The sequence below is a fragment of the Ferruginibacter sp. genome (assembly GCF_028288465.1).
Lineage (GTDB): Bacteria > Bacteroidota > Bacteroidia > Chitinophagales > Chitinophagaceae > Ferruginibacter.
The window spans coordinates 173,015-230,685 of the sequence record NZ_JAQBNR010000053.1; the positions used below are offsets into that span (position 1 = coordinate 173,015).

29 protein-coding genes and 1 tRNA gene (1 of these 30 cut by a window edge) are annotated in these 57,671 nt (G+C 42.2%); 11 read left to right on the forward strand and 19 right to left on the reverse strand.

The annotated features are described in order from the left end of the window. Both JWR61_RS20955 and JWR61_RS20960 read right to left on the reverse strand, forming a co-directional pair. Positions 1–810: the 5' portion of a SusD/RagB family nutrient-binding outer membrane lipoprotein gene (locus tag JWR61_RS20955; protein WP_301929660.1), read on the reverse strand. It extends 561 nt beyond the left edge of the window; the window shows 810 of its 1,371 coding nt (coding positions 1–810); its start codon is at positions 808–810; the stop codon falls past the left edge of the window. Between the two features lie 31 nt (positions 811–841). Then, positions 842–3,859 (reverse strand): SusC/RagA family TonB-linked outer membrane protein, encoded by a 3,018-nt coding sequence (locus tag JWR61_RS20960; protein ID WP_301929661.1) that lies wholly within the window; start codon positions 3,857–3,859, stop codon positions 842–844. 342 nt (positions 3,860–4,201) lie between these two features. On the opposite strand from JWR61_RS20960, the gene JWR61_RS20965 reads away from it, so the two are divergent. Further along, complete coding sequence (locus JWR61_RS20965) at positions 4,202–5,599, forward strand: aminopeptidase P family protein (protein WP_301929662.1); 1,398 nt, start codon at positions 4,202–4,204, stop codon at positions 5,597–5,599. Positions 5,600–5,602: 3 nt separating this feature from the next. On the opposite strand, the gene JWR61_RS20970 is transcribed toward JWR61_RS20965, so the two are convergent. The 9 genes from JWR61_RS20970 to JWR61_RS21010 all read right to left on the reverse strand — a co-directional run bounded on the left by JWR61_RS20970 (position 5,603) and on the right by JWR61_RS21010 (position 23,851). Next, on the reverse strand, positions 5,603–8,158 hold the full coding sequence (locus tag JWR61_RS20970) for an alpha-L-arabinofuranosidase C-terminal domain-containing protein (RefSeq protein WP_301929663.1): 2,556 nt from the start codon (positions 8,156–8,158) through the stop codon (positions 5,603–5,605). Positions 8,159–8,313: 155 nt separating this feature from the next. Further along, positions 8,314–10,692, reverse strand: coding sequence for a glycoside hydrolase family 127 protein (locus tag JWR61_RS20975; RefSeq protein ID WP_301929664.1), 2,379 nt, complete (start codon positions 10,690–10,692; stop codon positions 8,314–8,316). A 15-nt stretch (positions 10,693–10,707) separates the two neighbouring features. Next, positions 10,708–13,089, reverse strand: coding sequence for a glycoside hydrolase family 127 protein (locus JWR61_RS20980; RefSeq protein ID WP_301929665.1), 2,382 nt, complete (start codon positions 13,087–13,089; stop codon positions 10,708–10,710). A gap of 120 nt (positions 13,090–13,209) precedes the next feature. Then, complete coding sequence (locus JWR61_RS20985; RefSeq protein WP_301929666.1) at positions 13,210–15,537, reverse strand: S9 family peptidase; 2,328 nt, start codon at positions 15,535–15,537, stop codon at positions 13,210–13,212. Between the two features lie 599 nt (positions 15,538–16,136). After that, positions 16,137–17,852, reverse strand: coding sequence for a DUF885 family protein (locus JWR61_RS20990; protein ID WP_301929667.1), 1,716 nt, complete (start codon positions 17,850–17,852; stop codon positions 16,137–16,139). 34 nt (positions 17,853–17,886) lie between these two features. Then, on the reverse strand, positions 17,887–19,131 hold the full coding sequence (locus tag JWR61_RS20995; protein WP_301929668.1) for an FAD-binding oxidoreductase: 1,245 nt from the start codon (positions 19,129–19,131) through the stop codon (positions 17,887–17,889). A gap of 28 nt (positions 19,132–19,159) precedes the next feature. Then, positions 19,160–20,164 carry a 4-hydroxyproline epimerase gene (locus JWR61_RS21000; protein WP_301929669.1) on the reverse strand — a complete coding sequence of 335 codons (1,005 nt, stop codon included), beginning with the start codon at positions 20,162–20,164 and terminating at the stop codon, positions 19,160–19,162. 264 nt (positions 20,165–20,428) lie between these two features. Further along, complete coding sequence (locus tag JWR61_RS21005; protein WP_301929670.1) at positions 20,429–21,337, reverse strand: dihydrodipicolinate synthase family protein; 909 nt, start codon at positions 21,335–21,337, stop codon at positions 20,429–20,431. Positions 21,338–21,532: 195 nt separating this feature from the next. Continuing rightward, on the reverse strand, positions 21,533–23,851 hold the full coding sequence (locus JWR61_RS21010) for a GH92 family glycosyl hydrolase (protein ID WP_301929671.1): 2,319 nt from the start codon (positions 23,849–23,851) through the stop codon (positions 21,533–21,535). 368 nt (positions 23,852–24,219) lie between these two features. Between JWR61_RS21010 and JWR61_RS21015 the strand changes: the two genes are divergently transcribed. The 3 genes from JWR61_RS21015 to JWR61_RS21025 all read left to right on the forward strand — a co-directional run bounded on the left by JWR61_RS21015 (position 24,220) and on the right by JWR61_RS21025 (position 32,658). Then, a complete protein-coding gene (locus JWR61_RS21015; protein WP_301929672.1) occupies positions 24,220–27,066 on the forward strand; it encodes a glycoside hydrolase family 97 catalytic domain-containing protein in 2,847 nt (948 codons plus the stop codon). Between the two features lie 42 nt (positions 27,067–27,108). After that, positions 27,109–30,417 (forward strand): GH92 family glycosyl hydrolase, encoded by a 3,309-nt coding sequence (locus tag JWR61_RS21020; RefSeq protein WP_301929673.1) that lies wholly within the window; start codon positions 27,109–27,111, stop codon positions 30,415–30,417. Between the two features lie 87 nt (positions 30,418–30,504). After that, positions 30,505–32,658, forward strand: coding sequence for an alpha-L-fucosidase (locus JWR61_RS21025; RefSeq protein WP_301929674.1), 2,154 nt, complete (start codon positions 30,505–30,507; stop codon positions 32,656–32,658). 101 nt (positions 32,659–32,759) lie between these two features. Here JWR61_RS21025 and JWR61_RS21030 read toward each other — a convergent pair whose 3' ends face one another. The 5 genes from JWR61_RS21030 to JWR61_RS21050 form a co-directional block, all read right to left on the reverse strand. Beyond that, the gene (locus JWR61_RS21030; RefSeq protein WP_301929675.1) at positions 32,760–36,224 is read right to left on the reverse strand and encodes a VCBS repeat-containing protein; all 3,465 of its coding nucleotides are present in this window, start codon (positions 36,222–36,224) and stop codon (positions 32,760–32,762) included. A 151-nt stretch (positions 36,225–36,375) separates the two neighbouring features. Beyond that, positions 36,376–38,076 (reverse strand): RagB/SusD family nutrient uptake outer membrane protein, encoded by a 1,701-nt coding sequence (locus tag JWR61_RS21035; protein ID WP_301929676.1) that lies wholly within the window; start codon positions 38,074–38,076, stop codon positions 36,376–36,378. A gap of 46 nt (positions 38,077–38,122) precedes the next feature. Then, positions 38,123–41,422, reverse strand: coding sequence for a SusC/RagA family TonB-linked outer membrane protein (locus tag JWR61_RS21040; RefSeq protein ID WP_301929677.1), 3,300 nt, complete (start codon positions 41,420–41,422; stop codon positions 38,123–38,125). Between the two features lie 109 nt (positions 41,423–41,531). Then, positions 41,532–42,740: a FecR family protein gene (locus tag JWR61_RS21045; protein WP_301929678.1), complete on the reverse strand. Its 1,209-nt coding sequence runs from the start codon at positions 42,738–42,740 to the stop codon at positions 41,532–41,534. Positions 42,741–42,851: 111 nt separating this feature from the next. Next, positions 42,852–43,466 carry an RNA polymerase sigma factor gene (locus JWR61_RS21050; RefSeq protein ID WP_301929679.1) on the reverse strand — a complete coding sequence of 205 codons (615 nt, stop codon included), beginning with the start codon at positions 43,464–43,466 and terminating at the stop codon, positions 42,852–42,854. Positions 43,467–43,712: 246 nt separating this feature from the next. Between JWR61_RS21050 and JWR61_RS21055 the strand changes: the two genes are divergently transcribed. Further along, a complete protein-coding gene (locus JWR61_RS21055; protein WP_301929680.1) occupies positions 43,713–46,157 on the forward strand; it encodes an alpha-galactosidase in 2,445 nt (814 codons plus the stop codon). Between the two features lie 93 nt (positions 46,158–46,250). On the opposite strand, the gene JWR61_RS21060 is transcribed toward JWR61_RS21055, so the two are convergent. Further along, a tRNA-His gene (locus JWR61_RS21060) sits at positions 46,251–46,324 on the reverse strand. 217 nt (positions 46,325–46,541) lie between these two features. Here JWR61_RS21060 and JWR61_RS21065 point away from each other — a divergent pair. From JWR61_RS21065 to JWR61_RS21090, 6 genes are all read left to right on the forward strand, one after another. Next, complete coding sequence (locus JWR61_RS21065) at positions 46,542–47,150, forward strand: DUF445 domain-containing protein (protein WP_301929681.1); 609 nt, start codon at positions 46,542–46,544, stop codon at positions 47,148–47,150. A 120-nt stretch (positions 47,151–47,270) separates the two neighbouring features. Further along, complete coding sequence (locus JWR61_RS21070) at positions 47,271–49,919, forward strand: TonB-dependent receptor (protein ID WP_301929682.1); 2,649 nt, start codon at positions 47,271–47,273, stop codon at positions 49,917–49,919. Between the two features lie 281 nt (positions 49,920–50,200). Next, positions 50,201–52,837 (forward strand): YfhO family protein, encoded by a 2,637-nt coding sequence (locus JWR61_RS21075; RefSeq protein WP_301929683.1) that lies wholly within the window; start codon positions 50,201–50,203, stop codon positions 52,835–52,837. Beyond that, positions 52,837–53,886, forward strand: coding sequence for a hypothetical protein (locus JWR61_RS21080; RefSeq protein WP_301929684.1), 1,050 nt, complete (start codon positions 52,837–52,839; stop codon positions 53,884–53,886). Before JWR61_RS21075 ends, JWR61_RS21080 begins: the two co-directional genes overlap by 1 nt. A 58-nt stretch (positions 53,887–53,944) precedes the next feature. Continuing rightward, positions 53,945–54,955, forward strand: a complete 1,011-nt coding sequence (locus JWR61_RS21085) for a glycosyltransferase family 2 protein (protein ID WP_301929685.1) — start codon at positions 53,945–53,947, stop codon at positions 54,953–54,955. Between the two features lie 2 nt (positions 54,956–54,957). After that, positions 54,958–55,842 carry a glycosyltransferase family 2 protein gene (locus tag JWR61_RS21090; RefSeq protein WP_301929686.1) on the forward strand — a complete coding sequence of 295 codons (885 nt, stop codon included), beginning with the start codon at positions 54,958–54,960 and terminating at the stop codon, positions 55,840–55,842. On the opposite strand, the gene JWR61_RS21095 is transcribed toward JWR61_RS21090, so the two are convergent. Beyond that, positions 55,839–56,789 (reverse strand): glycosyltransferase, encoded by a 951-nt coding sequence (locus JWR61_RS21095; RefSeq protein ID WP_301929687.1) that lies wholly within the window; start codon positions 56,787–56,789, stop codon positions 55,839–55,841. The two genes, JWR61_RS21090 and JWR61_RS21095, sit on opposite strands and share 4 nt — an antisense overlap. Before the next feature lie 3 nt (positions 56,790–56,792). After that, positions 56,793–57,668: a glycosyltransferase gene (locus JWR61_RS21100; RefSeq protein WP_301929688.1), complete on the reverse strand. Its 876-nt coding sequence runs from the start codon at positions 57,666–57,668 to the stop codon at positions 56,793–56,795. Between the last annotated feature and the right edge of the window lie 3 nt (positions 57,669–57,671).

Sequence of the window (57,671 nt, forward strand, 5' to 3'; positions counted from 1 at the left end):
ATTTACAAAGGTAGAACTGAGTACTGCTGTTGAAATGGGATCAAAAGACTGGCCCCAGGTGTTAATACCTTCGTACTGAAACTTAAGGTCATCGTCATTTGATTGCATTGCATTGTTTAAAGCCTGCAATGCCTTATCTGCCTGTGCTGCGGCTGTATTTCCGGGTGCATTGGTAAGGTGCATATAATAGCGTGCCTGCAAGGTATAAGCAAGCTTCTTCCACTTATCCATATCACCGGCATAAAAATAATCGTCACCGCCGGGTACTATTGCGCTGCCTTTTTCAATATCAGAAATACCTTTGGCCAGTAAATCCTGTACTGCCGTATAAATAGTTTCCTGTTTATCGTATACCGGCGTAAAGTTTTTGTTTCCCTGGAATGCCTGGCTGTAAGGAATATCTCCCCAAAGATCGGTAGCTGTACCCAAAACATACGCAGACAAAATTTTTGCAATGGCGGCATAGTTACTCTTACCACTGGCCTCAGCTTTGTCATTCAAAATCCTGAGGTTGTTAAGCCCGGCTACATAAAATGCAGTCCAGTCTCCATCGAAATAATTATTAAACAATTGGTAGCTCCAGTTACCAGGGTTTTCCTGGTTAGGGGCAATTGTTTGTACAAAATATTGAATGTTGATGGCGGCATTGCCTGCAAAAATATTATCAGAAATATTTGCTTCTACCGGTGCCAGTATCAATGCTTCCTGCACATCTACCGGGTTATTGGGATCCTTGTTTACATCAAGGTATTTTTTACATCCACCCAGCAATGCGGTTGAAAGTATGAGTATAATAAATGATCGTTTCATCTTAATAATTTTTAGCTGTTGGTTAGAATGATTAAAAGCCGAGCTTAAGTGCAAAGTTTACAGAGCGGGATGTTGGCGACGAAAATGCATATACACCCACATCACCATTACCAGTACCCCAGGAACTAACTTCCGGATCAGCACCTGTAAAATGCGGACTGTAAATCCATAAATTACGGCCGGTAACAGACAATGAAAGTGTCTTAATAATGGTTCTTTTCAACAAAGCAGGATCCAGCCGGTAAGTAAGGCTTACCGTTCTCAGTTTGATGTAGGAGCCATCCTGGATAAATGCTTCGTAAAGCTGGTTATTCCTGTAAAAATCCTGTGCCTTTATAACAATGGTATTGGCTTTACCATCAACAGCGCTTACTGCATCAAGCACAAAGTCCTTGCGGTTTTCTGTGGCTTTTGCCGTACCGTAAAAAGTGCCGTAAGAATCTACCCCATTCCATACATCACCACCTTTTTTAACATCAAAAAATACATCAAGACTAAATTGTTTATAACGGAAACTGTTACTCATACCACCAAGCCAATCAGGATTTGCATTGCCTACAATTCCCTGCCCATCGGCAAACGGATGCCCATCTGCGTCTACCAGCATTTTTCCGCTTGCATTTCTTGCGTATTTATCGCCATAGAAAATATTGTATGGCTCGCCCACTATCAATCTACCCAACTGGTTAAGGCCCGGGTATAATTGCAGTACTTTATTGCGAATGGTTGAAAAGTTAACTGTCATATCCCAGTTAAAATTGTTGGTTTTTACCGGAGAAACATTTAGTAAAACTTCCACGCCTTTATTTTCGATGCTGGCACTGTTAACTGTTGTACCGGTATAGCCTGTAGCAGCGGAAATTGCTACTCCCGGAATAATTCCGTTGGTGGATTTTCTATAAAAATAGGAAGCTTCAAGGCCAATGCGGTTATTTAAAAATTTAGTTTCCACTCCTACTTCGTATTCATTCAGTCTTTCATTTTTTAAAGTAGAATTACCTAAAGTAGGGCTCAACAAAAAGCCCGGCTGACCCTGGAATGGAAAATTACCCGAAGCCCTTGACGCAAGAATATAAGGAGTTCCTAATTGATAAGCTCCTACGCCATCATTACCTACGGTGGCATAAGAAAACCGCAGTTTACCAAAGTTCATAAAACTATTGCCTGACTTTGGAAACAACTCTGAAAATATAAAGCTAAGTGCTGCAGAGCCATAAGGATAAAACTGCTTATCTTTTGCCAGCACAGAACTGCCATCATACCGGCCGGTTAATGACAAAGCCAGCAGTTTATTATATTCAATATTTGCCTGTGTATAAAACCCAAGCTTTCTTTGCTCGTAATATAGCTCACTGCCCTTAATATCCTTGGCAGAAGATACGTTATAGAAATCTGCGATGGTTAATTTGGTGCCGGATACGGTAACATACTGGCTGTAATTAGAATAAACATTGTTGCCCACCAGTAGGTTTACATCAAACTTATTGAAAGCCTTGTGTGCATTAATGATCAGGTCGTTATTGAACTGCCTGAAGTTGGTATTGGCATTTCTTACAGAACCTGATGCATTGGGATCTTCTGAATCTGCAGGACCAAGAGCCGGACTTGGCGCATTGTAATAATTATTTTGTTCTGTATAAATATCTGCGCCCAATCTTTCTGTAACTGTCAGCCAACTTAACGGAGTATAATTAAATGTAAGTACGGGGATGAACCTGTTTACAGTGGCATTATTCTTCATATTGTCAATCGTCCATAACGGTGGATTCCTGGAGAACCTGTATAACCTTTGTGAGCCATCGGCATTAAGTACAGGATAAGGGTTCCAGGATATTGGCTGCCCCATCAACACAAAGAGAGGACCGTTAACCCAGCCTTCCGGAAGTCTTGTCTGGTTAGAATTGGTGTACCCCAACTGGAAGGTGCTGCTAAGATTTTTATAAATTTTTGTATTGTATTTTGCAAAAAGTGAATTGCGTTTATAATTATTAACAGGAACAACCCCTTGCTGATCAAAGTAAGAATACGAAAGAAAATAGCTGGAGGCTATTCCACCCCCGCTTATACTTACAGAATTATTGGAAGTAATTCCTTTTCTAAGAAATGATTTCCATGGATCGTACTTTGGCGCAGCCGATCCATTTATTTTAAGGGTATCCATCAATGGCCCCCATGATGCACTCGTCTTTTGGTCTTCCCCATTGGAAAAGACACCGTTGATTCCCTGCCCGTATTTGGTTTGTCTTTCAGGCAATAAAGCTTTTTCAAAAGAAAGTTCAGATGAAATATTGATTGCAGGCTTCTTATCTATCCCGCCACTTTTTGTAGTGATCATTACTACTCCTTTTGCACCTGAAGAACCATACAATGCAGTAGCAGCAGCACCTTTCAGCACCGTAATGTTTTCGATGCTGGCAGGATCAATGTCCGAAACCCTGTTGGTACCAGCACCTGCTGCGCCGCCGGTGGCTGTTTCATCATTGTTGATGGGCACACCATCTATTACAAACAACGCCTGGTTATCGCCGGTGGCAGATGTTGCACCTCTGATGACTATGCGTGAAGATGCACCGGCTGTTCCGGCAGAGCTGGTGATCTGAACACCTGAAACTTTACCGGCCATGGCATTAACAAGGTTAGGCTCTTTTGAATTGGTAAGTACGTCACCTTTTAATTCCTGCGTGCTGTAAGTAAGGTTTCTCTTATCCCGCTTTACACCGAGTGCAGTAACTACCACTTCGTTTAACCCAACCGTGTTTTGTTTCAATATAATATTTACTTCGCTTTTTCCGGCTGTAGAAAACTCCGCCGGCTCATAGCCAACTGCAGATACCAGTAGTACACCACTGCTGTTAATTGCAATTTCAAAACGTCCTTCTTTATCTGTGGACGCAAAGTGTTTGGTCTTTTTTTCCTGGATGGTGGCACCGGGCAGGCCCCTGCCTGATGAGTCAGTTAGTTTACCGGTTACAGTTTTATTTTGTGCTTTTGCCAATTGACAAATAAGTACAAAAAAAACCAAACCAATTAGTTTTGAAGATTTTCTCATAACAATTTAATTAGTGTGATAAAATAATTGGGTACTTAATAATTGTTATTTATACAATTATTAATTTAACATGAAGTTATTTTATCCTTTTTAGCACTGCTATCCTTGGATTACCCGGTTATTTACAAATATTACCTGTTATTTATTGTCCCTTTCCGCAAGACTATTTACGGGCACAAACGCTCATCCGGGTTGTTTTGTACGGTAATAACATTGCCTGGTTATTATGAAAAATTATCCAACCGGTTTCAACTGGTTTATCAATTGTAACTTTGCGATTCAAAAAATTTAGCAGTAAACAAATAGTCTGTTACAATACTTTCAACCTTTAATACATCAACCATGTTTAGCAAAGAAATTTACATCAACCGGCGCAATCAATTAAAAAGCCTTGTTGGCAGCGGCATTATTTTATTGATTGGAAATGAGCAAAGCAGTATGTCGTTTAAAGACAACTGGTATCCGTTCAGGCAGGATAGTTCTTTTCTTTATTTTACCGGCCTGGATACACCGGCACTTGCGGCAATTATTGACGTTGATAATAATACCGAAATAATTTTTGGAGAAGAATCGGGTGTGGATGATATTATCTGGAACGGTCATACACCATCATTGAAAGAGATGGCTGAACGTTCAGGATGTAGCACTACTAAGCCTTTTAACGAATTAAAATCTTTTATCAAAAATGCTGCGGATCGCCATCAGTCCATTCATTATTTGCCTCCTTACCGGCCGGAACAGGCATTGCTGTTAAGTCATTTATTATCTACCCCGTTAACTGGTGTTGATGCAGGTGTATCAACCATTTTAATACAAGCGATTGTTTCACTTCGCTCCATAAAAGGTAAAGAAGAAGTGGAAGAAATAAAAAAAGCGGTCGCTATTTCCGAAGCCCTTCATCTTACCGGCATGCGTGAAAGCCGTGCCGGTTTAACGGAAGCACATGTGGCGGGACTGGTGCAGTCTGTAGCAATCAGTGGTGGCGGCAATCTTTCTTTCCCAACCATATTAACCACGCATGGCGAAATATTACACAACCATTATGGCAACCATATTTTACCACCAGGCAAAATGGTTTTACTGGATGCCGGTGCGGAAACGGCCATGCATTATGCCGGTGATCTAACCCGTACATTTCCTGTTGATGCTGCTTTTACCTCTTTACAAAAAGATGTGTACAATATTGTATTGAATGCATTACAAACCGCCGCAGCTGCTGTACAACCAGGCAAATTATTTAAAGACATTCACCTGCTTGCGGCGACAAAACTAACCGAAGGATTAACGGCCCTGGGCCTGATGAAAGGTGATGCAAAAGAAGCGGTTGCAGCCGGTGCGCATACATTATTTTTTCAATGCGGACTTGGCCATATGATGGGACTGGATGTACACGACATGGAAAACCTGGGCGAACAATATGTTGGTTACACACCGGAAATGAAAAAGAGTACTGAGTTTGGTTTAAAGAGTTTGCGGTTGGCTAAAGCGCTGGAAGCGGGCTACGTGGTAACAGTTGAACCTGGCTTGTATTTTATTCCGGAACTGATGGATATTTGGGCTGCAGAAAAAAAACTGAGCCAGTTTATTAACTACGATCAATTACCGGCTTTCAGAGATTTTGGTGGCATTCGCATTGAAGACGATTACCTGGTAACACCAACCGGCAGCGAGTTACTAAGCACATCTTTACCGAGAACAGTACCTGAAATTGAAGCCATCCGGCAGAAGGCATTGGCTTAGTATTTATTTTGTATGCAGCCTCAGTACGTTGATGGAATAAGGCTTAAAACTGATTTCAAAAAAAGATGTTATACCACCAACCGTTTGTGTTTGTGGAATGTACTTTGTTGGTTCGGCAAAAGAATTTTCAGCTTCCGGTGAATCCGCCCGCAATGAAATAAGTTCTCCTATAGATTGTAAAGCGGTAACACCGGTTAATGAAATGCTGGTTTGGTACGGATTGGCTGACGCATTCACCGCTTTGATTATGATATCACCGGTGATACTGTCTTTGCCTGCAATACTAAAAAATTGTTGTGGTTCTTTATATGTCATTAATAATTCGCCATCGAGATAACAATCAACCTTGTCCATACCTACCTCAATGGTAACATCATACCAACGGCCGCTTTCAATTGGCTTATCCAATCGCTTTGATTCTGAAATAGCAGCGACATCAAAAGAGTTGGTAACACTTTCAAAAACTGCATGGCTGTTTAGCCAGCTGCCAATATGCGCACGCAATTGTGTACTGTCATTTTTTACTGCAAAGGGAATGATGAATGCATTGTAGCCAGATTTTTTCCTGGCTTTTAATTTCAAGGTATACGTATCAAATGTTTTGTCTTTTAACCAGGCCAACCGTTGCTCTCCTTCTACTGTTTGAGCCAGGGCACTGTCCTGTATTCTCCAGTTGCCACGAACCAGTTTCCATTCGTCGGGCTTGTTTACAAAATCACTTTTGTAAACAACCTTGCCTCCCTGTATCACTTCAATGTCTTTGTAATCAGATTGTGTATCCCAGGTAGCCAAACCAATACTTCCTGTAAACAAAGGCGTTTTAGTTTTTTGTTCCGGTATCAATGTTTGCGTATTTATATTTTGGGTTGGCTTGTTTTCGTTGAATATTTTGATAGCGTAATAAGAGATGCGGGCAAAGCTGCCGGCAGCGTCAAAATTGATTAAGTTAACCGGCCAGTCGATATCATTTACATTTACCAGCAAGGGTGCATAACTGCTCATTTTTACCAGGTCGCCGTTTTTTTCCATGCTCATGATGTACACGGCATCGCTTAAGGCAGCATTCATATTGCCGGCTCCTACTCCACTGTTTGTAGCATATTCGCCCACATACATATCCCAATCGCCCCGTTTATATTTATCAAAATGATTGTAGTTGCGCATGGCCCAGCCCGCCGGTTTGTATGCATGTTCGTCTACTATATCAATACCCTTCATGCTGTCGGTTGTACGCTTATTTACATCACCAATACCCATGCTCGCCATTATTTTTATTTGCGGATACTTTGCTTTAATGGCTTTATAAAAACGGTTGTACCTGGCGGCGTAGCGTGGACCTGATTGCTCGTTGCCCACCTCAATAAATTTTAATGGAAAAGGAGACGGATGCCCGTTGGCTGCTCTTAATTTTCCGTACTTACTGGTAACCGGTCCCACTGCATACTCAATTCCATCAAGTATATCATTTATGATGGAATCTACTTTGTTATCTGGTACAAAACTACCACTCCTGAATTCACAGGATATGCCGATGTTGAAAACATACAATGCCGCTGCATGAATGTCTTCGCAAAACTGCAGGTATTCGTGGTAGCCAAATCCATCTGTACTCCAGTATCCCCAAACACTGTAAGTACCTGGCCGCTTTTCAACAGGCCCAATGCTTTTTTTCCAGTTGGGTGTATTTGCGGTATTAATGCCTTCTACAAAACAACCACCAGGCCAACGTACAAATGCCGGTTTTAAATCTGCAATATATTGGGCAAGATCCAACCGTAAACCATTTGGCCGGTTCATAAATGTTTTTGCAGGAAACAGTGAAACCATATCCAGCCAAACAACACCTGTGCTGCCAAATGTCAGTACAAATTTTGCTTTACTGTTTGATTGCTTTGCCAGCAACTGGCAGGTGTATTTTTTCCAGGATGAACCACTTACAGCAGCAAATGTATATGCAGCAAGTATTACACCGGTTTCTGATTGCAGCGATGCAGTTATGGGGCCTTTGTACTGCTTGTTGGTACGGGCATAAAAACTCAGGTTATAAACAGCTCCTTTAACCGTATTGATACCCCAAAAGCCGTCATTAACTACGTTGTTGTTTGCTGTCGGATCCCATTGATTAATGGTTACCTGCAACGAATTGGGCGTGGCGTTGTTCAAAGGATTTTGCCTGGATAATGCCAACGCCATAGAGCTACCGCCACTTGCCTGCAGACTCCACGCCGGCCATTGACTTTTTAAATTCCATTCCATTTTCCAATCGCTGGCAGCATTATCCGGCATCATAAAATGAGGCGATTTTTTGGGAACAATAAAACCATCCGCAAGCGTGGTGGCCAGGGGTAACCTGCTTTCTTCAAAGCCACGGTTCTGGATGAGTTCGCCATACAAACCTCCTTCGCCACCGTGACTGATTTCTTCAAAAAAAACACCATGCAAATCAGGCGATACGTTGCTTTCTAATTTGGAAGCATCTATGGTAATGGTTGCTTTATTTTGGCTGAATACTGCATGATTACATGCAACTATAACAAGCAGGAAGAAATATTTTTTCATTTGTTTGAATGGACCTGTCAATGGAAATTATTTATAGATGCTTCGATTTAATAAAAGTTTTCTTCTGTGCTTTATTGTACAAGCAGATGCTTCGTCGCCACAGCCAGTCGCACAGTTTCCGCATTACCCGGCTGGCCCGAACGATAATTAAGCTGCTACTCCACTATCCATTCATGTATGCCCGTTGCATTGTCTACCGGTAGCTGCACCTCCAATTTCAACGCAGTGGTTTTTACTGTTTCGAAGGTTACTCTGTTGTATTTCTCTTTTGCAATTTCATAATCACCAATGGCTTTTACAGGAATCCATTCGCCGTCTTTTTTGTAATAGATTTTCCAGGCGGCCGGTATGCGGCAACCTCCCCATGGGCCATCATCATACCAATACACTTTGCTGGATGAAACGGTGTGCTCCGTATCAAAATCATACACTACCCATTCGGTTGAATTTTTCTTTGGCCACCAATGAAAATATGGTACGGTGTTATCTTTTGAATCGGCTGGTTCAAACTGGTCGTTAATTGCTTTTAATGATTTTGATTTTATTGAAGCTGTGACAATGCTTTTGTTGGCGATGGTAGCAGCAGGCTGCGGCCTTGCTGCTATCGCCGTGTAAGGAATCCAAACTTCCATTTCTCCGGAACCACGATTGTCCCATGCATAGTAAGGTATGGCTGTTACTTTTTGTTTGGTAGTTATTAAGTCGGAACTGTTTAACTGGCGTTTGCTTGCTTCCCCATCGGCTGTAATTGTATTGATTCCATTTAATAACTCTTCGTGGTAACTTGCCTGCAGGGGTGCCATTTTATCTACGATTATATTTTGCACCAGGCTGTCTTTATTATCGGGGCCTTCCAGGCAATACACCACGGGGCCATACTGAATTGCAAAACGACCAGCATCAGCTTTCACTTTTTCATTGGCAAATATTTTTTGAGGCTGCATCGGTAAATCGAGCGACACTTTATCGCCTTTTTTCCAGGTACGATAGATGACCGCATATCCCTTTTCAACTTTGTAGCTAAACGGTTTGCCATTGATGAGCATTGAAACCGGTGTTTGAACGTTGCTTGAATTGTATAAATCGCCAGGTACCGGTTGTTGTTGTGCCCAGCCGGGTATACGCACATGCAATGTAAAACTCCCTGCTTTTTCAGGATTTACTGCCAACTCAATTTTACCACTCCATGGATAGTTGGTGATTTGTGCAATGTTTATTTTACCAGATGCTAATTTGATATTACTGCTGTTGCTCATGAAAAGATTTACGTACAAATCGTTGTTGTTTTGCGCATATACATAGCCGGGAACAGAGGGAAGAAAACGGGTCATATTGGAGATACAGCAGGCGCAGGAAAACCAGCTGCTTCTGTCATGCTGACCAACCGACGCCAACGGGTTAGGATAAAAAAAACGGTTGCCACTTAGTGACATACCCGATAGCAAACCATTGTAGAGCGTACGTTCCAGCACATCAATGTATTTGGCATCGCCATGCAGCAGGAACATGCGACTGTTCCAATACACGTTGGCAATGGCCGCACAGGTTTCTGCATACGCACTCATATTGGGCAAATCGTAGGCGTCGCCAAATGCTTCGCCATTTCCGGTAGCACCGATGCCGCCGGTGATGTACAATTTCTTATTTGCCACATCATTCCAAATAGCATCAATGGCTTTTAAATAATTTTTATCGCCGGTCAATGCGGCTATATCTGCCATTCCGCTATACATGTAAGCTGCACGTACGGCATGGCCTACCGCTTCTGTCTGATCAATTACTTTTTTATTGGCCTGGTTATAAGACTCTCCATTGGGGCCACGTACATCCAAAAAGAATTTGGCCAGATCAAGGTATTTTTTATTGCCTGTAATCCGGTACAATTTTGCCAGCCCAATTTCAACAATCTGGTGTCCGGGATATTCTTCTATTTTGCCATAACCAAAAGCCCTGGTCAACAAGTCAGCATTTTTTGTTGCGATGTTCAATAAAGTTTTTTTACCGGTTGCATTGTAATGCGCATAAGCAGCCTCGTATAAATGGCCGGCGTTGTATAACTCATGACTTAGAATTGAATCGTTCTGCCAACGTTTTTCCCCGAGCCATTCATGGAGCACGGCAGGCTTAATGGTTCTGAAAGTATAGAGGTAGCCATCCTTTTCCTGGGCCGCACCAATAATGGCAATCAGCGTATCGAGGTACAAGGACAGTTTTTTATTGGGCGATACCTGCAAGGCATAAGAAGCCCCTTCTATCCATTTGTAAACGTCGGTATCATCAAAAGGAAATTCTGAACATACCTTATTTTCCCTTTTTCCCGCCGCTGCTAAAAAGTTATCAATTCTTCCATGCTCCTTACACATTTTCAAAATGTATGGAATGGTGATGTCTGCATTTACCTGCATCTTAGGTTTCCAGAAATTATCATTCACATTTACATGAGTAAATGGTACCGGCTGTATGGGATAATCTTTTTGCTGTGCATATGCTGACATGTATAACAGCATCGCTGCCATCAACCTTATATGTTTCATGACTGATTGGTATTTTTATTGATTGGAATTGATCAGTTTACTTACATCCCCTTTTACTATTTTAACCCCATACACAGGGCCGGCAGCATTTTGCGCTTTGGGTACAAATTTTATTTTTGCTGTTAATTTATACTTTGTTAAATCAAGCGAAATGGGATAGGCAATTTCATACATTTTACTGCCCTTGTATTTATTCAAATCTTCCGTTGCTATTTTAATATCATTCACATAAATGTCAAATACCCGCCCCCTGTTATCCGTACCCCAGTAATTGCAAACGAGGGTATTGCTGGCCGATGGATCTACTTTCATTGTAAAAGAAAAGTAACCACTATCTTCTGCCATTCTCCATTTGCGGTTGTGTTCATCGCCGGTAATAGTTTTTTCGCCTGTTAGCTCGTGATCTCTCTCCGGCTGCATTTCGCCGATGCGTAAATTATCTACCGTTCTTGCTTCCAGCTCCTGTTGTTGCTGCTTTTTAGCTTCGTATATTTTCTGCTGTACTGCCCATTGCTGTGGCGTAAATACATCCCAATAAACAGTATAATGTTCATCTGCGGTGGTATTAAACGGAATGAGATTTACTTCCTTTGAATTGCCGGTAGCTGCTGTTTTGAAAACAAGTGGCTGATTGCTAACAGGGCTTACCCATTTACCCGGATCGGTTTCACTGGTTACAAAAACCGGTATCTCAGATGGCTCAGGTTCTTTATTACCCAACACGCCTGCCAACAAAACCGGTCCATAAAATACCGCTTTACGGTTAACATTGTCGGGCATTGACTGGGTATAAAAATGCAATGGCGTTATGAACTCAACCTTATCATTATTGCTCCATTTCCTTTTTAGCACGATGTACCCTTCATTATCAACCACTGACCTTTGAGGCTTACCATTGATACTTACAGTAACACCATTTGACCAATATGGCTTGCGGAGGCGGATAGCAAAACTGGTGGGCTGCTTTGCTGAAATAGTAAAAACCGTTTTATCGGTTGAAGGCACACCAGTCTCCTGCCTGATGGAAATATTTTTTTCTTTCCAGTCTAAAACAGATGGAATAAAAAGATTGACGTACAAGCTACCATCTTTGCCACGATAGTAAATATTTTCGCCGTACTTAACATGGTTTTCCATGCCGGTGCCTACGCAACAGGTAAAAGAATTGTATTCATCGCTGTACTCTTTTTTACCGCCCATTCGCAACGATACAAAATAAGTAACCATGCCGGTTGCATGATTTTGTGATGCCAGGATATGGTTGTACAAAGCCTTCTCATAATAATCCATCAATGCCGACGATGGGTTGGTCACAAAAAGTTCACGAGTTAATTTCAACATGTTGTAAGTGTTGCAAGTTTCCGTTGTATTGTCCGTTAGCTTATCGTTTAATTTATCCGGCTCACTTAAATATTCATAATTACTGTTGCCCCCGGTTGCATAGGAATGATGTTTTGTAACCGTTTCCCAAAAGAAATCCGCAATCGACTTGTCTCTTTGATCTCCTGTTAACTGGTACCTTCTTGCACTGCCGATTACTTTGGGTATTTGTGTGTTGGAATGTTTACCCGGCAGCACATCCATGTGTGCAGCCAACGAATCTAAAATTCTTTTATCATAAAAGCGGTAAGATAAATCGAGGTATTTTTTGTTGCCGGTGATGGCGTAGGTATTTACCAATGCATCGTTCATGCCACCATATTCTGTTACCAGCATTTTTTGAAAAAGCGTATCGCTTAAATTAGCGGTGATGTTAGCAGCCCAATCGGCGATGCCTTCGTTTATCTTTAACGCTTTTGCATTATTGGTGTACAGGTAAACATCCAGCAAGCCGCCCATAATTTTATGTACCGTGTACCACGGCGACCAGGCTCCGTTTAAATCAAAACCGCGGGATCGGATATGGCCTTGTGAAACACTAAGCCATAAACTATCTTCATTGGGAATAGCGCCAATATACCCCGTCTTCCTGGCCCGCTGGCATTCATCCAGTTCATCAACAATGTAGTTAATTCTTTTAAGAAATTCCTTATCGCCTGTAGATGCGTAATGCAAAGCGAGTGCAGATAAATAATGTCCCAACGTATGTCCGGCAAGCCCGGACGTTTCCCATCCGCCATATTTTTCGCCCCTGGCTTTTAAACCGGAGTGCACCCTAAAATCTGACAGCAGTCGGTCTGGCTCTATTTTCAACAGGTAATTTACATCTGCCTGCATTGCTGCTGTAAACGGCCCATCCAGTAATTTTACATCACTTACATTAAAAGCATAGGCTTTAATATCCACTACAGGTTTTACTTTCATCTTACTGTCTTTCCATTCAGGTACATAACTTTGGCACAGAGTGGTTATGCAAAAAATCAATAAAGCACAGGCAGTTAAATAAGTTTTTTTCATACAATTTTTATTTACTCATTCAGGTTTTGTTGTCAATACATTTTTACCAATTTCATTTCTATACCAGGTAAGATGCAGCATAATAAACAATGCATTTTTTACGCCACAAATCAATAACATTTAGGGATTGCCGGCATTCAATTCTTCCATATTTCTATCCGGCGGATCAACACCCAATAAATGTTTTACAAAAAAATCACGTTTCTTTTGTCTGCCATAAGGGCCACCATCGCTGTGTCCCATGCCTGGCACCACCAACAGGTCAAAATTCTTCCCGGCTTTTATCAATGCGTTTGCCATGCGATAAGTAGATTCCGGAGGCACATTAGTGTCTGCCTCTCCCACTATCAGCAGCAAAGCGCCCTTTAATTTACCGGCATTGGTCACATTGCTTTGTGCAGCATAATGGGGGCCTACAGGATATCCCATCCATTGTTCGTTCCACCATTGCTTGTCTATGCGGTTATCATGACAGCCTGCTGCCGAAACTGCGGCTTTATAAAATTCAGGATGAAACAGTACTGCGCCTGCAGCATTTTGTCCGCCGGCAGATGTGCCATACAAACCTACTCTTGCAACATCTACATAAGTATATTTTGCAGCCAACCCTTTTATCCATAAAATGCGGTCGGCAAATCCTGCATCGGCAAGATTTTTCCAGCACACGTCGTGAAAAGCTTTGGAGCGATTGGCTGTGCCCATGCCATCACACTGCACAACAATAAAACCAAGTTCGGCCATGCTTTGCATTTCGCTGTAATTCATAAAGCGTTTCGGCACAAATGCATCTTGCGGGCCTGCATAAATATTTTCAATCACCGGGTATTTCAGGGTACTGTCAAAATGGGAAGGACGGCAAACAACGCCCCAGATATCTGTAGCATGGTCTCTGCCTTTGGCAACAAATACTTCCGGCATTTTTAGCCCGAGTTGCTGGTATTTACCAATGTCAGCTTTTTCCAATACGCAAATTAATTTTCCGTCGGCGGTACGGTGTAATTCAGTAACGGCAGGCATATCCGGCCGGGAATAATTATCAATAAAATATTTTCGGTTGGGAGAAAAACTGAGCAAATGACTGGCGTTGGCCAGGGTTAATGACACCAGGTTTTTTCCATCAAAACCTATGCGGTAATAATGAATGTTGTAAGGATCTTCACCTTGGTTTACACCACTTGCCTGGAACCAGATCTCCCGTTTCTTTTCATCTACACTGTCAATATTTCTTACCACCCAGTTGCCGTTGGTGATCCTGTTTTTTACGCCGCCCTTTATCGCATCTACCAAATACAATTGGTTCCAGCCATCTTTTTCGCTGCTCCAGATAATTTCATTGGTGGCAGCGGTGTACCAGGTAAATATCCGGCTTTCATAAATAAATGTATTCGTCTTTTCATCAATAAGATTCCTGGTGTTGCCATTGGCTGCATCCACTTCTATCATTCTAAAACGTTGGTGACCACGGTCTGCTTTTTCCAATACAAAATAGCGGTTATCGCCGGTGCGCCAGTGTATCCATGGATAATCCAAAAAATCATATAATTCCGTATTTACTTTGAGTAATTTTTTATCATCCATATTAATAATGAACATTTCATAACTACTAAAAGCATCACCAGGTTGGGCATAGTCATTGCGTTTTAAAACGCCCCGGGTAAGGGTGTCAATAGAAGACAGAATGTAATAAACGGGTTTTTCTTTTACCGGGTTAATGTGAAACACTACCAGGTGTTTACTATCCGGCGACCATTGTATTTGCCCGTATGGTTTAGCTGTATCTCCGTTCTGCGTAACCTGTTCGGTCTGTCCATCTTTTACCGACTGAATAAACAGGTTGCCATTTTTTTGATATGCAGCCCATTGCTTATCCGGTGAAAGGCTGTCTGACGCCGGCTGCCGCTCCCACCGGCTTTTTATATTGCCTGTTATAAAACCATTGTCTTTTTTTATAGCAACAGAATCTGTCTTGCTGCAGCTATAAGTTTTTAAATTGCACCGGTACCATTTTTTCTGTACCTCTACAGCAACATGTTGATGCAACCCGTCAAACTGCATATTACTTATAGGAAGACTGCCCGCTGTAACCGTCGTATCCAGTACTTTGTTTAGCGCCATGGCCATTTTTGCATGGTCGAATGCGTTTTGCCTGGTGGCAGTTAATGCATTTACGTATAAATATTCCGCACTGTCGCCGGCCAGTAAATTTCTATACCAAAAACCTTTTTCATCTGTCTGCCAGTTTGCATTTACATAAGATTTAAAAACACTTTTCTTCGCCAGTGAATCTAACAGCGCTGCAGCTTTGTAAGCCCTCAATACCTGCTGCCGTGCAGGCTGGTAAGGCTTTACCGGTTGCGCCTGTATTTTTAAAGCAATAGTAAATAGCAAAACATTTACCATACTGGTACCACATAATTTCAAGCTGAATTTTATGGAAGATACTTTCATCAAAATGATCGTTTAATTGCCAATACTAACAATCACTAAAATTAAGTCACCTTCAGGTGCTATTTAAAAATAAACTCTCTTATTATTTACCTATTTTACCCAATTTGTAAGAACATGATTGGGTAAAGATCTTTTCCAAAGACATCCTTTTTAACAAAAAGGTAAAATCTTTAACCGGAGACGAGGTAAATAAAACCATTTCTTACTATGACAAAGGACCAGTATTGGGATTGATGCTGGATTTCAAAATAAGAAATGAAACAAAAAATACACAATCACCCGACGATGTAATGCGATTGTTGTATAAAAAATATTATCAAATAAAAAAACGAGGGTTTACTGAAGCTGGGTTTCAAACGGAATGTGAAAAAGTTGCAGGTACTTCCCTGGCAGAAGTATTTAACTATGCTGCTACCGTAACGCCAATCAACTACCCTGAATATTTTTCGTACGCAGGTTTGGCGTACGCGCCAACAAATATCTGTAACACTGGCAACAAAATTTGAAAATCCTTTTACCATTACACCGTTGCAAAATCAAACCGCTTTACAAAAAGAAATTTATCAAGGCTGGTTAAACAAATAAACGCGGCTTTGAATTTATGGCAACTTATAAAAACGCCAGTTGGTTTTATAGCTTTCCTTCAGCGGTTGGTTGGTTAAAATATTACGGAGCATTTCTACGGGCATTGAATTTTGTTGTAACACAGCATCATGAAATTGTTTAAGGCTCATTTTATTTTCACCGGTCATTTCATTCTTAAGCGCCATAAACTGAAGGCCGCCCATCATGTAACCTACCTGGTATAGCGGGCTATAACCACCAACAAAAGAACGACGTACTTCTCCTTCTGCATTGGCTCTTTCATGCCCTACCCGGTCTACCAAAAAATCAATGCATTGCTGCGGCGACCATTTCCCCATGTGGTAGTTGAGCGAAAAAATAATCCGGGCGCAACGGTGCATGCGCCAGAAGAGCATACCAATGCGGTCTTCAGGCGATTGTGGAAAGCCTTCATTCCACAATTCCATTTCCCAATACAGCGCCCATCCTTCCGTCCAGAAGGGGGTGAAATAATTGCGGTAGGTGTTTACGTGTTCATTCATAAACTGCTGCAGGTAATGCCCGGCAATTAATTCATGGTGTACGGTGGCTCTTGAAAAATGTGGGTTATTGCCGCGCATGCTCATCATCCTGGCATCATATTCCATCGTGTTGGTTGGATAGGAAACGGCAAACTCTTCGCCACCATAAAAAAAGGGATTTACCAGCTGCTGCTGCGGTGTCATCATCGCAATGCGCCAGGTTTCTTCCGCCAGTGGCGGGATGGTGATTAAATCTTTCGCTTTTAGAAAGGCGATGGATTCATCGTACAATTTAACCATTGCCTGCGCCTGCTCACCTGCGGGTACAAAGCTTTGCTTTACTTTTTCCATGGCTGCTTTCCAGCCTGTACCAAAGCCCATTTCAGCAGAAGCCTTCAGCATTTCTTTATCGCACCAGGCAAATTCTTTATTGGCTACCTGTATCAGTTCCTCCGGTGTATAAGGAATCATTTCATAATTTAACTGGCGCACAATTTCATCCCGGCCAATGGGATAGCCAACTATACCACTTGAATCTTTATTGGGTGCATTTTTTTCGGCATTTGTTTTAAAGGCAGCGGCATATACTATCAGCGAACTATCTAATTTTTTATAAGTATCCGGTACCCACCAGCTGAATAACGGATCGTATCCGTTGTAAAACGTAAACACATTTTTGGCGGCAATTTGTAACCCTCTTATGATGATAGCTGCACGGCGGCTATTGCTGACTGTTATATTTTTTTCAGCAGCCAGTTTTGTCTTCAATTGCTGCAATTGTTTATTAATAGCGAAAAAATCAGCGGCTACTTTTTTACCATCTATTGCGCCACCACGGCGGCGTATTTTTTCGAATGCGTAAACAGAATCTGCAAACGGAAACCATTGCTGTACCGCTGCATATTCTGCGGCTTCTTTGTTGGGCTGGAAAACAGTTTCGTCAAGGTCTCTTTTAAATAAAATATAATCTGCTTTACAACCCTGCGGCAATGTGCTAAAAGTTATTTTGTTCAGCTTGCTGATATAATCTTCTGCGAGTTTTTTAAAGCGTTCCCTTTTTTCCGGTGCGCCTTCTACAATATACACCCGGTTTAATGCCGTAACATCTGCATTATAACTTTGCATGATATTGGGCATCTCGTTGCAGGGCACATACGTTGCACTCATTTGTGCATGAAGAGAAAAAGATAACCCGGCAAACACAACAGCAATAAAAATGAATTTGCGCATAAGCGGTAATTAGTATTGTAAATTAATCAAATGACTATGAAAAGCGCTCCGGGTCAAAAGCTTTAATATCCATGGATGTGTGCTGACCATTTACCAATTCTGCGATTAGTTTTCCGCTGGCCGGCCCAAGGCTTAAGCCACTCATGGCATGACCACCGGCGATAAATAAATTGTTTATTTTTTTTGACGACCCAATATAAGGAACCCCATCCGGTGTGCAGGGCCGGAAGCCATACCATACATCTTTTTCCCGGGGCAAATTCAATTGCAGGTTGGAAAAATATTTAGGAATTGAATTCACAATACCTTCTACCCTTTTCATATTCACCCTGCTGTTAACCGGCGCTATTTCCATGGTGCCGCCAAAGCGGATACCGCCATTCATAGGAGTAACAGCTACCCGTGCCTCACAAAAGATGGATGGAATATTGAGTTGCTTCGGTGGGTTGTTTTGCATGAACGAATATCCTTTTCCTGGCATTAGCGGGATGGATAGGCCTACCATTTTTGTGAGCTGCGGTAACCAGGAACCTGCAGCCATCACCACCACATCCGCTTCAAAATCACCGTTTGCAGTAACTACTTTTTTTATAACGTCTCCTTGTCTTATTATTTTTTCAACAACGCTGTTCGTTTGAAATTTTACACCAGCACTTTTTAAATATTCAATCAGTTGCGCAATGAGTTTATTGGGGTACAAATGCGCATCACAACGGTAATGCACTGCTCCCAAAACATCGAGGTCTATTGCCGGTTCCAGGGCTTGCGCCTGTTGTTTACTAAGCGGTTCTACATCCAGGCCGAGTGATTGTGCCCTGTGTGCAAGATGTATTTCTTCTTCTTCAACTTTTGGAGTTTTAAAGTACATCATTATACCTTTCTTTTCCAGGCCAAAATCAAAACCGGGTTTGGCTGCCAATGTTTCATACAACGATTTACTCAGCAGGTTAATGTCACGAAGGGGAACCGCAGATTGTTCTACATTTTTTTCGGTCGCACTTTTTACAAATTTTAAACCCCAGTTAATCAGATCAACATTCAACGAAGGCTTTACATAAAAAGGGCTTCGGCTGTTAAACATCCATTTGATACCTTGTGATATCATTCCCGGCATTGCCAGCGGAACAAAATGGCTCGGCACTATCATGCCCAGATTTCCATAAGAGCAACTGTCTGACAAATCAGTTTTGTCAATGATTGTTACATCCCAACCGCTCTCTTTTAAATAGTATGCTGAACTTAAGCCAACCACTCCTCCACCAATAATAACTGCCTTCATAAGATTATTAAACTTGTTACCAACTGATTTAAATTACCTGGAAACCAAATGCGTAAGGATCATCGGCTTCATCAATACTGATGGTATTGTACCCGAAGATCCTTGCCCAGCCTTCTATACCGGGCTTAATGGCAGGTTGGCCTGCTACCGTTGTTTCTTCTTCAATAGTACCATTAAATTTGGAACCGATGATACTTTCATGAATAAACACATCGCCTTTTTTAAGCTTGCCTTTGGCATACCACTGCGCCATGCGTGCAGAAGTGCCTGTACCACATGGACTGCGGTCAATGGCTTTATCGCCGTAAAAAACTGCATTTCTTGCGGTGGAAGTTTTGTCCAGCACACCGCCTGTCCACAGTATGTGTGAACAGCCATTGATGGTTGGATTTTCGGGATGTACAAACTCATATTTTTCATTGATGCGTTTGCGCAATTCCCTTGCCCATGCAATTAACTGATCAGCGCTGTAATGTTCAATGCCCTTAAAGTTTTTCTGTACATCCACAATGGCGTAAAAATTACCACCATACGAAACATCTATTACAAGCTCGCCCAGGTCCGGGCATTCGGCAGTTAATTCAGCGGCCGCCAGATAGGAAGCCACGTTGGTCAACTTTACCGTTTTTACTTTTTTACCTTCCTGTGTGTAACTGATCAATACTAATCCTGCCGGGGCTTCCATGCGGATGATGCCGGGTATTTTTGGTGTGATCAATCCTTCTTCAATGGCGATGGTGATGGTGCCGATGGTACCATGACCACACATGGGTAAGCAGCCACTGGTTTCAATAAATAACACGGCTACGTCATTGGCCGGGTCGTGTGGCGGATACAAAATACTGCCGCTCATCATGTCGTGGCCACGGGGTTCAAACATCAGGCCCTTGCGTATCCAATCATATTCTTTTAAAAAATGCTGCCGCTTTTCACTCATGTTACTGCCGTGTAAAAACGGGCCGCCACCTGCTACCAGCCTTACCGGGTTGCCGCAGGTATGCGCATCTATACAAAAGAATTTTTTTGAAAGCATGGTTTGTTTACTAATTTTTTAACAATGTTTTTCGGCCAGGGCACATCAAAATCGTGATTCAATTCAACCCACCCGCATTTTTGTTACCGCTTTGCAACAATTATTTTTTGCGAAAAAAAACAGCTGTAACGAAAGACGTACCACAATGTCATCCAGGTACAAGAGGGCGACGCAACGATGTTCCACACAGCTTCTTAGCCCGGACTATGCATTTTATATTAACTTGGTAAAAGGTTTTTAACAGTACCGTATTTACATTTTTTTTTAAAGAACAGGCAATGCTGGTCTTGTAGCGATACCCTTATTAATAATTGCAAGCACGGCTTCCTTTTCCTGCCCTTCCAGCATTAACCTTGGTGCCCTTACATACGGGGTACATAGGCCGGTTTGTGTTGCTGCCAGTTTAATGTATTGTACCAGTTTACTGTGAATATCCAACTCCAGCAGAGGCAAAAACCAGCGGTAAATTTCCAGCGCTTCTTTATAACGGCCCAGCTTCATCAGTTTGTAAACAGCTACTGTTTCTGCAGGAAAAGCATCTACCAATCCGCCGATCCATCCATCTACACCCAGCGCCAGTTCTTCCAATGCCAATGTATCTACACCGCAAAGAATTTTAAACCGGTCGCCAAAATGATTTTTCATCCGGGTTACATTTGAAACATCCCGGGTGGATTCTTTTACCGCCACGATGGTAGGCATTTTTGCCAATTCTTCAAACATGGCCGGTGTTACTTCAATTTTATAATCGTATGGATTATTATAGATCATGATGGTTAAGTCTGTAGTAGCTGCGATGGCCTTAAAGTATTCCACCGTTTCCCGGTCATCTGCTTTGTAGCGCATGGGTGGCAACACCATCAATCCATCAGCTCCGTTGGCAACCGCATCTTTTGCAATTTGGATAGCTGCTTTTGTAGATTGCTCTGCAATATTTACAATTACCGGTGCAGGCCTGTTCATAGCGGTTTTGCAATAGCGTAACAATTCCCACTTTTCTTCGGCAAGCATAGTGCTGGCTTCCCCCAAAGAGCCACCCACCACCAGGCCATCCACGCCGGCATCCAGCTGTGCATTTACATTTATTTTAAACATCTCAAAATCGATGGCATCGTCTTTTGTAAACGGAGTAAGCATTGCGGGGTAAACTCCTTCCCATGCAGGTTGTATCATACAGTTAAATTTTAATTATTACACAAAAGTAAGGGTTGAATAAAATGTAAATTGATTTAAAATGGCTGTTTATTTACAAATTTTATCCATAACGCAAATGATAAATGTAAAATACCCGGCTTCATTTTGGATCGGTATCTTACCACACGGCGCTTTAACCTTTGCAACCGAAAACAACCACCTGTACTGCTGCCGTTATTCATTTTTACCCCAGTGCTCATTGGGCCTGTCGCCCATTTGCAATTGTAAAATGCCGCCTTTTGCAATAGCGGCATGCGTAATAAAACAGTAGGGCCAGGGCTTTCCGTTAAGTGTGGCGCTTTGAATGTATATGTTTTTCGGCGAATTATTGATGGCCTTTATGGTAAATGTTTTGCCGCTGGTGTACCGGGCATCCAGTTTAAAAGTTATGGTATTAAAAACCGGGCTGGTAATTTCATACCGCGAATTACCGGAAGCAACCGGGTAAATGCCGCTGGATGCCAATACGTACCAGGCCGACATCTGGCCAACGTCTTCATTGCCCACCAACCCTGCAACGCCATCGTGGTAAGCCCTCCGGCAAATTGCCCTGCTCCACTTTTGCGTTAGCCAGGGTGCCTGCAACCTGTTGAATAAAAAAGACACATGGTGCACCGGTTCGTTGGCATGATTGTAATAATCGTTCCAGGTCATACTTTCAGGCGTGTGTTCAAAAAAACTGGTTAGGTCTGCAATTACTTTTTTTGTGCCACCCATTAACTGCACCATACCTTTAATATCGTGCGGAACAAACCATCCCTGTTGATAGGGATTACTTTCTACTGAACCATAATCCTGCTGCAAACGGCCTGCTGGCGGCAAGGGTTCCCAGCTTCCATCTTTCATTTTTGGTCTGAACCAACCTGTAGCGGTATCAAAAATATTGCGGTAGCTCTGCGCCGCAAGCGTATACTTAATTTCATCATTCTTTTTACCCAAGGCTTTTGACAGGCCCGCCAGGCAACTTTCTGAAAACGCATATTCAAGCGTACCGGAAATACTATTGGATTCAGCAACATATCCTCTTTCACCATTGCCAAATTTGCCGGTGGTATTTACAGCATAAGCATATGCTTTGGCAATATCAAAATTACGGATGCCTTTTGCGTAGGCATCGGCAATTACTGGTATGGCCGGGTTACCAATCATACAATTGGTATAAGCATTTAACAACTCCCAGCGTTCCAGGTAATGCCTGCCGCTTTCGTCTGCCATTGTTACCAACGAATTGATCATGTCGTTTACCACCTCCGGATTTATGATATTCTGCAACGGCATCTGGCTCCTGAAAACATCCCATCCGCTAAAAATGGTGCGCTTGGTAAATTGTTGACCATGATGAACCAAATGATCGGCCCCCGTATAATTACCATTTACATCCTGCATAGACCGGGGATCAATCATGGTATGGTATAACGCAGTGTAGAATACTTTCTTTTCTTCATCAGTTCCGCCAATGATGTTGATTTTGCCAAGGGCATTATTCCAGCTGCCAATGGCATGGGCATGTACTTTATCAAAATTCCAGTCTTTTATTTCGGCGTTTACATTTGCTTTGGCACCTGCAATATTTGTAAATGAAATCCCGGCTTTCATCAATACCTGTTCTTTATCTGATGTGGCAAATTCTGTAAAAAAGCCAAGGTGCTTTCCTTCCTTTTCTTTTACCCCTTTCAATACAAGTGCTTCGGCTATGCGTTGCTGGTAGTAACTGGCTGAAACCGCCTCCCGGTGCCGGTTTGCTGTATCAGGGATATCAGCGCTCCATACGCCAAAATTTTTTAACGGCTTGCTGAAGCTTGCATAAAAGTATACGGTGTAATTGGCATTGCCTTCACCATCACCCCACCCTCCGCCATCGGGTGTGCATTGCATCCACCCTGCTATGGTGTAATCATCTACCACCTTTACATATTGCAGAGTAGAAGTGCCTCCTACCCTGCGGGCCAAATCAATCTGTATGCGTGATTGGCTGCTGGCAGGAAAAGTAAAACGCATGATGCCGGAATGCGGTGCTGCTGTTAATTCTGCTTGTATATTGTTGTCGGTTAGCTGCACACTGTAGTAACCAGCGGTAGCTTTTTCACTTTGTTTATTGTAGCCGGAACGATAGCCTGGTAAGGCATCGCCTTCTTTACCTGAATTTGTTTTCAACGGCCCAACTGCTGGCATCACTAAAAAATTACCCAGGTCGCCATACCAACCGATGCCACTCATTTGCGTAAATGCAAAACCTTCAATGCTGGTGTGTTCATAGCTATACCCCGAGCCGTTATCGCCACCGGTAATGGTATTGGGACTAAGCTGTACCAAACCGAAGGGCGTTGCTGCACCAGGGAAAGTTTTTCCTAACCCATGATAAATGCCGGCTTCACCCACATTGGTGCTGGCACCTATAAATGGGTCTACAAATTGGGCCGGATTAGCCGGCTGGCACTGTGCGGTTATTGCGGCAATTATTGTAATGCAAATAGCTGTTAGTTGTTTTTTCATTTTGCAGGTTGTGTTGCGTATTGACATGACGTCAACTTTATAAAGGTTGTTTTGTTTACCAGGCAAGATATTTAATATCAGTAATAACAAATTTAACATACGGTAAAAAAAATGCTTTCCTGTATACATCAAATTAAAACGAAATTAAACACAAGCGTTTGCGTATAACAGCCGCCTTAAGAGATGAGTATTAAACAGTAACTTGTTGCATCATCTTGCCCCACCCTACGAATGCTTTATCATTGGTTAAAACATACGCTTAATAACAACTATAGCACCCGTCAACAAATGAATATCACTGTAACAAACCTGGCGTTCATCCATTATAATAACAGCAAAGCAATCTGCAATAACAAGGTCTTTAAAATATGTTGAACAAATATCTTTTGGAGAAATCAAATCACCTGCGCCATTGCTTTTTTTACCTGGCTCCGCATTTAAAAAAACTGATAAATGGCTTGCTGGCAATGGCAGTGCTTGTGGTTATAACCAGTACAGGCTGCGGCAAAAAAAATGGTGCGGTTACCTTGCAGAGTCCGGATGGTAAAATAACAACTTCCATATTCGCAGATAGTACCGGAATGCTGATCTACACCGTTCATTACCGGGGCAAGACGGTTATTTTAAACTCAACCCTTGGCATTACCGTTAACCAAATCAATTTGGGTAAGGCTGTACAAATGAATGATCCTGTTTATTCATCCGTCAATGAAAAATATGCATCACAAGGTATACACGATACGGCTGTCAATCACTATAACCAGGTTATCATTCCCATTACCCATCAACAGAGCGGAATGCAGTACCAGCTGCACATAAAGGTATTTGATGATGGCATCGCTTATCGGTATGTGGTTCCGCAAAAAGGAACTGCCACTGTGCAAGGTGAAGCCAGTTCCTGGAAAATACCTGCCGGGTCAACGGTGTGGTACCAGGAAAATATTTTTTATTATGAGGGATTGTATTACGAAACACCGTTGTCAAAACTGGGTGTAAAAAAGCTTGGACCGCCACTCACCTACCAAACTACAGACAGTGTCTATGTAAGCATTACCGAAGCGGCTTTGTACAACTATAGCGGCATGTCGTTGCAATCAGACAATAGTGGAACCCTGCATGCTGCGTTTGTAAATGATTCCAGCGGATGGCAAATACAGGACACGATTGTAACGCCATGGCGTGTGGCTATTGTTAGTGATAACCTCAATGGGCTTGTAAATGCAGACATCATTCAAAACCTGAATCCTGCACCGGATAGTGCATTACAGCATGCCAGCTGGATAAAGCCCGGCAAAGCCGTTTGGTCGTATTTTATGCATGACAATGTTACCACCATGGCACTTGAAAAAATGTATATTGACAAAGCCGCCCTCTTGGGTTTTGAATACAATATGGTGGATGCCGGCTGGGAATCGAGCTGGCCGAATTGCATGGATTCATTGAAAGCATTGGTGCAATACGCCAGCAATAAAAAAGTTGGCGTCTGGGTTTGGAAAGCCTACACATCTCTAAAAGAAGATACCGTACGCCGTGCCTTTTTTGAGCAGATGCAGCATACCGGTGTAGCCGGAATAAAAATTGACTTTATTGACAGGGAAGGAATAGACCAGGTAAAGTTTTATGAAGCCGCATTAAAAGATGCCGCAAACAATCACCTGATGATTGACTTTCACGGTGCCAACAAACCAACCGGCTATAACCGCAGTTTTCCCAACGAACTTACCAGGGAAGCCGTGTATGGACAGGAATGGACCACCTTTAATCCGCAGGGGCCGATACACAATGCCATCCTGCCTTTTACCCGCATGCTGGCTGGGCCGGCGGATGCCACACCCGGTGTATTCGATAGTAAAAAAGCATATGGTACTTCACGTGCACACCAACTGGCCTTACAGGTTATTTTTAATTCTGTGTTAACCTGCTGGCCCGCCGATCCTGATGCATACCTGGCAAGCCCTGCCCTGCCCTTCATCAAAGCCATGCCTAGCGTGTGGGATGAAACCATTGTTTTGCCGCAAAGCAGTATCGGAAAAGTTGCAGCATTTGCCAGGCGAAAAGGCCGCGACTGGTACGTTGGAATCATCAATGCCGGCGATGAAAAACGCCTGACGCTGCCCTTGCAGTTTTTAGGCAAAGGCAATTTTAAAACCGCTGTGTTCCAGGATGATTTAATCAACCCTGATCAACTGTTGTATACGCAGACTGCTTATACAAATGATGACTCCGTGCTTGTTGTTATGAAGGCTTCCGGGGGATATACAGCCATGTTTAAAAGTGTTTCCGCCGGTGCAAAGGCATTGGGTATACATCCGGAGGGAGGTTATTTATTTGCACCTGCAGCAGTTACCATCCAGGCCAATCCCGCCGCTGAAATCCGGTACACCACCAACGGTACCGAACCAACTGCCCAATCCACTTTATACAGCCGGCCATTTGTAATTAACAAGAAGGCATTGATCAGGGCAACTGCTTTTAATAACGGCATGCAGACAGAAGCGACTGCGACTGCCCGGTTTCTTTTTGCACCCGCCCCCATCCTGTCTTCACCGGCAGGATTGTTTGTTGACCGCAAAACTATCTTTATCAAAACATCCAACGGCCAGGGAACCATTCATTATACATTGGATGGAACGCAGCCCGGAATCAACTCTCCTTTGTACAAAGATTCACTGGTACTAACGAGCAGCGCCTTGCTGAAAGTGACCACTTATTTTGCCTCGGGTATGAGCAGCGAAACTGCAACAGCAAGGTATACCAAACAATCCCCTGCAGCACCCGTAAGCAATACTTCTGCAGCTGCGGGATTATCGGCAACTGTTTATGAAGGACAGTGGAAACTGATGCCCGATTTTAAGCAACTCAGCAACGGCAAAACCAGTGTTGTAAGCGTACCTGATCTTAGCCTGCTCAGTACACCAAAAGAATATTATGCAGTACAGTTTTCCGGCTACATCAAAGTACCGGTTACAGGTGTGTATAGTTTTTATATTTTGTCAGATGATGGCTCGCAAATTTTTATAGACGATATACCCGTTGCTGACAACAATGGTTGCCACGGCGATCTTGAAAAATCGGGAGAAAAGGCATTGGCTGCCGGTTTGCATCGGTTTACGGCCAACTATTTTCAAAACGGATCGGGACAAAGTTTGCAAGTATTTATGAAAGCACCTGGCGGAGAAAAACAATTGATGGATGCTACTTTATTTGTTCACTAACAATTTTTATAGCACCCTTTTTAAGAGCATTGAAGCACCATAATGAAATTAAAAAATACCTTTTTTGCACCTGGATTGTTGAGCGTTTTTCTATGTTGCATTGATTACAATGTACATGCACAAAACAAACAACTGGCAGATTATGTTAACCCGCTGATTGGCACCGAAAAGTCGAGCCACCATACCGTTTGGGAGTCGAAGGGTGCCACATTTCCCGGCGTACTGCGGCCTTTTGGTATGGTTCAAATTACACCGGATGGTTACCTGTATTCTGATAAAAAAATCAAGCGTTTTAGTTTTATCAATCATGCCAGCGGATATTTTTCTACAGGCAGTTTCAACCTGATGCCTTTTGCTGGTGACAATACAGGAGCAGAAAAAATAGCCGCAGGTTTTGATCATGTGGATGAAATTGCCACGCCCTGTTTTTACCAGGTAAAGCTGAAAGAAACAGGTATTACAGCAGCGTTTGCAGCCACTGAAAGAACCGCTCTTTGCCAGTTTACTTTTTTACCAGCTACAGCAGCCCATCTGCGGTTATACGATATCAGCAACACAATAATTGTTGACAGCACCACCATCAAAGGCCGTTGCGGAAGATCTTATTTTATACTGCAATTCAGCAAACCTTTTAATTCAGTGGCCCCTTATCCGGGCAAGATTGAAAAGCAAACAGATACTACCGGCACTGAATTTCCCGGTTCCATCACCATCAATTATGCTGCAAAAGCAACCGAACCCATATTGGTAAAAATCGGCTTTTCAACCACTTCTTTTAAAGGCGTGGAAAACAACATTCAAGTGGAACAGCCCGGCTGGGATTTTGAACAAATCAAACTGCAATCAAAAAAAATCTGGAATCAAAAATTGGGTCAGATATCCATCACCACACCGGACGAAAACAGCAAGTCAGTTTTCTATACGGCCTTGTACCATTCGATGTTTATGCCTGCTGTTGAATCAGATGCCGGAGCAATAAAGAACAGTTATGGATCGCTGTTTCCCTGGGATACTTACCGTTGCAAGCATCCTTTATTTACCATGCTTGATCCCGACAGGGAAAGCGACATGGTTGCATCAGTATTGGCCGAATACGATAAGACGGGATGGTTACCCACCGACAATATGATGGGCAATCACAATACGGAACTAATACTCGATAGTTACATAAAAGGAGCTGCCCATTTTGACGTTGTAAAAGCAGCTGAAGCAATGAGCAGGAGCCTTACTGTGCCACCTTACGCCCGCCGGGAAATGAGTGATTTTGTGCAATACAAATATGTACCCGCTAACATTACCAACAGTGTAACACATTCGCTTGAATACGCTTATAATTGTTGGGCGGCTGCTAACTTTTTAGCAGTTACCGGCAATAAGCAACGTTATGCAAAGCAATACAACACACTGATTGAACAGGCAGGTTACTACAAAAACAGTTTTGACGCAGCCACTGGTTTTATGCGGGCTAAAACCAGCCTGGGTGAATGGAAGGATGGCGGTTATGCAGAAGGCACAGCCTGGACGTATTCCTGGTTTGCGCCACATGATGTGCAGGGATTGATTAACCTGATGGGCGGCGATACTTCGTTTGGCAACAAGCTTAGCCAATGTTTTGAAGAAGGGCATTATGTGCACGACAACGAGCCCCCCTTGCATTATGCATACCTGTTTAATTATTGCGGCCAGCCCTGGAAAGCACAGCAGTGGGCCCGGCAAATCACCGAAGGAAATTATTCCACTGATCCCGGTGGCTTGCCCGGAAACGATGACCTGGGCACCTTATCCAGCTGGTATGTTTTTAGCGCCATGGGGTTTTACCCGGTTACGCCCGGTACAAACCAGTACCAGCTGGGTAGTCCCATTTTTAAAGAAACAGTCATTCACCTTTCCAATGGTAAGGACTTTATTTTGAAAGCCAACAACGTGTCGCAGCAAAATAGGTACATCCAGTCAGCCACCTTGAACGGAATGCCGTTTAACCGGCCCTGGCTTACGCAGGAAGATATTGCAGCAGGTAAAATTTTAGCGCTTGAAATGGGGCCAACTCCAAATAAAACGTGGGGAATCAACAAGGTTGACAGGCCTTATTCAATGACCAAAGAAACTCCCCATTTTATTATTCAGCGTAGCGCCCTTTCAACCAGGGTTGTAAAAGCAAATACACCGGTGCAGCTGTCAGTAAACGTGCACAACAACAGCGCTGCCGCAGGTACTTTTTATGCGCCCGTTTACATCGATGGCAAACTATTTACTACCATTGCCAAGGTGATGGTGCCAGGTGAAAATGCCCATATTAAATCTACCATTACGCTCTATCAACAAGGTATACACCATATTGAAATTGCGGGAACAAAGGCTCTTAACCTGCAAGTTCAGCAAACACCACCGTTGTTTACTTACCGTAATCTTTCTTTTAACACTGCCCCGCTGTTGAAGCTGGATGACAGTATTACCATCACTGCAACGGTAAAAAATACGGGCAGTATTTCAGCACGTACACAGGTGAAACTTTTTGTAAATAAAACTGAAGCAGCGGCCAGGTCAATTACACTCGGGCCCGGCGAAGAACAACTCATCAGTTTTAATTATATCGCCACAAAACAAGGCATCAACAAAATCGGCATTGCATCTTTACAACCCTTATTGGTAAACGTGGTGGATCATTCCGCAGAAAAGAAATATAACTACTACGCCTTGGCTTCGCTAAAACCCTTGCTCATAATGGATTTCGATGAAGGCGCCGTCGGGAAGATTCATGATTTTTCGGGCCATAACAATGACGGCATCGTTAAAGGAAATGTACAATGGGTAGCAGGTGCTTTTGGAAAAGCCATCCAGACCAATGCCTACGCCGGAAATTATATTGAGTTCCCCGCCGCTTCTACGCTTGACAAAAACGGCAGGGATTTGCCATTGACAATGATGGCATGGATATACCCGGATGATGAACAAAATTTTTCCGACATCATTTCAAAGGGCGATTGGAACAGTTTGCAATTAAAGGGCAGCAACAGCTTTATCAATTTTTATGCAACCGGTTGGGAAGGGCACGAAGCCGCGGTAACAGTTCCTGCAAACTGGAATCATCACTGGCATCATGTGGCAGGTGTGGCAGATGGCATTTATTTTAAATTGTATGTGGATGGCAAACTGGTGGAATCAAAAAAGGGTGAACCGAGAAACCCAAAAGGCGAAACCGGCACTGCTGATTATTCCGGTAGTTTATGGAACATCGGCCGCAATGAAACTGCCACTGACAGGGTATTTCGTGGTTCCATTGATGATATAATGATTTTTAAAACCGCGTTAACCCCGCAGCAAATCATTGACGTGATGCTGCATAATTTTTAACCCGGCTGATGGAGTAAAGCCATATCTTAACCTTTGCGCATTGACCATTATAATATAAAAATTTAAAACCCAAATAGTATTAACACCATGACAAAGTACAAGCTCCCGAAAAAAATATCCGCCCTGCTGGTGATCATTTTGTACGCCGCACCATTGACTGCACAGTACCAGGCTAACTGGGAGTCGCTTGATAAACGTCCTGTTCCGCAATGGTTCAACAATGCAAGGTTTGGCATTTTTATCCACTGGGGTGTTTACTCGGTTCCGGGATATTGCAGCAAAGGCAACTATGCAGAATGGTACCAGAACACACTTACCGGCGGCGATAGTGCCACCACCAACTATCATCGGAAAAAATTTGGCGACCGCACTTATTATGATCTTGCTAAAGATTTTAAAGCAGAATTGTTTAACCCGGATGAATGGGCCAAAGTTTTTGAACAATCAGGCGCAAAATACATTGTGCTCACCTCGAAACATCATGATGGATATGCGCTGTGGCCAAGCAGGGAAGCAAGCCGCGACAGGGGCTTTGCATGGAATGCGGCAGAAGTAGGACCTCACAGGGATTTGCTTGGAGATCTTTTTAAAGCAGTGCGTAAAACCAGCGTGCGGGCAGGTATGTATTATTCGCTGTATGAGTGGTACAACCCGCTTTGGCTAAATGATAAACCGAAGTATGTAACGGAACACATGTGGCCACAAATGAAAGAGCTGGTAAATACCTATCAACCCGATGTAATTTTTACAGATGGCGAATGGGATGCGCCGGCCGAAACATGGAAAAGCCAGGAGTTTTTAGCGTGGTTGTACAACGAAAGTCCGGTGAAGGATAAAGTAGTTACCTACGATCGCTGGGGCAGCGGCATCCGTTTTAAACATGGTGCGGTGTACACACCGGAATACCAGCCCGACCTGGATGTGGAAGGCCATGCATGGGAAGAAAGCCGTGGTATGGGTTACAGCTACGGCTACAACCGGGAAGAGGATGCATGGGATTACAATTCCCCGCAAAGCCTGGTATTGCAGTTGATTGATAAAGCCAGCCGGGGTGGTAATTTCCTGCTGGATATTGGTCCTGATGAACATGGAAAAATACCACCCATTATGCAGGAACGTTTATTGCAAATTGGTGACTGGTTAAAAATAAATGGCGAAGCTATCTATGGCACTGAAAGATGGAAAACAGTTGCCCAATGGAGTGAAGGCAGAAGAGATTATACCAGCAAGAGTGGCGATATGCTGTTAAAAATCACCCTTGATCCTGATCCGGGCTTCGCCGTGAAGGAAGTTTTTTATACCTACAATGCGGACAAAAATGATTTGTACGCCATTCTTCCAAAATACCCCGGCAGTAAAAAAATAGTGTTGAAAAAACTGGAGATTCCGGCAGGAACGGAGATGACCTTTTTATCAACCAAAGAAAAACTGCAGTGGAAACAAGCAGGTGAAAACATCGAAATTGAGTTACCGGAATTTAATCCCGACAAGATAAAAAACACTGCTGCATACGCTATTAAAATTGCCGGCTTCGGACAATTTGCTTCAAAACCAGCCATTGATATTCATTACATAAAAGGCGCATTACAACCCACCGTTTCCATCACGGCAAAAAACAACAACAGCATTCGATACACGACAGACGGCAGCGAGCCCGTTGCCACATCGGCATTATACACAAAGCCTTTTGTACTGGATAAATCAGCTGAAATAAAAAGCGCTGCATTTGCCGAAGGTATGTTACCCGGCCCCATTGTTGCAAAACAGGCAACCCGTTATGAATGGATAAATGCAACAAAATTAAATGTACCAAAGCCGGGCATTGCCTATCAATATTTTGAACTCAATGGAAAGATTGACCTGAACTCAATCAACGTTGCAACGCCGGTAAAAACGGGCTTTACAAACGAAATATCTGATAAGGTAAAGCTGCGAAAAGATAAACTGGCACTGAGCTTTGACGGATTTATACAAGTCAGCAAAAGTGGTCTTTATACCTTCTCAACTTTTTCTGACGATGGTAGCAAGTTGTTTATTGACGGGGTTGAAATCGTGAACAACGACGGGGAACATGCTGCCATGGAAATGTTTGGCAAAGCGGCTTTAAAAAGTGGATTTCATTCTATCAAAGTAACCTACTTTGGCAATGGTGATGTAAACGAACTGAAAGTAAACTGGCAGCCGCCCGGTGGAAAAAATGAATTGATTCCAGGCTCGGTATTATTTCATCAAGAACAGTGATGTGGTGCGTGGGATTGATCCTGTTCGCTATTTATTCAACTCCCATCCTTAAGCCGGATGGGAGTTGAAATTTTATCTGCTGATGATATTATTGCGCTGCATCAATGATATTCAAAAAGTTTCAGCGAGTCATTGTTAATTGCCATCAATAAACCATTTTTATTGCGCGCCAATTTAATGTGGTGAACGCTTCTCACCTCTCCCATTAGCTGGTTGAATGCCGAAGGAATGGGCATTACTGGATTAAATACACCTTGCCCGTTGCCGAGGTCCAAAGCCAATGGCATAGCATCATACCGGCCTTCGAAAGGTGTGGTTCCAAAGAAATTTCCTCCTGCCAGCAGATCTTTTTTACCATCACCATTGTAGTCATTTACATCAAAAGAAAAAATTGGTGACCACTGAAATGCGGCAGGTAATTGCGTTGGTTTAAAATGCCCTTTGCCGTCATTTATCAACACCATGGAGGCCAATGTAGCTGCTTTAAAAATTGTTGCTCCCTGCAGCTTTTCACCAAACACTTCTTCCACCGTTTTGCCAGCCATTTCACCATACATTAAAAACTGTTTTTTTAAAAAGGGCAACTGCTTTTCAATGTCTTCTTTATTTAAAAAAGGATAGTATTTATAGCCCTTAGCTACTGCCAGTATCTGGTCGGCAGAACCAATACCACTCAGCGGCTTGCTGAACATTTGCAGCGGATAATCTTTGCTGGCTGTGAGCTTGCTGTTTAGGCCATAATTACCCAATAAAATATCATCCAGGCCATCGCCATCCAGGTCTGTAGTTTTTATGGCGCACCACCAGCCCGTTAAATTTGTATCGTTAGTGGTCAAGGTAGTTTTGATGAGCTTACCATGATTATTTTTAAATAAAGCCGGCGCCATCCATTCTCCTGCTACAACTAAATCAGGCCATCCATCTTTGTCAATATCAGTAAAGCTGGCGCTGGTAACCATTCCCAATTGCTGGAGTGTGGTTGTTATATCGCCCGTTGCGAAACTAAATTTCCCTTTGCCATCATTGATCAACAGGTAAGATACCGGCGTTTTACTATAATTCCTTGAGATGGATCTGCCACCAACGAAAAGGTCCAGGTCGCCATCGTGATCAACATCCGCGGCGATGGCAACAGATTTATTTTCTGACATCGCCGGCAGGTTATCTGCAAAACTGAAATGGCCTTTTCCATCATTCAGGTAAAGCCTGTCATTCAACAGCGGTGTAATGCCGGAATAAATATTGCCGCCGCTTACCACGTATAAATCAGGATCACCGTCATTGTCCGCATCAAAAAAAAGCGCGTCTGTTTCTTCGCAGGCTTTGTCGTTTACAAACGCTGTACTATCTGCCGAAACTTTAAAGTCGCCATTTTTTTGTTGTAAAAAAAGTTCGCCTGCCTGGCCTTTTGCACCACATACAAAAAAGTCTTCCAACCCATCTTTGTTTACATCTGCAATAGCCGTTTTGGGGCCTTGTGTTGACAGCTCGTGTGGAATAAACCACTGGTCATTAAAATCAACATAATCATCTTCTGTATGTTTAAAATTGCTGCCAAGGTTAGCCGTAATATCAGTAAACAATTCGGGCGATGCTGTATGTAATATGTGGTTGATGAACATTACGCAGTTAGCGATACTATCGGTGTGTTGCACATTGTAAACAACCGTTGTCTTTTTATCAATTGTAATATTGTTGATCACCTGGTACCTGTTATCCGGCCATATGATGACCATGCTGTCAACCCGGTTATTACTACCCAACCCAAAATTAAGCTGGGTTTCGCCACAACTCATAAAACCTTTTACAGGCTGCACTTCCTTAAACATCGCCTGTTGCTGATTAAAAAGAAAAACTTTGGCGCCAACCGCAAAATAGTTGGGCGATTTACCCCTTAGCTGAACACTTACATAGTGTGCATCGGGTTTCTTTTCACGGGTATTGTTTTTATAAATACCGGCGGGTTCGTTCATGTTATTGGTCACCAGGTCAAGGTCGCCATCACCATCCAGGTCGGCATACGCAGCGCCCTGGGAAAGCGTGGCATTTTCAAAACCCCAGGCTGCTGATTGATCTGTAAATTTTAAATTATCCGTTCCTTCAAAAATATAATTGTGCCATGCGCCGGGCGGCAGGTGTTTTAGTATTTCTTTATCATGCTCCCTAACACCTGTAGTGGAATGATCATGGGATAAAGAGGAAATGAATTTGATATAATCCAAATCGTTGGGCCTGTTTTTTATTCCGTTCGAAACAAAAATATCTGCCTTACCATCCAGGTTATAATCGGCTATCAAGGGGCTCCAGCTCCAGTCTGTTGCCGCCACGCCACTGAACAATGCGATGTCTGCAAACTTCATTCCGCGGCCAATATTTAGTTGCAGGCAATTGCGTGCATATTGGTTGGCATAGCCAAATTTGCGCTGGTAATTATAAATATCAAGTGCATCATCACCCAGCGAAGATTTCAACACTTTTTCATCCCCGGGCAACATATCGGCAGTCATCACATCCGGCCATCCATCATTGTTGATGTCTGCAATATCATTCCCCATCGAAAATTTTGATTCATGGCCAAAAGCCGCTTTGTTCATCTCTTTAAAAGTTCCGTTGCCCTGGTTTACATAATAATAATCGTTCTCATGAAAATCGTTGCTTACATAAATATCATCAAAACCGTCCTGGTTAACATCGGCTACCGCAACGCCCAATCCATATCCCAGCGCACTGCTGATGATACCCGAACCTTTTGTTACATTGGTAAAGTGGTCACCATCATTCCGGAATAATTTACCGCCGCTTACTTCGCTGTATTTATCCCTGAGTGCAATGGTTCCATAAGCAGCGGTTTGATGCGTGGAATGCTGTAACTGAAACATATCCAGGTCGCCATCTTTGTCGTAATCAAAAAAAACCGCCTGGGTATTATAACCTTGTATGTCCAACCCCCATTTGGCGGCACTTTCCGTAAATGTATTGTTGTGGTTGTTAATGAACAACTGGTTGCGGGAGTTTTTAAAATAGGTGTATGCTGCACCATTGTTGTCATTGGGGTTATGATTGGACACGGTGGAAATGTAGATATCCAAAAAGCCATCGCCGTTTACATCGGCCATGGTTACTCCGGTTGTCCAGTCTGCTTTTCCTGCAACGCCGGCACTTTGCGTAATGTCTTCAAATTTAAAATTGCCTTTATTTAAAAATAATTTATTGCCACTGGTATTGGCTGCAAAATAAATATCCGGTAAGCCATCATTGTTGATATCCGCTACTGCAACGCCAGCGCCGTTGTAATAATAGAGGTAATCGATAATGCTCAAACTGTCGGTATCAATATTGGGGTTTTCGAAATTTATACCGGTTACTGCAGATTCCAGTTTTGTAAACAAGGTGTCCTTTGGAACGGGGTGTGTACAGCTGCTCCACACCAATATTGAAAACAAACAAGAGTATGTCGCTAAGGTTAGCGTCATCAGCCGCACTGGAAATATTTGTCGCATTTTAAATGCTTTTTCTGCTATTGGTTTTACCATTTCAACACTGTCATTGTTTGTATGCTTTATCATTTTTACACCTGCAAAAGATAGCAGTAATTAGTTACATCCTGCCCGGCTCTACGCTATTTAATTTTTAAAAGAAACCCAAACAAGCCTGCACAAAAAAGAGCAGCAACCGAAGTTGCTACTCTTTTAAAAATATACATTCTTTCCATCAAAATTAGTACCCGGGATTTTGTTGAATCTTGGGATTGGATAAAATTACTGATGGCGGAACTGGTAACAGATAGGTGTGCTTATCAGGATTATCGGCCGCTTTATCAGGAATTGTTCTGGCATCAAGGAAATGTCCAAAACGAATCATATCCTGCCTGCGAACCATTTCCCAGGCCAGTTCCCTGGCTCTTTCAGCATACAAATTATTCAGTGTAAGGTCGCTGCTTTTCCAGTCATGACTTGTGCTTCCTGAATACGCACGCCTGCGCACTTCATTTACATTGGCCAACGCATCGTCCAGGTTGGTACTGGCACGAACTTCAGCCTCTGCCTTCATCAACAAAATATCTGCATAGCGGAAAACTGGTACATCATTGCTGATATTGTCACCTACATTTCCACCCGGTTCCGGCCAGTACTTGATATTTCTTAATCCTGCCAACCTGAAATAGGGTGCCGGATTAGAGCTTAAATACATCGTGTCAAAATAAGCCAACGGCAATCCTGACTGGTCATCATAGATTTTAATTGCACCGGGATTGGCGGTCCCTAAGCCCACGGGGTCATTATTACTGCTTGAATAGAGGATATTTTGGTAAGGAGGATAGGGTATGCCTTTTACATATTGTTGACCAATCAGGAACTGCCCTGTCCGCTGGTCATTGAAGGTCCTGTACACATTCGTGTTGCCATCAACAACTCTTTTTTCATACACAGAGGTGGTATCATAAAAACTGTAGAACGGATGAGAGGTGGACATGCCATTGTTTCCCATTCCATTTTGGCCAAATGTATAAAAAGCATTGTTGGCCATAAGAGATGCCACCACGATGTAGTTACCGCCCCCGGCCGGTACTACACCTGCTTTGTAAGGCACCACAAAAATGTTTTCAGTGGATGCTTCCTGTACTTTGTCCCTGAAATTGTCAAAGTATTCGGGCATTAAAGCAAATCCACCAGCTTTTATCGCATCGCATTGTGCAATACATTCGGCCAGCCTTGGTGTACCGGTATATATTTCTGCATTCAGGTACAATTTTGCCAGCAGGCTGTGCGCAAAATACTTATTCACCTTGCCATACTTTGTAATATCCGTTGCAGTCGAAAGATCCGGCAAAGCTGCAGTTAATTCTGTTACCAAAGAATCAAATACCTGTGCCTTCGGCAAGGTAACCACCGTTGTAGGATCTTGTTTAAAATTGGTAACGTAGGGCACGTTGCCGAAAAGATCCAGCGCCAGGTAATAAAAATAAGATCTAAGCGATTTCATTTCCGCCAGGTCTGATTTAATGGTGGCGGGTGCAGGGTTCAAACTATTCAATGTGTAAATAATGTAATTGCATTTTCCGATGCCACCAAAGATATCTCCCCATGCCCATTCGTTTACGCCGCCACTGCCGGGCTTTTCCAGGTGATTCCACATGTTCGTCCACATACCGCCATCGCCCCAGTCGCCGCCACGGGTAGGTGTAATCATTTCATCTGATGAAATTTCATTTTCCCAGTAAACACCGGAATTTCCGCCAAGGCCTTGCAGGGCTGCGTATGCGGGTGATTTACCGGCAGCAATTTGTTCCGGTGTTTGCCAGAAATTTTCATTTACAATCTGGCTATAAACTTTTGTATCGAGTTTGGTACAACGCAGGCCGGTAAGCGATAAGGCAACCAGTGCAACCAATGTTATATTAAATTTTAACTGTTTCATTTTTGTGTTTATTTAAGATTCAAAATTTGTTCACCTTGTAATGTCTCTATTTAAAAGAGATGTTTACGCCGATTGTGAGTGAACGCGATTTTGGATAAAAGCCTCCGCCACCATTGTATGTTAAATCAATAAATGCCGGTGTTGCCTGGTTGTCGACTGTTGCAATTTCCGGGTCAAGGCCTTTGTATGGTGTTACTACAAAAAGATTGTTTCCGGAAACATACAAGCGCATGTTATCAATTCCTTTTATTGCAGGCAGGTTATAAGATAGCGTCAAACTTTCCAGCCTTAGGTAAGAGGCATTTTCCAGCCAGTAATCGGATGGGGTCGGGTTGTCTCTTAACCCGCTGCTTACGGCTTCTTTCAATGTATTTACTGAAGGCAGGTTGTTGTAATTGGCCAGGTTAAGATTGGTGTTGTTAAATATCTTCACACCAGAAACACCCCTGAAAAACACATTCAGCGCCCATTTTTTATATGCCAGGTTGGAAGAAAAACCATAGTTGAATTTTGGATAAGGATCAATGTAACGATTCTTAGCCTGCAGGTAGTCTGTTGTAGTACCACCGTCTGTTTCAAACTCCGATAAACCCGCTGCAGTTTTGCCTACGTAATGTGGCAGAAAAAAAGTATAGGGTGATTTTCCCACGATTAAAAAGGTGATGGGATTACCGCTTAAGCCACGGCCGCTTGCTGAACCAACCGGTATGTTATCCGTGGATAATTTTTGTCCGTTCCAGGTACCGGAAAGGCTGGTTATTTTTGTGTTGATGGTGGTAATCTGTCCGCCAACTGACCAGGTTAAATCTTTTGAACGAATGATGTCGCCATTTAATTGAAGCTCTACGCCCTTATTGGTAAGGCTTCCCACATTGGCCAATACAGTGGATACAAAGTTAGGCGGAACCTGTACAGTATAATTGTACAACAAGTGCCGGGTTTCATCATTAAATGCACTGAAGGAACCAGTTAAACGATTTTTAAAAAGGGCGAAATCAAAGCCAATATTTTTACCATGCCGCTCTTCCCAAACCAGGTCTGGATTAGGGTTTTGGTTAGGTGAAAAACCTACCGGGTAAGGATTGGTTGTATTGGTAGGATCGTATGTAACACCGCCGCTGCTTAAAGTAGTGAGCGTGTTGTATGCACCAATGGCATCCTGGTTGCCCACCACACCATAACCTGCGTTAATTTTCAATTCATCAATCCAACTTACATCTTTCAGGAAAGATTCGTTCTTTAAACGCCATGCAGCCGACACAGATGGGAAATTACCCCAGCGGTGATTGGAACCAAATTTAGAGGAACCATCACGGCGGAAACTTGCGGTTAAGTAATATTTAGAATTGTAATTGTAGGTAAGTCTGCCGAGGAAAGAAATAATTTTATACTCTTCTTTATAAGAGTTGATGGCATTCAAACTGGAGTTACCATTTTGCAAAGAATTGTCTCCATTGGCGTCAACAGCAAACCCTTTACCAGCGGCGCTGTATGCATCGTAAGAATAGTAATTGTATTCATACACACCCGTAGCTGTAAAATTATGTTTGCCGATACTGGTAAGATAATTTGCATGCATATCCCCTTTCCTGGAATCCCTGTTCGATGAAGATTTAATTGCACTGTTCAGGTTGTTCCATCCTGGAATCACGGGCAAATAATAATCGCCCTGTGTATTAAATTTAGTAAGCGATCCTGTAACACCTATGGTAAGGTCTTTCAGCAATTTATAATTTACTGTGGCATATTCCTGGGTCAGGTGTTCCTTTGCTTTATTGGTTACCATATTCTGTAACAACACCGGGTTTTGATAATTGTATTGATACACAGGGTTATCAGTTCCATCGGCCTGTTTAATGCGGATATAAGGGGGCATTACATAAGCGTAATTAAAAATGTTCCTGTTTACCAGGTTTCTGTCAGTGGAAGTATTTACGATTCCAATCTGGATATCCAGCTTGTCATTCAATGCTTTTTGTTCTGCATTCAACCGCAGACCCACCTGTTCTTTACCGGTATTGATTACAATGCCCTGTTGGTTTAAATAAGTTACCGAACCGCGGTAATTAAATTTATCAGTTCCACCGGTAATCCCTACCGTATGATTGTGGGCAATACCTTTTCGTAAAATAGCGCCTACCCAATCGTTGGTTGTACCAGGACTACTGTTAGCTGTTTCAAGTTGTGCAGCATCCTGGCCAAGCTTAACTGCTTCAGCTAAAAATTCTGGTGTGCTTAACAGGTCTGGTTTTTTTGCCACTGTTGAAGAAGACAGGTACCCGGAGTAATCCACCTGCATGCGGCCACCACGGCCTTTTTTAGTATTGATGATGATAACACCATTGGCACCACGGGAACCATAAATAGAAGTGGCAGATGCATCTTTCAATACATCGTAAGAGAGAATATCACCCGGGGGAATGTTTGAAATCTGATTGATATCATCCAGTATAACACCATCTACAACCGCTAACGGACTTTGTCCGCCGGCAAGTGATGTTTGTCCGCGAAGCCGTATTACCACAGGCGAGTTAGGATCACCATCAATTTTTGTTATTACCAGTCCCGCAACTTTTCCCTGTATCTGGTCCATCGGGTTTGTTACCAGGCCTTGCGTAAAATCCTTTGCACCAATGCTGGATACCGCACCAGTTATATCTTTTTTACGGGATGTGCCATACCCTACCACCACAACATCGCTCAATCCGGAGGCTTCGGGTTTCAGTGAGATATTGATAGTGGCTTGTTTCCCGATATTCACTTCCTGCGTGGCATACCCGACATACGAAACCACGAGCGTCTTGGCATTGTCAGGTGCGTCAAACGAAAAACTTCCATCTTCGGCCGTGGTGGTGGCTTTGGATGAACCTTTTACCTGTACCGTGGCGCCGGATAATGGTTCGCCTTTTTCGTTGGTTACTTTACCACTGATGGTAAAAACCTGCAAGGGAGTAGTCTCCACTGTATTGTCAATCGTTTTTTCCGAAATAACAATCAGGCCGGATTCTTCTATCATCCTGTATTTTAGTTTGGTAGAAGCCAGCACTTCATTGAGCACCTGCGAAACTGGTACATCATTTACATTAACCGTTACCATGCGGCCAGAAGGTATGATATCGTTGCTAAAAGCAAAACGGTAAGGAGTCTCTTTTTCTATCGCTTTAAAAAATTTGGTGAGCTTTACCTCTTTCAGCGAAAGGCTGATTTTTACATCCTGTGAAAAGCCGCCTGCACTCACCGACATAGCACAGGCAAGCAATAGAATAGCCGTTAATTTCATAATTTGAAGCAGTTTGGTTAAGGGCAAACGGAAAAAACGTCCCCCATAAGCATGTTTGTTTTTCATACCTTCGTTTAAGTTTTAATTAAGAATAAAAACAGCTGTTTTTTGAAAGAGCCGGCTGTTCTAAAATTTTAACTGACAGGGGGAATGTTACCGCATTCTCCCTTATTGTTTACTTATATAATTTTACTTTGATTGTTTCACCAGGTACGGTGACATAATTAAAACTGCGGGACTCCTTTAAAATGCTAAGTACCGATCCCAATTCTTCTTTTTCAAAAATGCCGGTAAACCGGTAATTGCGGATGGCATCATCAGCAAATACTATTTTTACCCCATACCATCTTTCAAGCAATACAGCAATATCAGAAAGACTTTCATCTGTAAATACCAGTTTGTTTTCTTTCCAGGCAGTTTCTATAATATCTCCATCATCTGTTTTAGTAATATTTTGTACGCTGCCGGCTATCTTTTGCTTCCTGTCTTCGGCTTTGCTTTTTTCGTTCTCTGCATCAACCGGCCCGGATGCGGGTGATGTCCATTGTACTTTTTGATTGGGCTGTAATATCACTTTTCGTTGCTGTGCTTCTTTCAGTGTAACTTCTACCACACCATTGATCAGCGCTGTTTCTGTATTTTTTTCACCAGGATATGCTTTTACGTCAAACGCAGTTCCAACGGCCTTTATATCCATTGCGGACGTATGTACAATAAATGGAATCTCCTTATTATGCTTCACATCAAAAAAGGCTTCTCCTTCCAGGAAAATATCTCTTGTTGAAACACCATACCCTCCACCAATCGTTACCTTGCTGCCGCCATTCAGTGTTACTACCGAACCATCAGGCAACTGAAAATTTTTTCTTTCGCCATAAGTTGATATAAATGTTTTCCAAACTTCTTTTTTTTGGTTGTTGATTTCCCCGCTGTTGTTATTGACAATAAATACCAGGGCAGCTGCTGCAACGGAAGCAGTGAGTACAAGCAGGATTGATAAGACATTCTTTTTATTCTTCGCCCCTTTGTCATTTATTTCAACCGCGGTAGAATCAACTGCTGGCTGGTTAGAAACCGGTGTTAACCAATCATTCCTTTCCTCTTCCAGCTGAACTTGTTGCACAGGCTGTATTATATTAAAAGTGTCCTTTGAAAGCGGTTGCGTATCATCATTAAAAAGAGCTGCCAGTATTTTGTCTGAAACAGCATCCGGCATAGCAGCATCAGGAATATAGTCTGCCCAGGCTTTTTCCAACAACAATTGCATTTGTTCATTGGTTAAACCTGCAGCCAGTTGTGCCAGCTCCAGTTGTTGGTCGGGTGCAATATTGCCACTAAAATGTAAGGCAATCAACTGTTCAATTCTTGTTGATGGTATGGCCATGTATATTTATCGAAGGCGTCGCATTATATCAGCAATATGCTGCCAATTACGGTACCGTTATTTTACTAAGACAAACAGGAAGAGATTTAGGACTAGTGTAAAAGCAACTATTTAAAAATAATTTTTAAACAGCTGTAGCATTAAAAAAAATAATAAGGGAAGCTGCTCCATTTCCAGCTTGTTACGTAATTGTTGCCTGATGGTTTTGATGGCCACTGCCAGGTGATTCTTTACTGTATGGGGAGAAATTTTTAATGCCATGGCTATTTCATCTTGCTTTAAACCCTGCTCCCTGCTGAGCTTATATACCAGGTGTTGCTGCGAAGGCAGGCGGCTTAGCACTTCGCCAATTAACTGCTGCAGTTCGTTGTGACTGATGTGTTCTTCCGTGCATCTTTCGTATCCCCTCATGCCATCCTGCATTTTCGCCAGCATCAGGGTTTCGTTGTTCATGCGCCTGAAATAATTTACCACCTGGTTTTGGGCAACCTTAAAAATAAAGGCACCAAAATTATCTATTGTATCCAGCTGACTTTTGTTTTTCCATAATTTTAAAAATACGTCCTGCACCATATCCTGCGCCAGTTCGGGATTTGCTGTAATTTTTAGCACATAACCATAAAGCTTATGCCTGTACAAATAAAAGAGTTCAACAAATGCAGCTTCATTGCCCTGAGCGGCAAGCTGCAACAAGTTTTTTTCTGTGTGAAGTTTTTCGTTTGGCAAAAAAGGTAGATAATTAGTATTCTAAGATATTGAATTTCCTTTCAAAACAACTCTTTCTAAAATCTATTATTGAAAGTTGGATGACGCAAACGTTTGTTCAATTTTACTAAACGCTTCTCAGTTTATATTTAAACCAATTTCAACAATTGCAAACAGGCAAAAATATTTTCAGCAAAGATTTCTTCCGGATATTTTGTTCAATGCTGATTTGTTGACGGACAAAACTGCTTGTAAATCATAATAACAATGAAAAAAATATACAACCTGGCTTTTGCACTGCATTTTGTTTTTCCATGTATGACACTATACATCAGCCAAAGCCAGGCACAAGTGCCGACAGCAATTACAGGTGGCACACAGCCTTTATCCACCCCTGTTAGTGTTGCATATGCAGGATGGACAATAACTGCTGATGCAACAATAGGCACTATCAATATTGCCTATGACAGTTTGGGCATACTATTGCAACATGTTCAGCTTAATATAGAAAATAACCGGCAGCTGGTTTCACTAAAGGGCTGGATGGCTGAAAAGACAAGTCAGCATCAACTTGCCATAAATGTAATTCAACCAGCCTGCGCCCTGCTTTTTGATTTGAATGAGCATTGTTTAACTATATCATCGTCTTCGGGAAAGCTTGTACTTACTGGACAGGCACCTGCCAGCAATGACCGCATTATAGCCAATGTTATTGACGCCAAAGGATCACCTGTAACATGGACGGGCACTACTGAAGTGGTTGAAAATTTCGGGGGAACCGAAACCCGGACGCCCTCTTATCTTGCTTCTAAAAATCCGGAAGTGATGACCTTTACGCTCGGGCAAGTTTCATCAGCCAACCTCCATAGTCTTTTTGATCGTGACCAGGATATTGCCATTGTTTTTTCAGATCAATCCCTGCTGCAAAGAAACCCACAGTACCCTGATCTGCTCAATATAACAATTCCTGTTGCCGGAAACACCGTCATCCGCTTGCTTCCAGATTATTACACCCACACGCTGGGGCTGCCTTTTTATTCCCGCTTTAATGATTCGGAGTTTCCTGTGGCACCGGTGGTTTGGGGTAGCTGGACTTCTTACTACCGTGATACAAGGGAAAAAGACATTGTCCGCAATACAGATTGGCTCGCCTCCAATTTGAAACGCTATGGTTTTAAATATGTACAAATTGATGACGGGTACGACAATGGTAAAGACAGTCTGCAACATGCCTGGATAGAAAATTGGGATAAACGTGGACTGTTTCCAAAAGGACCGAAATGGATGGCCAACTATATTAAATCTAAAGGCCTGCATGCGGGGTTGTGGCTTGTACCCAACTCCTATGCCGGGGCTGTTACGACACACCCTGAATGGTACCTGCGTGACAAAAACGGTAAGCTGATTTTAGATTACGATACGCCAACACTGGATTTCACCCACCCCGGCGTTCAGCAATGGCTGCGAAAACTATTCACCACATTAAAAGGCTGGGGTTTTGAGTATTTTAAATTTGACGGTGAGTTTGCACTTCCAAAATATGCGCCTGTTGTTGACAAAACAAAACTATTTGATACCACAATCGATCCCGTGGTTTCATACAGGAACAGGCTGCAGCTAATCCGGGATGTAATTGGACCAACAACATTTTTAGAAGGTTGCCCTGCCGGAACACCGCTGAACGGCATCGGATTTTTTAATTCTTATTTTAACGGAGCCGATGTCTATAATACCTGGCTGGGATCTTATGCCTTGTTTAATGCCATCAGCGCAAACGCGTTTTTAAACCACATTGCGATGTATGTGATGCCGGGTGAAGGCATTGATGTATCTCCTTTTACCAGTTTGGCAGAAGCCAAAAAGAAGATGCCGGCCCGCTATATTTACACGGCAGAAACAAGTGAAGACTCGCTGAAAGGATTTGGTGTTTCTATGGCAGAAGCCCGGACACTTGTAACTTTTGTAGCATTGACTGGGGTTGTTTATCCGCTCACTAGCATCATGCCGGAACTACCGGAAGAACGGTCCCGGCTATTGAAGATGTCTATGCCAACGATGCCGGTTTTGCCCGCCGATTTATTTAGCCGCGGTTCCGACATGAGCACTAACACGCCGTGGGAATATTTTAAACACAGAACACCGGATACCTATATTCATAATTATCCCGAAATACTGAACCTGAAAGTAAATGGCCAATCGGGTATTTATGATGTAGTGGCATTCACCAATTGGCGAAATGAAAAAATGACAAGAAAAATTTCATTTGCGGACAAACTAGGACTTAGCTCCGGCGCCGCTTATGTTGCCTTTGATTTTTGGAGACAGGAATTTGCGGGTGTTTTTCGCGACAGTTTAGCCCTGACTGTTGAAGCGCATGATACAAGGGTGTTGCAACTGCATCCGTTGCTCGGAAAGCCTCAGCTTATAGGGAACTCCCGCCATATTACAGGTGCTTTCTCTATCCTCAGTTTACAGTGGAATGAAAAAGAAAACTCACTGGAGGGTTTATCTGAAACCATCCCCGGCGACAAATACGACCTTTTTGTTTACGTGCCCGATGGATTTGATACTACAACGGTGACTGCAACCACTGGTAAAAACAACATAGTTCAGGTAAAAAAGGAGCTGACAGGTAATATACTTAAGCTAAGCTTTCAGGGTGAGCAGGCTCCTGTTAAGTGGCAGGTAGGGTTCAACCAAAATTTTAAATAATAAGTATTACAGGTGATTTCAACTGCAGTACAGGTAACCCTAAAAAGAAAGAAAAAACCCGCTTAGGAAGCGGGTTTTCAAATCTTAAATGTGGGTAATCGAGGGGGCTCGAACCCCCGACCCTCAGAATCACAATCTGATGCTCTAACCAACTGAGCTACGACTACCGTTTTTTATTGGAGGGCAAAAATAGCAAAAAACTATTCCCGTTCAAAATTACATTTAAAAAAACAGCCAATTTATTTTGAACGCCCGGGTCGTATTATCTGCTTTCCCCCGTAAATGCCTGCTGGTGCCTGCTTTTAGAAATGCTGTTGCAATCATATTTGTTGGATGCATGTTGTTGGTTATTATTTGTGTTTCTTTGCACTTCTAATTTAAATTATGAACTGGACAGGAAATATCATTACCATTTTACTTTCAACTTTTACCGGCTGGGTTACCACCTGGATTGCCATTAAAATGCTTTTTCATCCAAGGAAACCAATTAAAATACTGGGCTTTAGTGTACAGGGCATTTTCCCTAAAAATCAACGCCTGATTGCTGAAAAACTGGGACAGGTGGTGGGAAAAGAACTGCTGAGCTTTGATGAAATAGAACAAAAAGTTACCGACCCGGCAAATTTACAAAAACTGCGGCCCGATATTGAGCAACACATTGATCACTTTTTGCGCAACAAATTGACGGAGGTTTTTCCCATGCTGTCGATGCTGATTGGTGAAAAAACAATCCTGCAACTAAAAGATGCCTTCCTTGCCGAACTGGAAACCCTTTTTCCGGTGCTGATGAAAAGCTATATGAATAAGTTGGAAAAAGACCTGGACCTGGAAAAAATTGTTACTGAAAAAGTGGCCTCCTTTTCGTCTGAGAAACTGGAAGATATTTTAAACCAGATTACAAAACGGGAATTTAAATTCCTTGAATTTGTCGGCGGCTTTTTTGGCTTCCTTATCGGACTTATAGAAGTAGCTGCGCACTTTTTTACCAACTGATTCATACAGATCAAACAATAACCCGGCAGAACTGTTACCACTCATCATTTCCCGATTCATTTTTTAATATTTACAGCAGAAATTTGCCTGCCGGTTATACATTTAATCAAATTCAATACGATGCGCACACAATACTCCCTGATTTTTTTTCTAAGCTTTTTGATGTTCTATTCAGCCGATACCTTGGCACAATTTCCGGGTGCAGGAAATCGTGGCGGCGGACAAAATATGAATATGGGTCACTTTTACGGTAAAGTGGTGGACTCGGCCTCCAATAAAGGAATAGATGCTGCCAGTATTCAACTGATACAAAACAAACTGGATACCGTTACAAAAAAACGCAAAGATGTAATCGTATCCGGCATGCTTACCACTAAAAAAGGCGAGTTTAGTTTAGAGAACCTGCCTGTAATGGCCAGCTACAAACTAAAAATTACAGCCATTGGATACAAACCGATTGAAAGAAAAATTGCTTTTGAAATTAATATGCAGGCGGCGAAAGGCGGAGATTACAGCAGCCTGTTAAATGCCGTTGACAAAGATCTCGGCAATATAAAAATGGAAACAGATGCCCAGCAGTTGCAGGATGTAACCGTTACCTCGTCCAAACCACTGCTTACCATGAGTATTGACAGAAAAATATTCAATGTTGAAAAAAATATTACCAGTACCGGCGGTACCGCAGTGGATGTTATGAAAAATGTGCCCAGTGTAAATGTAGACATTGATGGCAATGTTACACTGCGTAATGCGAGTCCGCAGATATTTGTGGATGGAAGACCTACCACGTTAACCTTAGATCAGATCCCTGCAGATGATATTGCCACAGTGGAAATTATTACCAATCCTTCGGCCAAATTTGATGCATCCGGCGGCGGTGCAGGCATCCTGAATATTGTGCTGAAAAAGAACAGAAAAGTGGGTTACAACGGCAATATAAGAGCGGGTTTGGACAGCCGGGGAAAACCCAGTTTCGGCGGAGATATCAATGTAAAACAAGGAAAAGTAAATCTTTTCGCAAGTGGATTTGTTGGTTTTAGAAAAAGTAAAAGTACCGTTAGTACAGAACGTACTGATTTTTTGAAAGGTGCTACTGCTAACCTGCTGCAAAAAAGTGCGCCGGTGGGAACAGGCGCCTTTGGATTTGGCAGAGTGGGAATGGATTACCTGCTGGATAACCGCAATACCATCACCATTGCCGGCAATTATAACCGGGGAAGATTTAATAATGTTGATTTGCTGCACATCAACAGGGATACTACTTACGGCACATATAGTAGTTCGGATTACGGCACAAGGACTACGGATGGCACATTTAACTTCAGAAATTACGGATCTTCCGTGAGTTACAAGCATAATTTTGCCAAACCCAATAAGTACATTACTGCAGATGCCAATTATAATTACAGCAAAAACGACAACATCAACAATTTAAGTTCCCAATACTTTAACCTGGATCAAAGCCCTAAAACTGCCATGCTTAACCAACGTTCGCAAGGTGGTGGCAACAGCAAATATTTCACTGCTCAAACAGATTACTCTGATCCAATCAATGAAACAACAAAGCTGGAAGCCGGGGCAAGGGTAGCCATTCGAAACTTTTACAGTGCCAACGATAATTTTTTCCAGGATCCGGCTAGTGGCAATTTTATTTCTCTTCCTTCGCTCAATAACAAGTACCAGTTCAAAGACCAGGTGCTCGCTGCCTACGCAACTTTTTCCCAGCAAATAAAAAAATTTAGCTACAATGTAGGTTTGCGGGTAGAAAGTTCGAAGTACGACGGATCATTGCTCACAACAGCAAAATCATTTTCAAATAAATATCCTTTTAGTTTATTTTCAAGTGCATTTGCCACCTATAAGTTAAACGATAAACAGGATGTACAATTAAATTATTCCAGGAAAATCAACCGCCCCAATTTTTGGCAACTGATTCCCTTTATTGATTATACCGATTCGCTGAATTTGAGCCGTGGAAACCCTAACCTGGTACCAGAGTTTACCAACCTGCTGGAACTGGCATATCAAAATCAGCTAAGCAAAGGACACAATTTACTTACCACTATTTACTTTAAAAATACCAATGACCTGATAGCAAGATTCCAGGAACAAATATTGAATCCTAATCCTGCCAAAGTTGACAGCGTGATTATTTCTTCTTACGTAAATGCTTCCAAAACCTACACTTATGGAATTGAGTTGATCAGCCGGGACCAGATCACAAAAGCCTGGGACATTACCAGCAACTTTAACCTCTATCAATCTACCATTAATGCAGGAAATATTCCAGGTGGCGTGAACAGTAACCAGGTGAGCTGGTTTGGCAAACTGAATAACAATTTTAAGCTGCCAAAAAATTATTCCATTCAGTTAAGCGGCGATTATCAGTCCAAAACATTGATTGCCGGCGGAGGACGCGGTGGCGATGGCGGAGGCCGTTTTGGCGGAGGAAGTCAACCATCGACGCAAGGATACATCAAGCCTTTTTATGGAGCAGATATTGCCATCAGAAAAGACTTTCTAAAGAACAATGCGGCTTCTTTAACGCTTCAGTTCAGCGATATTTTCAGGACCAGGTTAAATAGTACGCATTCTGAATCGGCCTACTTTATACAAGATTATGATCGTCGCCGGGATCCGCAGGTGTTGCGTTTGAATTTTAACTGGCGTTTTGGTAAAATTGATGCCAGTCTATTCAAACGCAAAAACATCAAGGGTGAAATGGAAAATATGCAGAATAATAATCAGCAGGGAGCGAACGGACAGTAGTGTTGCCCCCATCCCCTAACGGGGATGATTTGCAGAACTCACTTTTACCAGATGACTTTTATACATCCAGATTTTGAATTGAGGCTTTTATTGCTTAGTCTTCGCTTAGGTAAAAAGCTGCCTCAAAATAGGTGGTAAAAGTGTGCGACGCCACTGAAGTTGCACATAGCTTCGCTGCCCGGACAAGATTTTTTTATATTAAAAGCGGTACTTATAAAGTGCCGCTTTTTTGCTTACAAATATTTTAAGTTAATTTGCTGCCTCATAATCAAAAGCGTTCGATGAAGAATTTAAATGTAAAGAAGATTTTGCCGCATGTTATTGCCATTGTGGTGTTTTTACTGGTTGCCGTAATTTTTTGCAAACCGGCCCTTGAACCGGGTGTGGTAATGCAGCAAAGCGATTTTACGCAGGCCGATGCCATGAAGCACCAGAGTGTACTATATAAAGAAGCGCACGGTACGTATCCCCTTTGGGTTACCAGTATGTTTGGTGGCATGCCGGCTTACAATATTATTTATGAAGGCTTTTGGTCCCCTTTTTATTATGTAGACAAAGCCTTTCAGTTTTGGTTGCCCAAACCACTCAACTTTTTCTTTTTAAGTTGTATTTGCTTTTACATTTTATGTATGTGTATGCGCATACGACCATATGTAGCTATACTCGGTAGTCTCGCTTTTGCATACAGTACTTTCAGTCCCATCCTCGCTGCTGCGGGGCACGATACCGAACTGCTTGCATTGGCCTATGCTCCTGCCCTGATTGGCGGGGTTATTTTGTTATTCAATAAAAAGTACATCAGCGGATTTGTGTTTACAGCCCTGTTCGCCACTATGCACCTGATGCAAAATCACCAGCAGATCAGTTATTATACATTAATGATCATTGCCATTATGACCCTGTTTTTTGCTGTAAAGTGGATAAAGGAAAAAGATACCAAACACATGCTGAAAGCGATTTCACTGGCAATTGGCGGCGCTGCAATCGGCGCTATGATTAATGCCATTTTGTTGTTGCCGGTGGTAGATTATGCCAAATACTCCAAGCGGGGCGGCGTTTTGGTGATGGATGGTAAATCCGAAGGCAAAACAGCCGGCGCTGACAAAAATAAAACGAATGGCCTTTCAAGAGATTATGCCTTTCAGTGGAGTTATGGTAAAATGGAATCCCTCAGCTTATTATTTCCCGGTATAACCGGCTATGGCAGCCACGTTAGCGAACGGGACCAAGACTACAGCATTTTCCCTAAACTGTCTGAAACTTCGAACGTAAGTAAGTATTTGCAGGAGACATTAAATGTGCCCGAAGACCAGGCTGGCAATATTGCGACAAACCTTTCCACCAGTATTTACTGGGGCGATAAGCCTTTTACAACCGGCTCCAATTACCTCGGTGCGTCTATTTGTTTTCTATTTATATTGGGTATGTTTTTGCTGGACAACAAACATAAGTGGTGGATTTTTACTGCCAGCATCGTGGGTATTATCCTGGCGATGGGCAAGAATATGCCACTGATCAATAATTTTTTATTTGATTATCTCCCTATCTATAATAAGTTCCGAACGCCTGAAATGGCGCTGGTTATTCCCCAAATTTTGTTTCCCATTTTGGCGGTGCTTACTACGCAAAAAGTGGTGGATAATGATGATCCTCAAATGCTGAAAAAATTAAGGCTCAGCGTATTTACTATAGCGGGCATTTTTGTAATTGCGGGTTTATTATATTTTACCCTTGATTACAGTAAGGAGAATAAGGAAAGAACAGCTGCTGTGAATGCTGCGTTTGCCACACCGGACAGTACGCTTAATGGCAAAATGCAGGAGATCAACCAAAAATTTGAACCACTCGTAGATAACAGGGTGTATGAGAATTTTTTACAGCAAAGCAAGGGAGATACAAAAGTGGCCCGTGCGGTCGTTACTGCATTGCGTAAAGACAGGCAAAACTTTTTGGGTGGGGATATTTTACATTCCCTCTTGTTTGTTGCACTTACCGTTGCACTTATTGGTCTGTTTGTTTATAGAAAGATTAATGCGGTAATTGTTTTAATTGGACTTCCGTTACTGACAGCGCTGGATCTTATTCCATTTGACACGCATTACATCAACGAAAAAAGTTTTGATAATGCCGAAAAATATCATGCCAATGAGTTTCCGCAGAGCAACGCAGACCTGTTTATATTAAAAGACAAAGATCCCAATTTCAGGGTATTTAATGTAAGCGGCGCTGACCCGTTCCAGGAAGCTAAAACATCTTACTACCACAATTCTATTGGTGGATATCATCCGGCGAAACTGGGCATTTATGATGACCTGATTACCTACCAGTTAAGCGGTCAGCCTAATCTTTCGGTGCTGAACATGCTTAATACAAAATACATCATTCAGCCAAACCAAAAAGGCGATAATACTACTGCGCAGGTTAACATGCAGGCGCTTGGTAATTGCTGGTTTGTAAAGGGTGTCAGATTTGTAAACGGACCGGTGGAAGAGATGAAAGCGCTGGATAATTTTGATCCGAAAGACACTGCGATCATCGACAACAGCTTCAAAAATATCATTACCGGTTTTGCACCTGCAGACAGCGCTGCCAGCATTAAACAGACTGCTTTTGAAAATATGGCTATCAAATATGAGAGCAACAGCAATGCAGCCAATGTGGCCGTATTCAGTGAAATATATTACAAAGACTGGAACGCTTACATCGATGGCAAATTAACACCTATTGCAAAAGCAAATTATGTTTTAAGAGCGCTGTTGATACCAGCCGGTAAACACACCATTGAATTTAAATTTGAACCGAAAGTGTATAAAACCAGTTACACCATTTCTTTGCTGGCTACATGGCTGCTGGTGATTTTATTGATTGGTTACGCCGCTTATGTATTTAAGCAAAGAAGCAAGCAAATTGAGCAATAATGGCTGCTGAGCAATCTGATTTTATCTTTTTGAAAGGTGATGATGCCTTGGCTGTTGCTGTCAATCGTAAAGCTGCTGAACTATTCAGGCTGTTGAAAAACTTTGATGCTACACGCCTGGACATTGAAGCGCATTTTAAGGATTATTTCATTCAGCACCATTTAGGGAAACGCTTGTATTTTTCAATTCAGAATAGTGCCCATATCATATACGAATCTGTAAAAAAAACAGGGCTTAAAATTGAAGAAATAAGCATAGTCGATTATGGCGCAGGGCTGGGTACGTTATACTTGCTGGGAGGAATGATCGGTTTTAAAAGAATGATATACAATGATTATTTACCAGACTGGAGAGATACCGCCGTTACCATCAGCAAAGCGCTACAAATTAAAGTAGATGGTTTTGTTACGGGTGACATTGATGATGTGACCAGGTTTGCAATAGCAGAAAATTTTGTATTCGATGTCATTGCTTCAAGAAATGTGATTGAACATATTTACAGTCTTGATTTTTTTTATGAAGAATTGTATCGTCACAATCCAGCAGCTGTCGTCTTCTCCACTACTTCGGCCAATTTCCACAATCCGGCGATGCGGCTGAAACATTATTTACTGCACAAAAAAATCGAGAAGGAACAATACCGGCCACTGCGGATAAAAGAGCTGCAAAAACATTGGCCCGGCATCGCTAACAAGCAATTACAGCAACTCGCCGATTTAACAAGAGGCAAAGCCAGCAAAGACTTTGCAGACGCCATAGAAGACTATAAAAAAAACAAAACTGTTAAACCTGTGCCATTTTTACGAAGCAATACCTGCATCTGTACTTATGGTTATTGGTGCGAACATTTACTGGCAAAGAATGAGTACAAGAGCATCATCAATAAAGCAGGTTATTGCATGGATTTTACTGCCGGTTACTGGGATACTCATTACCAGTCAGCCATTATGAATTGGCTTGCAAAATTGTTGAATAAACTGATCAGTATAAGCGGCACACAAGGAATTTTATTTTCACCTTTTGTAAATATAATAGCTTACAAATGCTGATGCTATTACCCTTGCTTTAACTGATCTTTAAAATATTACAAGACTTCTATTTAAAAACATGGATGTATCCATCATCATAATCAACTATAAATCTGCCAAACTGGTGATGGATTGCGTAGCGAGTATCTACGAGCAAACACATCAGTATAGTTTTGAAATAATTGTGGTGGATAATGACTCGCAAGACGGGTTGGAAGAAAAATTAAAGGCTGGCTTTCCGGCTATCCGATGGCTGCAAACCGGCTACAATGCAGGGTTTGCAAGGGCCAACAATGCCGGCATACGCATTGCACTGGGCGACTATGTACTGATTCTAAATGCAGATACGATCATTAAAGAAGGCGCAATAGATAAAAATCTGGCATTGATAAAACAATATTCAGATGCTGTCGGTTCGGGCGTACAACTATTAAATACAGATGGTACCAACCAGATATCCGGGGCGCATTTTGTGAAGGGTGGCCTGAATACCTTGCTGCCCCTGCCCTACCTGGGTAAACTGATCCGTTATCTTGGCTACCGTTTTAAATCAACTGTGCCCAGCGTGCAAACAATCAAAGATAAAATTGAAGTGGACTGGGTGGTAGGCGCTTATATTTTGGTGAAAAAAGAAGTGTTACAAAAAGCCGGCTTAATGGATGAAGATTTTTTTATGTACGCCGAAGAGATTGAATGGTGCAGCCGCTTACGCAAGCAGGGGAAACTGTACCTGTTTGCTGAGCCCAAAGTAATTCATATTGGCGGCGGAACCAGCAGTGATTATTACACCACCACAGAAAATGAAAACAGTAAAAACCTTTGGAATAAAAAAGGAAGACAGATCATAGTCTCCAACATGTTACGCATCAGGAAACAATTTGGTATTGGATGGTTTCTACTAATTGCAGGCACTTATTTTATAGAGATACCTTTGTTTTTCATTTGCCTGCTGCTGCACAAAATTTTCACTGCTAATAAAGCCACCTATACTTTTAAAAACTGGATTGATTATGTAAAAAATATGGGTGTATTATTGCGCTACTGTTTTAAAATCCTTCTTAACAAACCTTACTTTTATAAAGTAGCTTAACAATGCAATTATCCATCGTCATAATCAATTACAATACGTTTACCCTTACCTGTAATTGTATACAATCTATTTATGATAAACTGGTAGAGGTTGACTACGAAATTGTATTGGTCGACAATGCTTCTGTTGAATGCGATCCAATGCTTTTCAAGCAAAAATTTCCGGGCATTAACCTGGTTGTAAGTCCTGTCAACAGTGGCTTTACGGGTGGTAATAACCTGGGTGTTGCCAATGCAAAAGGCGATTACCTGTTACTATTAAACAGCGATACGGAACTCATCAACAATGCGCCGAAAATTTGCCTTGATCATTTATTGACGCATAAAGAGGCAGGCATGACTACCTGCCAGTTATTGTACCCTGATGGCCGCATCCAGTACAACTGCCGTCGTTTCAGAACCATCAGCTGGGAGTTGCTGGAAGTGTTTCCGTTCTATAAGTTATTGCCAAAGGCCAAGCGGGAAGCGCTGATGCTGCATCATTATTTTGATCACCAAAGCTTTGCTAACTGCGATTGGGTTTGGGGTGCATTTATGCTGTTTCCTAAAAGCATCATACAACAACTACCAAAGAAAAAATTGTCGGATGATTTTTTCATGTATTGCGAAGACACACTCTGGTGCTGGGATTTTAAGCAGTTGGGTTATCAAATACATTTTCTGCCGCAGGCGAAAGTAATGCATGTACACAAAGGAAGTGTGAGCAAAGATAAATGGATAAAAATACGCACCACATCCATCCGCAATCATGCGCAGTTTATGAAGAAATTTTATCCCGATTACCGGTGGTATATTTTTGCCGCTATTTATTATACCAAGCAATATGGGGCGCTTTGGGCCACTAAAATTTTAAAACAAGTTTTACATCAGCGAATATATAGAAGTTAAAAAATATTTTTCGTTCTCAACAGGCAATAGCAGCACAACATAGCAATTTTTGAGAATATCCCCTTCTTCAATAAGCCAGGTGAAACTTTCTGCTGAAAAGCAATCATCTGTTGTAAAACAGCTGCAACCTCCCCTTTATAAAATGGCTCAATGTCCTTCACTGATTTAATTTCAAAATTTCTGTAAATACGCCAGTAATAATCAAATGCTATAACATTGCGCAAAGCCCCGGTGCCGATTTTTTCAAACAGCACGTGGTTTTCATACATCTGAACCGCTTTGTTTTTATAGGTATAATTGGTAACCTGCCCTTCATTAATGCCAACATGAATCAACACTTTATTGATATACCGGCACTTAATTTTATTTTGAAGTAACTCAATATAATAGGCAAAATCAACAATGTATTTAAAACGGTTATCGTATAAAAATGGGACGTCTTTTTTTACCATGATGCAGCTGGGGTTGCCAAAGTAATTTCTCCGCAGCATATGGTACGGAGAAAGGCTTAAGAAGAAACGGTCGAACCTGTTGCAGTTAATAATTTTTTTTGTGCTATTGGCTGCATCTTCAAAAATAAAAGCACTGTAAAAAACCTGTGCATCAGGATCTCTTTCAATGGCTGCGACAAACATTGAAAGGCTATCATTTGCAGAAAAATAGTCATCATCATGCATCAGCTTCACCCATACTCCTGTCGCTTTTCGTATGCCTTCATTCCAGTTTTCCGGTGTTCCCAGTTGCGGCGTATTTTTGTAGTACACCAACTTAAAGGTGTGCGGGTAAGTATCGCAGAAATTTTTAACGGTGTCGTCAGGGCTATCGTCTGTTATAATAACCTCATAATCCGTGAACGTTTGGTCGCCAATGGAATCAAGTAATATTTTCAGATCAGTGATCCGTTTGTAAGCCGGAATACATATTGAAATAAGGGGCTTATTGCTCATGATTTAACTGCGCTTTTTAAAATATTTTTTCACCATAAACAACAATACATTTGGCCATGCCGAAAGATGCGCCCAAATTTTGACGTTCGTCAGCCACTGTAGCTGATTGTAAAATCCAATATTTTCGTGTTTCAAACGTATCAGCCAGGTTCGGACAATTTTATCTTCCCATTCTTTTTTGTTGACCTGGAATCCTTGTACATACGCCGGCAATTTCGCACTCATTTTTTTGTGCCAGGCCAAGGTTGCTTCCAGCCATTTATCAGAAAAATTTCCACCTTCGGTTAAATGAATCATATCAATTTCAAAACTAACCAACACTTTATATTTTTCAGCAACCCGGAAAGAAAAATCCAAATCATACAGATGAAAATCCTTCAACAAGATATCATCAAACCTAACGACTTCCCAAACCTTTTTGGGACAACACAATAGTACACCATCCAGCACAACCACTTCCTGTGTAAGCGAGCCGGATACCGGGTTAAAATACATTTGTTGCTGATTCCCCTTGCTATCCAGATGCGTAATATTGCAACAATCAATTTTTGCAATGCCCGTTGCCCAACCAGAAGGAACCCTGCTCTTATATTTACTTCCGGCAATACCAACCAGGCCGAGCTGCTGATCATTTTGAAAATAATCAATCAATTTCAATCCCCAGTTTTGTGTTTTAAAAATAACATCTTCATGCACAAAACAAAGAAAATCATATGTGGCTTTTGCTGCCCCAAGGTTGTACACACTGGTTAGGCTTTGGGGAGTTACTGTGTTTTCGATAACCACGGCTTCCCAAACCACTCCGATGGTTTCGGCTATATTTTTTTGCACCTGTCCGGCGAACGTTTTATTAATTGAACAGATGATAACTGAGATCATGAT

Excerpts from the sequence above, each read along its gene's own strand:
- JWR61_RS20990 (WP_301929667.1), bottom strand. The coding sequence starts at position 17,852 with ATGCGCAAATTCATTTTTATTGCTGTTGTGTTTGCCGGGTTATCTTTT.
- JWR61_RS21070 (WP_301929682.1), top strand. The coding sequence starts at position 47,271 with ATGCGCACACAATACTCCCTGATTTTTTTTCTAAGCTTTTTGATGTTC.
- JWR61_RS20980 (WP_301929665.1), bottom strand. The coding sequence starts at position 13,089 with ATGAAAAAAACTTATTTAACTGCCTGTGCTTTATTGATTTTTTGCATA.
- JWR61_RS21010 (WP_301929671.1), bottom strand. The coding sequence starts at position 23,851 with ATGAAAAAACAACTAACAGCTATTTGCATTACAATAATTGCCGCAATA.
- JWR61_RS21065 (WP_301929681.1), top strand. The coding sequence starts at position 46,542 with ATGAACTGGACAGGAAATATCATTACCATTTTACTTTCAACTTTTACC.
- JWR61_RS20985 (WP_301929666.1), bottom strand. The coding sequence starts at position 15,537 with ATGAAAGTATCTTCCATAAAATTCAGCTTGAAATTATGTGGTACCAGT.
- JWR61_RS21005 (WP_301929670.1), bottom strand. The coding sequence starts at position 21,337 with ATGATACAACCTGCATGGGAAGGAGTTTACCCCGCAATGCTTACTCCG.
- JWR61_RS21090 (WP_301929686.1), top strand. The coding sequence starts at position 54,958 with ATGCAATTATCCATCGTCATAATCAATTACAATACGTTTACCCTTACC.
- JWR61_RS21035 (WP_301929676.1), bottom strand. The coding sequence starts at position 38,076 with ATGAAACAGTTAAAATTTAATATAACATTGGTTGCACTGGTTGCCTTA.
- JWR61_RS21045 (WP_301929678.1), bottom strand. The coding sequence starts at position 42,740 with ATGGCCATACCATCAACAAGAATTGAACAGTTGATTGCCTTACATTTT.
- JWR61_RS21020 (WP_301929673.1), top strand. The coding sequence starts at position 27,109 with ATGAAATTAAAAAATACCTTTTTTGCACCTGGATTGTTGAGCGTTTTT.
- JWR61_RS21040 (WP_301929677.1), bottom strand. The coding sequence starts at position 41,422 with ATGAAAAACAAACATGCTTATGGGGGACGTTTTTTCCGTTTGCCCTTA.
- JWR61_RS21080 (WP_301929684.1), top strand. The coding sequence starts at position 52,837 with ATGGCTGCTGAGCAATCTGATTTTATCTTTTTGAAAGGTGATGATGCC.
- JWR61_RS21095 (WP_301929687.1), bottom strand. The coding sequence starts at position 56,789 with ATGAGCAATAAGCCCCTTATTTCAATATGTATTCCGGCTTACAAACGG.
- JWR61_RS21025 (WP_301929674.1), top strand. The coding sequence starts at position 30,505 with ATGACAAAGTACAAGCTCCCGAAAAAAATATCCGCCCTGCTGGTGATC.
- JWR61_RS21015 (WP_301929672.1), top strand. The coding sequence starts at position 24,220 with ATGTTGAACAAATATCTTTTGGAGAAATCAAATCACCTGCGCCATTGC.
- JWR61_RS20975 (WP_301929664.1), bottom strand. The coding sequence starts at position 10,692 with ATGAAACATATAAGGTTGATGGCAGCGATGCTGTTATACATGTCAGCA.
- JWR61_RS21085 (WP_301929685.1), top strand. The coding sequence starts at position 53,945 with ATGGATGTATCCATCATCATAATCAACTATAAATCTGCCAAACTGGTG.
- JWR61_RS21100 (WP_301929688.1), bottom strand. The coding sequence starts at position 57,668 with ATGATCTCAGTTATCATCTGTTCAATTAATAAAACGTTCGCCGGACAG.
- JWR61_RS21055 (WP_301929680.1), top strand. The coding sequence starts at position 43,713 with ATGAAAAAAATATACAACCTGGCTTTTGCACTGCATTTTGTTTTTCCA.
- JWR61_RS20965 (WP_301929662.1), top strand. The coding sequence starts at position 4,202 with ATGTTTAGCAAAGAAATTTACATCAACCGGCGCAATCAATTAAAAAGC.
- JWR61_RS20970 (WP_301929663.1), bottom strand. The coding sequence starts at position 8,158 with ATGAAAAAATATTTCTTCCTGCTTGTTATAGTTGCATGTAATCATGCA.
- JWR61_RS21000 (WP_301929669.1), bottom strand. The coding sequence starts at position 20,164 with ATGCTTTCAAAAAAATTCTTTTGTATAGATGCGCATACCTGCGGCAAC.
- JWR61_RS21075 (WP_301929683.1), top strand. The coding sequence starts at position 50,201 with ATGAAGAATTTAAATGTAAAGAAGATTTTGCCGCATGTTATTGCCATT.
- JWR61_RS21030 (WP_301929675.1), bottom strand. The coding sequence starts at position 36,224 with ATGATAAAGCATACAAACAATGACAGTGTTGAAATGGTAAAACCAATA.
- JWR61_RS20960 (WP_301929661.1), bottom strand. The coding sequence starts at position 3,859 with ATGAGAAAATCTTCAAAACTAATTGGTTTGGTTTTTTTTGTACTTATT.
- JWR61_RS20995 (WP_301929668.1), bottom strand. The coding sequence starts at position 19,131 with ATGAAGGCAGTTATTATTGGTGGAGGAGTGGTTGGCTTAAGTTCAGCA.